The organism is Vandammella animalimorsus (assembly GCF_002285265.1).
In the GTDB taxonomy this organism is placed as follows: domain Bacteria; phylum Pseudomonadota; class Gammaproteobacteria; order Burkholderiales; family Burkholderiaceae_C; genus Lampropedia.
Genome location: NZ_NSJB01000008.1, coordinates 1 through 56,701, shown reverse-complemented (window position 1 = coordinate 56,701; position 56,701 = coordinate 1). Strand labels below are relative to the sequence as shown.

Below are 56,701 nucleotides of genomic sequence, written 5' to 3'. Positions count from 1 at the left end.
GACTGGACAACCGCCCTGGCCCTGTACGAGCGCGCCCGCCAACTGCAACCCGACAACTGGCGCGGCTATGCCCAAGCCTGCATCGCCCACCGCCAGCTGGGCCAATGGGCGCAGGCCGACGCCGTGCTCGAACAAGGCCTACTGCAACTGGGCGAGCACCCGCAGCTGCTCATCGCCTACGGCGACAACGCCATGGATCAGCGCCTGTGGGAGCTGGCCCTGCAACGCTGGCAGCGCCTGCGCCAGACGCACCCTGGCGAAGACAGCGGCTGGCTGCGCGCCGCACAGGCCCTGCTGCGCCTGCAGCATGATGAACAGGCTCAGCAGCTGCTGACCCAAGGCATTGAGCGCCTGGGCGAGCGCGCCGCCCTGCAGCAACTGCTGAGCCAAGTGCAAGATCAACAACAGGCCAGGCTGCAAGCGCTGTGGCAACAGGCCCACGACGCACTGCACCAGCAGCGCAGCGGCGAGGCCCTGGCCCTGTACGAGCAACTGCGCCAACTGCAACCCGACAACTGGCTCGGCTATGCCCAAGCCTGCATCGCCCACCGCCAGCTGGGCCAGTGGGCGCAGGCCGACGCCGTGCTCGAACAAGGCCTGCTGCAACTGGGCGAGCACCCGCAGCTGCTCATCGCCTACGGCGACAACGCCATGGATCAGCGCCTGTGGGAGCTGGCCCTGCAACGCTGGCAGCGCCTGCGCCAGACGCACCCTGGCGAAGACAGCGGCTGGCTGCGCGCCGCACAGGCCCTGCTGCGCCTGCAGCATGATGAACAGGCTCAGCAGCTGCTGACCCAAGGCATTGAGCGCCTGGGCGAGCGCGCCGCCCTGCAGCAACTGCTGGGCCAAGTGCAAGATCAACAACAAGCCAGGTTGCAAGCGCTGTGGCAACAGGCCCACGACGCACTGCACCAGCAGCGCAGCGGCGAGGCCCTGGCCCTGTACGAGCAACTGCGCCAACTGCAACCCGACAACTGGCTCGGCTATGCCCAAGCCTGCATCGCCCACCGCCAGCTGGGCCAGTGGGCGCAGGCCGACGCCGTGCTCGAACAAGGCCTGCTGCAACTGGGCGAGCACCCGCAGCTGCTCATCGCCTACGGCGACAACGCCATGGATCAGCGCCTGTGGGAGCTGGCCCTGCAACGCTGGCAGCGCCTGCGCCAAGCGCATCCGCAGCAGGCCCAGGCCCATTTGCGCGCGGCCGAAGCCTGCCTGCGCCTGAACCAGCGCGAGCAAGCCCAGGCGCTGCTGAAGACGCTGGAGCGCCAAGCCGAAGCCGACCCCGCGCTGCAGCAGCCGCTGGCCCTGATGCGCTTGCGGCTCGAAGCGCCCGAGCTGCGGCCCAGCGGCTTTGCCCAGCTGCTGCCGCGCAGCGCCTGGCCGCATTGGACTGCCGCGCCCAGCAGCGCCGATGCGCGCATCCACGGCGCGCAAGTCAGCCGCCGCGCGCGCCGTCTAGGGCTGGCGCCATTGCAGTACGAAGAGGTGCACACCATTTACCAATGCGCGGGCGCGCAACTGCCCGGCGCCACGTTGCCGCTGCTGCCCTGGCCAGTGGACGCGCAACGCCTGACGCAATTGCAAGGCCTGCGCCTCAATGGCCATGAGCGGCCAAGCCCACTGCCCAAGCAGACCCGACAGGCCGAACCAACCGATGCGCCCTTCCAATTGACGCTGCAAGACTGCCAGGACGTGCTGCTCGAAAACCTGGATTTCACAGATCTGCCCGGCGACGGCTTGCTGCTGCTGCGCTGCCGCAATGTCTGGCTCAGGAATTGCCGCTTTCACGGCCAGCGCGGCGCGGCTATCGTCGTGGCCAGCGGCTGCGCTCACGTCACTGTGGAGCACTGCGAGTTTGCCGGTGGCCACGGCGCGGCCATTCTGATCGGCGAAGGCGCGCAGCACATCCGCATCGCACACAACTGCATCGAGGCGGGCCAGGGCAAGTCCAACTGGATGGCGGGCATCGTCGTCACCGACCGCAGCCTGGGCAATCTGGCCCAAGGGGCGGCCAGCCTGTTTGGCCCCGACGGCTATTGGGCCCAGCCTGAGCCAATTTGCCAGCGTCTGCTGCCACCGCGCAGCATCGTGCTGGAGGCCAACCAGGTGATCCGCAACCTCTCCTCGGGCATTTACCTGGACGGCGCCATCGAAACCCTGCTCATCGGCAACCAGATTGAGGGCAACAGCAAGGAGGGCATTTGCCTGGACTACGGCGCGACCAAAAACCTGCTGCTCTTCAACCAGCTCAGCGGCAACGGCAACCGCTGGGGCAAGTCCGATGAAGATCTTGCGCGCGACTTCGTCGCCGCCGACGGACGTCTGCCCGATGGCACGGCGCGCGCCAAGGTGCCTGCCATCTCGATCGACAACGCATTGCACAACCTATTGCTGCACAACTTCATCCACCACAACTTCGGCAGTGGCATCAAGATCGTGCGCACCGGCTTTGGCAATCTGATTGCCGACAACCACATCGCCATGAACGGCCTGGGCGGCAACGCACGCCACATGTTCTTTGGCGTCGAGCTGGGCTTTGCGCCCTCTGACCTCCCCCCGAGCGACGACGACGAGCTGGACTTTCTGCCCAGCCTGGACAACTGCGCCACCGACAACCACATCACTGGCTGGCACGACACGCCCATCTACAGCGCGCCGGACACTGCCGCTCCATTGCATGAGGCGATCTGATGAGCAAAGACGCATTTTTCAGCTCCTTGTTGCGCGAAGCCAGCCAGCGGCGGCGCAAGGAAAACATCATTGCCCTCGTCCCAGAAGGCGGCTTCAGGGGCAACACCAAAGCCGCCTATCTGATTCTGAGCCGCTTGATCCAGCAGCAGCGGCTGGACTGGCAGGTCTGCTGGATCAGCTCCGACCGGGACAAGGCCATGCTGAGCGGGCTGGGCATGCACTCCCTCTCACGCGATGCCGACCGCAACCAGGCCGCCGACCTGTACATGCGCGCCCGCTACGTGCTGTTTGGCACCCACAATTTTCAGGACGTTGACTCCTGGTTCTGGCAGTCCTGCAGCGACGGCGCCTGCAAGGTGCAGCTCTGGCACGGCATTCCGGCCAAACAGGTGGCCTATGAAATGCACGAGCAAATGGACAACCCCTATGCCTTCGCCGGCATGGCCTCGGACAGCCTGAGTTACGACTACTGCGTGATTGAAAGCCCGGCCTCCTGGGCGCTGTACCGCAAGGCCTTCCCCAGTGCGACCTTTTTGCCGCTGGGCAGCCCGCGCAACGATTTGCTGGTGCGCGACGATTACGCCGACCTATTGCTCATCGGCATGGAGCAGGCCGCGCGCGAGAGGCTGGAGCAGGCGCGTCGCCACTCGCGCATCGCCCTGCTGTGCCCGACATACCGGGAGGCGCGCTACCACCGCGAGAGCTTCATGCGCTGGCTGGAGCTGGCAGAGCGCATCGCCCAGCACAAGCACTGGAGCGTGACCGTCAAGCTGCACCCGTTCCACGAACAACTGCATCCGGAAGACATGGCGGCCTTCAAACAGGCCTCGCAGCAGCATGGCAACATCGTGCTAGCCAGCGCCAATGACGACATCCAGCCCTATCTGAAACTGTCCGACGCGCTGATTTCGGACTATTCATCGGTCGTCGCCGACTACCTCATCACCGGCAAGCCGGTGCTTTATTTCCGGCCCGATGAGGCGCAATACTGGGCCACCCGCAAGCGCCCAGTGCAACCAGCATTTCCCGAAGATGAAATTGGCCCGGTGTTTCACGAGCCCCAGGCCTGCCTGGATTGGCTCGTGCAAGGCGAGCACGAGCGCTACGCAGAGCGCGCCGCCGCGCATGCGCGGCGGCTGCACGCCAACTATGGCACAGGCAGCGCCACCGAATCGCTGCTGGCATTCCTGCTGTCGCGCCCGCAATGACAACAACCAAGCTGCCCTGAACATGTGTGGATTGCTCTTCTCCTATCGTCAACCCCAGCTGACCCAGCAATTGCTGGCGGCCAGCCTGCAGCAAATGCATTGGCGCGGCCCAGATGCCGAGCAGCACAGCCTGCTGCAGCAAGGACAGGTGTTTCTCGGCCATCGACGCCTGTCCATTCTGGACCCCCAAGCCCGTTCCAATCAGCCCATGCGCTCACGCTGCGGACGCTTCTACATCGTCTTCAATGGCGAGATTTACAACCACATGGCGCTGCGCCAGCAATTAGGCCTGCAATGCCAAACGCTATCGGACACCGAAACAATTGTCGAAGCCTACGCGCAGCATGGCGAGCGCATCGTGGCACAGCTCGATGGCATGTTCGCTTTGGTCATCTACGACTTGCAGCGCGACGCCTGGGTTTGCGCGCGCGATGCCTTTGGCATCAAGCCGCTGTTCATCCACCAGCATGGGGTGGGGGCACTCATTGGCTCTGAGGCTGCGGTACTGGCCGAGCTGATCGGGGCAGCGCCCGATCCAGACTCACTACACGAGTGGCAAATGGTGCGCCGCCCCACGCCTGGCTACTCCTACTTCCAAGGTGTGCGCGAAGTGCCACCAGGCACGCTGCTGCGCAGCGATGGCAGCCAATGGCACCATTTTTGCTGGGAGCCCTCAGGAGAACCCTACGTGCAGGAGCATTTCGAACAGCTGCTGCGCGAGAGCGTGGCAGCCCATGAGCTCAGCGATGTGGCCAATGTCGCCCTGCTCAGCGGCGGCCTGGATAGCGCCGTGATCGCCGCGCTGTCCAACGTGCGGCGTTGCTACAGCGTCGGGCTGCAGAGCAACAACGAATTCACGGGCGCTGCCGAGACGGCCCAGCTGCTGGGCCGGCAACTGCAGACTGTCACGCTCACGCCAGCGCAGCTGCAGGACAACTGGCGTCAGCTCACGCGGCTGCGCCGCGAGCCGCTGGGCGTGCCCAATGAAGGGCTGATCTATCCTGTCTGCCAGGCCATGCAAGCCGATGAGAAGGTCGTTCTCACCGGCGAAGGCGCCGACGAGCTGCTGTTCGGCTACGACGGCATCTTCCGCTGGTCGCTGGACGCCGATTGGCCGGGCGTTTCCGCCTTTCTGAACCGCTACGGCTACGCAGGCCAGTTACAGCCCACACCGCGTCTGAATGACTACGTGCTAGAGCTCAAGAGCGACAACAGCACGCAGGCGTTCGTCGAGGATTTTTTCTATCAGTTCCACCTGCCGGGGCTACTGCGCCGCATGGACTTCGCTTCCATGGCGGCCTCCAAAGAGGCACGGGTGCCCTTCGTCTCCAAATCCCTGGTGCGATACATGTACCGGCGCCCCGCAGAACTCAAGATCGATGCGCAGCATTCGAAGATTCCGCTACGCATCATGGGGCAAAAACTCGGCCTGCAAGGCGCGCTGCAGCGCAAGAAAATCGGCTTCAGCGCCCAGACTGACATCTCCCGCCCCCGTCAGGATGATTACCGGCAATTTCAACGCATCGTCATGGAGGCCCTGGGATGGTAATCGGCTACACCACCGGCGTCTACGACCTGTTCCACATCGGGCACGTCAATGTACTGCGCAACGCCAAGTCGCTGTGCGACAAACTCATTGTCGGAGTCACCACCGATGCGCTGGTTTCGTACAAGAACAAACGCGCCGTGATTCCTTTCGAAGAGCGCATTGAGATCGTGCGCGCATGCCGCTATGTCGATCTGGCCGTGCCGCAGCAAAGCATGGACAAGATGGATGCTTGGCAGCGCTATAAATTCAATCTCATGTTCGTCGGCGACGACTGGTACCAGACCGACAAGTGGAATGGTCTGGACCAGGAGTTCGAACGTCTGGGCGTGCGCATCGTCTACTTCCCCTACACCCAATCCACCTCGTCCACGCTGATCAATCAAACGCTGGAGCGACTGCGCACGGAGGCGCCATGACCCCCCACAAGATTCTCGTCGTCGGCGGCGCCGGCTACATCGGCTCGCACATGGTCAAGCAGCTGCGCCAGCAGGGGGCGGCGGTGGTCGTGCTCGACGACCTCTCGGCCGGCTACGCCGATGCGGTCGTGGCTGGCGCCGAGCTGGTCGTGGGCTCGGCCGCCGACGCCGGCCTGCTGGCGCAGCTGTTTGCGCAGCACCGCTTCGATGCGGTGATGCACTTTGCCTCCTTCATCCAGGTCGGCGAGTCGGTGACCGAGCCGGCCAAGTACTACGCCAACAACGTGGCCGCCACGCTGACTTTGCTGCAGGCCATGCGCGCGGCCGGCGTGCAGCGCTTCATTTTTTCTTCGACAGCGGCCATTTACGGCAACCCGCAGCAGGCGCTCATCGGCGAAGACCACCCCAAGCAGCCCATCAACCCCTATGGGCGCAGCAAGTGGATGACCGAGCAGATGCTGGAGGATTTCGACCGGGCCTATGGGCTCAAGTCGGTCTGCCTGCGCTATTTCAATGCCGCCGGCGCCGACCCCGAGGGCGAGCTGGGCGAGCGCCATGTGCCCGAGACACACCTGATCCCGCTGGTGCTGCAGGCCGCCGCCGGGCGGCGCGCGGCCATCTCGGTGTTCGGCACGGACTACGACACGCCCGACGGCAGCTGCATCCGCGACTACATCCACATTACCGACCTGTGCCAGGCCCATGCCCTGGCGCTGCAACACCTGCTCGCAGGCGGCCCCAGCCTGCGCCTGAACCTGGGCAATGGCCAGGGCTTTTCGGTGCTGGAGGTGATCGAGGCCGCGCGCCAGGTCACCGGCCGCGACATCGCCATGCGACTGGAGCCGCGCCGCCCGGGCGACCCGGCGCGCCTGGTGGCCGACAGCCGCCTGGCGCGCGAGCTGCTGGGCTGGCAGCCGCGCCATGCCGATCTGAACACCATCATCGCCCACGCCTGGGCCTGGGAGCAGACCCACTGCTGGGGCTGAGAACCTGTCCAGAATCTCGATGCGATTGGGCAAGAAGCGGTTTGGGGTGGGTTGCAAGGCATCACATTGCGCATATCACGCAGCCAGGGCCGAAGCCATGGCGAGGCTTTGCAACGCCGCAGACCGCCCAAATCCGATTCATTGCCCGCCGTGCAGAGACTTTGAACAGGCTCTCAGCGCCAGAGCCGTTGCCCAAAACCGTTGAGACATTGCCTTGCAGGACGCCATCACCATGCTGCATTGCCACCACCGCCCTCTCTTACTGCAGACGTGCCGCACCACTGGCCGAACCACTGGCCGTGCCATGCGCCGAACTTCGTTGGCCGCAACGCTGGCCCTGCTGCTGGCCGGCTGCGCCTCCTCACCCGGGTGGCTGCCTGCCTCGGGGCCGAACATGGCGCAAATCGTGGTGGCGCAACGCGACAGCGCCGCGCCGCCCGTTTCGGTGCTCGATGTGGACGAGGCGCTGACGCGCCGACTGCTGGCCGCGCAACGCCTGGACGCCTTCGCCCACGCCCTGCCTGCCGCACAGGCGCCGGAATACCTGATCGGCGCGGGCGACACGGTCGAAGTCTCCATCTGGGAGGCGCCGCCAGCGGCCTTGTTCGGCGGCACCACCATTGATGCCCATACCGGATCCAGCGCCGTGCGCGCCACCTTCCCCGAGCAAATCGTCAACCGCGCGGGCATCATCAATGTGCCGTTTGCTGGCGCCATCGAGGTGGCCGGCAAAACGCCCCAGGCCATCGAGACCGAGCTGGCCCAGCGCCTCAAGCGCAAGGCCAACCAGCCGCAGGTGCTGGTGCGCGTGCTGCGCAATGCCACCTCCAACGTCACCGTCATCGGCGAGGTCGGCGCCAGCCAGCGCGTGCCGCTGACGGCCCGAGGCGAGCGCCTGCTCGATGCCCTGGCCGCCGCTGGCGGCGTGCGCCAGCCCGTGGGCAAGATCACGCTGCAACTCAGCCGCGCTGGCAAGGTGCTGCGCATGCCGCTGACGCGCGTCATCGAAGAGCCCGAGCACAACGTACTGCTGCAACCGGGCGACGTACTCACGGCGCTGCACCGACCGCTGAGCTTGACAGTGCTGGGCGCCACGGGCCGGAATGAGGAAATCGATTTCGAGGCCCAAGGCATCAGTCTGGCGCAGGCCCTGGCGCGCGCTGGCGGCATTCAGGATGCGCGCGGCGATGCCCGGGCCGTGTTCGTGTTCCGCTTCGAGCAGCCACAGCTGCTGCAGCCAGAGCCGCCGCCTGAGCGGCGCGCCGATGCCCAGCCGCCAGCGGCCCGCACCGCAGACGGCCTGGTGCCTGTGATCTACCGCATGGACTTTCGCGATCCGCGCGCCTTTTTGCTGGCGCAAAGCTTCCCGATGCAGGACAAGGACGTGCTCTATGTGGCCAATGCCCCGGCCGCCGAACTGCAAAAGTTCCTCAACATCCTCTCCTCCACGCTGTTCTCGGTGCGCAGCCTGAGCAATCTTTGACAGCCCACAGGAAGGATGTGCGCGTGATCCATGCCCTGGGCTTTTCCCACTGGAAGCACCGGCCGCTGCGGCAATGCTTTGCCGGCCAGCGCGTGCGCTTCGTGGCCCGCCCCGAGCAGGTGCCCGAGGGCGCCACGCTGGCAGTGTGGGGCATGCGCGCCGTGCCGCAGGCGGCCGCGCGCGGCTGGCGTGTGCTGCGCGTCGAGGACGGCTTTTTGCGCTCCGTCGGCCTGGGGGCCGATTTGATTCGGCCGCTGTCCTGGGTCGTGGACGGGCGCGGCATGTACTTCGATGCCTCGCAGCCCTCTGACCTGGAGGTGCTGCTGGCGCAACGGCATTTCGAGCCAGAGCTGCTGCGGCGTGCGCAAGCCCTGCGCCAGCGCCTGGTGGCCAGCGGGCTGACCAAGTACAACGTCGGCAGCGCGCACTGGCAGCGCCCGGCGCACGCCCGGCAGGTGGTGCTGGTGCCCGGCCAGGTGGAAAGCGATGCCTCCATCGCCCTGGGGGCGACGGGCATCCGCAGCAATCTGGCGCTGCTGCAGGCCGCGCGCCGCGCCTGCCCCGATGCCTGGCTGCTGTACAAACCCCACCCGGACGTGCAGGCCGGGCTGCGCGCACGCGGCCAGGGCGAGCAGGAGGCCGCGCGCTGGTGCGATGCCATCGTCGGCGACGTGCCCATGGGCGCGCTGTTGACGCAGGTCGATGCCGTGCACTGCCTGACTTCCCTGGCCGGCTTCGAGGCCTTGCTGCGCGGCAAGCAAGTGGTCTGCCACGGCCTGCCGTTCTATGCCGGCTGGGGCCTGACGCAAGATCCGCTGAGCATCCTCCCGCCCAGCCCTCCAGATCCGGCCCCGGCCCCCGCAGCCCCTTGGCTGCAAGCCGCAGCGCAGCGGCGGGCGCGCCGCCTCACGCTCGACGAGCTGGTGGCCGGCGCGCTGCTGCTCTACCCTCGCTACCTGAGCCGCCAGCGGGCGGGCCAACTCAGTGCCGAGCAGGCCCTGGACGAACTCGAAGCCTGGCGTGCGCGCAGCGGCACGGCCACGCCCTGGTGGCGCCAGCACCTGCGCATTTGGCTGCGCCGCATCGTGGGGGTGCGATGAAGCGCTCCTTCCTGTTCCTGCAAGGGCCATGCACCCCGTTTTTCGCGCGTCTGGCGGCGGGCCTGCGCGGGCTGGGCCATGCAGTGCACCGGCTGAACTTCTGCGCCGGCGATGCGCTGTACTGGGCCAGCCAAGGGCCAGCACAACGCTTTGTGCGCTCCCCAGGCGGCGAGCTCGATGCCGAGCTGCGCGCCACTCTGGCGGCGCTGTACCAGCGCCACGGCATCACCGATCAGGTGCTGTTTGGCGATCAGCGCCAGGTGCATCTGCCGGCCGTGGCGCAGGCGCGCGCGCAGGGCGTGCGCACGCACGTGTTCGAGGAGGGCTATTTCCGCCCAGCCTGGATCACGCTCGAGCGCGAGGGCGTGAACGCGCGCTCGCTGCTGCCGCGCGACATCCGCTGGTACCAGGAAGCCGGCCCGCACCTGCCCGAGCCCGTGCCGCAGGCCTTCGCCGCGCCGTTTTACAAGCGCGCCACGCACGATGTGGCCTATCACCTTGCAGGCCTGCTCAACCCATTGTGCTTTCCGCGCTACCGCACGCACGCGAGCGTAAGCGCGCCGCTGGAATACGCCGGCTACCTGCGGCGCTTCGCGCTGCTGCGCCGCATCGGCGCGCACGAACGCCGCCGGGCCCTGGCCATCGCCAACGGCGCTGCGCCGTATTTCCTGCTGCCGCTGCAACTCAATGGCGATGCGCAAATCCGCGCGCACTCGCGCTTTACCCACATGGGCCAAGTCATCGAGTTGGTGTTGCAGTCCTTTGCAGCCCACGCCCCCCCGCAGGCCAGGCTGGTCATCAAGAACCATCCGCTGGACATGGGGCTGATGCCGTATGGCCGCTTGATTTCCCAAGCAGCGCGCCGCCTGGATCTTCAAGAGCGCGTTGACTACCTGGAAGATGGCGACTTGCAAACGCTGGCTCGCCAGGCGCGCGGCGTGGTCACGGTCAACAGTACCGCCGGGCTGGTGGCCTTGGAGCAGGGCGCGCCCACGCTGACGCTCAGCGACCCGATCTACAACCTGCCGGGCCTGACCAGCCAGATGCCACTGGATGCGTTCTGGCGCGAGGCCGCGCCTCCAGATGCCAGCCTGTTCGCCAGCTTTCGCCGCTGTGTGGTGCATGCCACGCAAATCAATGGCGGCTTTTACTGCACGCACGGCATGTCGCTGGCCGTGGCGCACAGCCTGCCCCGGCTGCTTGCGCAACAGTCCCCACTGGAGCAGTTGCTGTGAATATGCCAGCCCCACGCCTTGTACTCATCACCGGCGCCACTGGCGAAATTGGCGGGGCGCTGGCGCTGGAGTACGCCTGCCCCGGACGCCAATTGCTGCTGCAAGGGCGACGCAGCCAGCAATTGCAGGCCCTGGCCGAGCAATGCCGCTCGCGCGGCGCACAAGTGCACACCCAGGTGCTGGATCTGTGCGAGCGCCAAGCACTGGATCACTGGCTGCAATCAGTGCGCACGCAGCATCTGCCCGATCTGTTAATCGTCTGCGCCGGGCTCAATACCCATGCACGCCAGCCAGGCAACCCGGAGCCCTGGGATGAAGTGCAGACTCTGCTGGAGGTCAACCTGCGCGCGGCCATGGCCATCACCCAGGCACTGATCCCCGCCATGGCCCAACGCGGCCATGGGCAGATTGCCCTGATCAGCTCGCTGGCGGCTTACTTCGGCCTGCCCCTCACGCCCGCCTACTGCGCCAGCAAGGCCGGGCTGAAGGCCTATGGCGAAGCTTTGCGCGGCGCCTGGGCCGCACAGGGCGTCCAAGTCAGTGTGGTCATGCCCGGCTATGTGCACTCGCCAATGTGCCACGCCATGCCCGGCCCCAAACCACAGTTGTGGCCGCCAGAGCGCGCGGCTCGCGCCATCCGCCGAGGCCTGGCGCGCAACCGCGCGCGCATCAGCTTTCCATTCCCGCTGAACTGGGGCTGCTGGTGGTTGGCGGTGCTGCCAGCGGCCATCTCCACGCGCATCCTGCGCTGGCTGGGCTATGGCGCCTGAGCCAGCCTTTGCGCAAGCGCTGGGCGCCGCCGCGCTGGGCCTGGCGCTGTCGGCCCTGTTGGAGCAAAAGCTCCATCCGCGCCCGCGCTTGGGCCGTCCAGCGGGCGCCTGGGCGCTGCATGCCGGCATGTGGTGCATGGCCCATGCCGTGCTGTGCCTGCTGCTGGGCCGCCCTTGGTTTGCCATGGCCGCAACCTTGGCCTTCATACTGATGCTGGTGCTGGTGGGCAATGCCAAATACCAGGCGCTGCGCGAGCCATTTGTCTATTCAGACCACGAATACTTCACCGATGCGCTGCGCCACCCCCGGCTCTACATCCCATTTTTGGGCTGGGGCAAGTTTCTGGCCGCGGCGACTGGCTTTGCGCTGGCCGTGGCCATCGGCCTGTGGCTTGAGCCGCCCCCTTCGGCGCCGCTGCGCTGGCAAGGCCAGCTCGGCGCCATCCTCACGCTGTTGGTCAGCGGTTTGCTGCTGTGGCGCATCGGCCATGCCACAGCGCCTCAAGCCACATTCGATGCCGAACAAGATATGCGCAAACTGGGGCTTCTGACATGCCTGTGGCGCTACCGACAAGCGCAGCGCCTGCCGCCGCAGCATGCCAGCGCCTTTGCCGCGCCGCGCACGCCCGTCGCCACGCCGCAATCACTGCCCCATCTGGTAGCCGTGCAAAGCGAATCCTTCTTCGACGCACGCAGCCTGCACACCGGCATCTGCGGCGAAGTGCTGGCCGACTTCGACGCGCTGCGCGCCGAGGCCTTGAGCAGCGGCGCCTTGCAGGTGCCAGCCTGGGGTGCCAATACGGTGCGCAGCGAATTTGGCTTTCTGTGCGGCATCGCCCCCGACTCGCTCGGCGTACACCGCTTCAACCCCTATCGCGCCATTGCCGCGGGCTGGCCAGTGGCCTCGCTGGCAAGCTATCTGCGACAACTGGGCTACCGCACGGTGTGCATCCATCCCTATCCGGCCAGTTTTTACTTGCGCGATCGCGTACTGCCGCTGCTGGGCTTTGACGAGTTCCTGGATATCCGCCAGTTCGAGCCCAACCAACGCTACGGCCCGTACATCGGCGATGCCGCCGTGGCCGAGCGCATCTGCGCCCTGCTGGATCGGGCAGAGGCCCAACCATTGTTCATTTTCGCCATCACCATGGAAAACCATGGCCCGCTGCATCTAGAGCGCATCACGCCCGAGGAGCTGCAAACGCTCTACGACCACGCCCCGCCACCTGGCTGCGAGGAGCTGGGCATCTACCTGCGCCACCTGCGCAACGCCAATCGCATGGCAGCCCGGCTGCGCGCGCACCTAGCGCACCACCCGCAGCCGGCCAGCCTGTGCTGGTACGGCGACCACGTCCCCATCATGCCTGCGGTGTACCGGGCCTGCGGCACGCCCAGCGGCCTGGTTGAGTATCTGTGCTGGAGCAACCGGCCAGCAGCGCCCAGAACAGCTGGCTCTGCGCTGCCGACCGCGCCCGGCGCTTGCGGGGCCGATGCAGCGCTGGCCGTGCACGCCTTGGCCGCGCACTGGCTGAGCCTACTGGGTTTGTGGCAGCCCTCTCCTGGCGATGCGCCATCGGCGCCATCCTCCTGGTGCCCGCCATCCAACGCATGATTTGCGCAACGCCCATCTGCCAGCTTACGATTTTCCGACCATAGAAAGAAATGTAACAATTATTGAAATCAAAGAGTTAGCGTTGCTCATTGAAAAATTAGCTTGTCACAATATGCGCGGCCGAGCTCTGACGGAGGAGCTGTGGCTTGGTAGGCTTGGCAGATGCCACAGACCACAACGCCCAGGCAACTTCAAACATCATTCATCGAATCTCAATCATGAACACCGAAAACGATACCCTGCCCGACCACGTCGCCACACAGCCAACGACGGCAGGGCGTGGCGACAAGATTCTGGTGGTCGATGACGATGCGCGCATCCGTGACCTGCTGCGCCGCTACCTGACTCAGGAAGGCTTTGAAGTCATGGTGGCCGAGGACGGCAAGGCGCTCAACCGCATCATGCTGCGCGAGACCTTTGATTTGCTGGTGCTCGATCTGATGCTGCCGGGCGAGGATGGCCTGTCCATTTGCCGGCGGCTGCGCGGCAACAACGACCGCACCCCGATCATCATGCTCACGGCCAAGAGCGAGGACGTGGACCGCATCGTCGGCCTGGAAGTGGGCGCCGACGACTACGTGGGCAAGCCCTTCAACCCGCGCGAGCTGCTGGCGCGCATCCACGCCGTGCTGCGCCGCCGCCCGACCATGGAGGCACCGGGCGCGCCAGCGGGCGACAACGCCATCGTCAATTTCGGCGCCTTCCGCTTCGACATGGGCGCGCGCACGCTGCACAAGAATGGCGAGGAGTTGCCGCTGACCACGGGCGAGTTCGCCATGCTCAAGGCGCTGGTGCGCCATCCGCGCCAGCCGCTCTCGCGCGAGAAGCTGGCCCTGCTGGCGCGCGGGCGCGAGTTCGAACCTTTTGACCGCAGTCTGGACGTGCAAGTCTCGCGGCTGCGCAAGCTGATCGAGGAGGACGCGACCTCGCCGCGCTACATCCAGACGGTCTGGGGCGTGGGCTACGTGTTCGTGCCCGATGGAAACCACTGACACTGGAGCCTCTGACGCCCAAAGCCCTTGAAGCAGGCGGCCAACGCTGCAACCCTGTGCGGCTGCGCCACTTGCCTGCCCCTGCAAGGCATGGCGCTTTGCCATCGTCGACCGGGCCACAATGGCCCGGTTTTGCTGCGCGCGCCGCCCTGGCCTGCCGCTTGCGCTGCGGGCCTGTGCCTCACAATCCCCATGCCGGGCCGTCTTTTACACTGCCGCCATGAAGAAAGCCCCCGCCCCCACCGACGACGACGACGTCCCTCTTGAAGATGCCCATGGGGCGCGCCAGCGCCGCATCCACCTGAGCCTGTTCTGGCGCACCTTCATCCTGCTGTCGCTGCTGCTGGTGGCCACCATCGTGGTGTGGATCCAGTCGTTTCGCGCGCTGGAATTCGAGCCGCGCACGCTGCACACGGCGCAGCAGATTGCCACCATGGTCAACCTCAGCCGCGCGGGGCTGACGCACTCGGACGCGATCGCCCGCGTCTCGCTGCTCAAGACGCTGTCCGAGCAGGAGGGCATGCGCATCCAACCGCACGAGCCGGCCGATACCTATGAGCTGATGACCGACACGGCGCTGGGCAACAAGCTCAGCGCCGAGCTGCGCAGCCGCCTGGGCATGGAGACCCTGGTGGCCAAGAAGGTCAATGGCACGCCCGGGCTGTGGGTGAGCTTTCGCCTGGGCGACGACTACACCTGGCTGCTGATGGACAGCTCGCGCCTGAGCCCGGTGGGCGGGCGCACGGTGCTGCTGTGGCTGATGGCGGCGGTGGGCATCTCGCTGGCCGGCGCGGCCGTCATCACGCGGCTGCTCAACAAGCCGATCAAGGAGCTGTCCAACGCCACCTTCCGCCTGGGCTCAGGCGATTTCGGCAACAGCCAGCTCAACGAGGAGGTGGCCACCAGCGAGATCCGCGCAGTGAACATCGGCTTCAACCGCATGGCCGAGCAGCTCTCCAAGGTCGAGCAGGACCGCGCCGTGATGCTGGCGGGCATTTCGCACGATCTGCGCACGCCGCTGGCGCGCTTGCGGCTGGAGACGGAGATGAGCGTGGCCGACGAGCTGGCGCGCGAGCACATGGTGGCCGACATCGTGCAGCTCGACGCCATCATCGACAAGTTCATGGACTACGCCCGCCCAGTCTCCGGCGCACGGCACAGCGTCAACCTGCAAAGCATCGTCTCCAACTGCGTGTTTTCCATCCAGGAGCTGGGCGAGATGGAGATCAGCACCCGCGTGCCGGGGGATTTGTACGTCTATGCCGACGAGGTCGAGCTCTCGCGCGTGGTCACCAATTTGCTGGAAAACGCCCGCCGCTATGGCAAGACGCCAGAGACAGGCATCGCCCAGGTGGAGATCGTCGCCAGCGAGTTCTCGGGCTCCAAATACGTGCTGCTCAAGATCCGCGACCATGGCGCCGGCGTGCCCGAGGCGGAGCTGGGCAATCTGCTCAAGCCCTTCTTCCGCGGCGACAGCGCCCGCACGGCCGCCGCCGGCGCGGGTCTGGGCCTATCCATCGTGGACAAGACCGTGCAGCGCATGGGCGGGCGCTTTGCCCTGACCAACGCCAACAGCGGCGGCCTGGTGGCGCACATCCGCCTCGACCAGGCGCCCAACAATGCGCAGTGGAAGGACGAGCAACGCCTGCAGCGGCCCAAGGTCAAGCGCAACGCCTTCCGGCCCACGCAGTTCTGACCGCCACAATCAAAAAAAGTCCTCGCATCGGCGAGGGCTTTGCAGGCAGATTCTGAGCGCCTGTCTGCCACCTCACTTGAGATTGCCGGAGAGGAACTTGGCCAGCCGCTCGCTGCTGGGGTTGGCCAGCACTTGGCGCGGATCGCCCTGCTCTTCGATGCGGCCCTGGTGCAGGAACACCAGGTGATTGGAGACCTCGCGCGCAAAGCCCATCTCGTGCGTCACGACCACCATGGTGCGCCCCTGCTGGGCCAGCAGTTGCATGATGCGCAGCACCTCGCCCACCAGCTCCGGATCGAGCGCGCTGGTGGGCTCGTCAAACAGCAGTACCTCGGGCTCCACGGCCAGGGCGCGGGCAATCGCCACGCGCTGCTGCTGCCCGCCCGAGAGCTGGCTGGGGTATTTGTCGCCGTGGCCGGTCAGCCCCACCATGTCCAGATAGCGGGCGGCGGCCTCCAGCGCCTGGGCCTTGGGCTGCTTGAGCACATGCACCGGCGCTTCAATGATGTTTTGCAGCACCGTCATGTGGGCCCACAGATTGAAGTGCTGGAACACCATGGCCAGCTTGGTGCGAAAGCGCTGCAACTGGGCCATGTCGGCGGCGTGCAGCTCGCCATCGGCGTGCTTGCGCAGGCCCAGCTCCTCGCCCTTGAGCAGAATGCGCCCCTGGTTGGGGCGTTCGAGCAGGTTCATGCAGCGCAAAAAGGTGCTCTTGCCCGAGCCCGAGCTGCCGATGATGCTGATCACGTCGCCGGCGCGGGCGGCCAGCGACACGCCGCGCAGCACCTGGTGCTCGCCATAGTTCTTGTGGATGTCCAGCGCCTGAAGCTGGATGTCTGCGGGTGCCTGCTCTGTCGTGCTCATGCCTGGTTGCCTCATGGATTTCAGTGCGAGTGGGGCTGTAGGTAGGCCGTATAGCGCTTCTCGGCCAGGCGGAACAGGCCCATCATCGTGAAGGTGACGACCAAATACAGCGCGGCGGCAAACAGATACGCCTCGAAGGTCAGATAGTAATCGCGGTTGACCTTGCTGGCCGCCGAGGTGAGCTCGAACAGCCCCGGCACCGAGCTGGCCAGGCTGGTGCCGTGCATCATCTGCATCACTTCGTTGCTGTAGGGCGGCAGCGCGCGGCGCATGGCGCTGGGCAACACGATGCGGCGCATGACCTGCCAGCGCCCCATGCCCATGGCGTAGGCGGCCTCCACCTCGCCTCGGCTGGTATCGCGGATCGCCCCGGCCAGGATCTCCGCCAGATAGCCCGCGTGGTTGATGCTGAAGGCCAGCATGGCGCAAAACAGCGGGTTCTTGAAATGCGTCAGCGGCCAGACCGTATCCCACAGCGCCTGCACCCATTGCAGCTGAGCGATGCCGAAGTAGATCAGGTAAATCTGGATCAGCAGCGGCGTGCCGCGCACGAAGTAGGTGAAGGTCGATGCCAGGCGCTGCAGCACCCAGGAGCGCGACACCAGCATCAGCGCAAACACCACGCCGGCAATGCCGCCTGCCAGCAGCAGGCCGGCCAGCATGGCGAACGTGCTCCACAAGCCCTTGAAATACAGCTGCAGGGTTGCAGGCTCAAAAATCACCGCCCATTGCATGCGTCACTCCCATTCACAGGCTGATGGTCTCGCTGCCCAGGCTGTAGCGCGCATGGATCTTGCGCAGCACCCATAGCGACAGGCTGGTGAACAGCAAATAAATCCCCGCCACCAGCAAAATGAACAGGAACGGCTCGCGCGTGGCGCGGCCAGCCTGCGTGGCCAGGTAGGTCATGTCTTGCAGGTTGATCAGGCTGACCAGGGCCGTGGCCTTGATCAGCGCCATCCAGCTGTTGGTGAAGCTGGGCACCACGTAGCGGATCATTTGCGGCAGCGTGATGCGGCGAAACACCTGCCAGCGCTGCATGCCAAACGCCAGCGCCGCCTCGCGCTGGCCGATGGGAATGGCCTTGATGGCGCCGCGGAAGTTTTCCGTCATATAGGCCCCATAGATGAAGCCAATGGTCAGCACCCCGGCCATGAACGGATTGATGGAGATGCCCTGCGTGTAGCCCAGACGCTCCAGCAGCATATTGAGCAGCGTGGTGCCGCCATAAAACACCAGCAGCAGCAGCAGCAGCTCGGGCACACCGCGCACCACCGTGGTATAGATCTGCCCCAGCGCCATCGCCAGGCGATTGCGCGAGAGCTTGGCCCCCGCCCCCAGCAGCCCCAGCACGATGGCCACCAACAACGAAGCCAGCGACAGCGCCACCGTCAGCAGCGCCCCTTGCAGGATGGAAAGATAGTAGCCAGTCATGCCCAGACCTGTTCACGCGCCCGCACACTTGTCACACTTGCTGCCGCGCACCCGATGCCACCACGCGCACCAGGCGCCCAACAGTAAAGCCTGGCTGGGGAGTCATGGCGACCGCCCCAACCAGACCTGTATTTGCGCCAGTTGGCGCAGTGTGGCTATGCACCCAGTCGCCTAGGCCACAGGCCCAGGACATGCCTTGCGCGCGCCCATTCAATCAATCCGCGCCGTACGGGTCGAAATCGAAATACTTCTTGGCAATTTCCTGGTATTTGCCGTTTTCACGCAGGGTCTTGATGCCCTTGTTGAGCTGCTCCTTGAGCTCGGGCTGGCCCTTGCGCAGTGCAATACCCATACCTTCGCCGAAGTACTTCTCGTCCAGCAGGTCAGGGCCGACGACCTTGAAGTCCTTGCCCTCTGGCTTGCCCAGGAAGGCACCATCGACCTCCATCTTGTCGGCCACCGTCCCATCAAGGCGCCCAGACTTGATGTCCAGGTACACCTGATCCTGCGCCTCATAGCCCATCAGTTTCACGCCACGGGGGGCCAGCTCGCCCTCGGCATAGCGCTGCATGGTGCTGCCCTTGAGCACGCCCAGAGTCAGGCCCTTGAGGGAGTCCAGATCCTTGAAGTCCACCGAGTTCTTGACCACGATGACGCTGGGCGTCTTGTAGTAGCGGCCGGTGAAGTCGATCACGCGCTTGCGCTCTTCGGTGATGTTCATGTCGCTGATGATCACGTCGTAGCGGCGGCTTTGCAGGCCAGGGATCATGGCATCCCAGACCTGCTCAACGAATACGCACTTGCGTTTGAGCTCTTCGCACAGCGCATTGGCGAAGTCGATGTTGAAGCCCACCAGCTCACCCTGGGCGTTTTTGTAGACCATGGGCTCGTAGGTCGGGTCCACGGCCACGCGCAGATCCTGCGCCCAGGCCAGCGAAGAGCCCATCGCCAGGGCTGCGGCGACAGCAGCGCCAAGAAGTCGTTTTTTCATCATGATCCATCCTGAAAGGCAATGCCGAGAGGGGCATGGCGCCCACTCCCAGCCAGTCCAAATCACGCCGGAGGCCTTTGCGCGGCAATGACCACCGCAAAAATGCGGCACCGCCACCGCTCACGTCCACATGGCACCGGCAACATACGCGCGATTCTAGTGCGTCAAAAATGCCCCCGTACATGCCAACGCCCGCTGCACAGCGCATTTACGGGTAAACCATCGCATCGCAGGCCACCTCCTTGGCTTAATATCGACAAGGCTATAGTTTTCGCTTCATAAAAATCCCAAAGTTATAATGAGCCGCTTGCCGCTCTGCACTTTTATTTCCGCCCCCAGGCCTCGTTTCCCCCGCTTCTTTTTGGCGGCCAGCGTGGCCAATCCACCGACCATTGGTGTTGCACCCGTGTTGCAGTCGCCCTGCGCACCCTGCACTGCACCTGGCTCACCGTCCCGACACCCAAGCGCAATGGGCCGCAGTTCCGTCTATGCGGTCTGCCGGCCCCGCCCTGCGCAGGTAGGTTTGCCCCATAGCCTCGCTGGTTAATGCATACGCAGCTTGGGCTCTCCACACTCCCAAAGCCTGTACGGCGCAATGCCGTTGCCTGTCCAGGCTATCAACGCAGAGGCGCTGGCCTGTCGCCTACACACAGCACACCGCAGGCGCCCAGCAGCCCGCCCGCCTCCTTCAACCAAGACAAAGGATCTTCTCCCTGATGGCCAAAAGCATCCAGATCGAACACGTATTCAAAGTCTTTGGCGACAAACCCGAGCAGGCCATGGCGCTGGCCCGGCAAGGCCTGGATAAGCAGACCATCCTGGAGCGCACCGGGCAGTCCATCGGCGTATTCGACGCGCACTTTGAGATCGAGGCTGGAGAGATTTTCGTCATCATGGGCCTGTCGGGCTCTGGCAAAAGCACTCTGGTGCGCATGCTCAACCGGCTGATCGAGCCCAGCAGCGGCCGGATTCTGGTGGACGGGCAGGACATCAACGCCCTGAGCGAAGGCGCGCTGCGGGCCTTGCGCCGCAAAGACATCAGCATGGTGTTCCAGTCCTTCGCGCTGATGCCGCACATGAGCGTGCTGGACAACACGGCCCTGGGCCTGGAGCTGGCCGGCGTGGACAAGGCCACGCGCCAGCGCGCCGCTCAGGATGCCCTGGAGCAAGTCGGCCTGGGCAGCTGGGGCGCCAGCTATCCCGATGAGCTTTCCGGCGGCATGCAGCAGCGCGTGGGCTTGGCGCGCGCGCTGGCGGCCGATCCGTCCATCCTGCTGATGGACGAGGCCTTTTCGGCGTTGGATCCCATCATCCGCACGGACATGCAGTCCGAGCTGCTGCGCCTGCAAGAAGCCAAGCCGCGCACCATCGTTTTTATCTCGCACGATCTGGACGAGGCCATGCGCATCGGCAACCGCATCGCCATCATGAAAGACGGTCAGGTGGTGCAAGTGGGCACGCCCGAGCAGATTCTGCGCAACCCCGCCAATGACTACGTGCGCAGCTTCACCAAGGGGGTCGATGCATCCATGGTGTTCAAGGCCAGCGACATCGCGCGCCTGTCGCAGCCCGTACTGGAGATCAAGCCTGGCAAGGGCCTGCGCGCGGCGCTGCGCATCCTGCAGGAGCAGGACCGCGAGTTCGGCTATGTGGTCTCGCGCGGCCAGCGGTTCGAGGGCATCGTCTCGACCGACTCACTGCGCGAGGCGCGCGATGGCAGCAACGAGCTGCAGCCGCTCTCCGATGCCTTTTTGCCCCAGGTCATCAGCGTGCGTGGCGATGAGCTGGTGGCCGATGTCGTAGGCCGCGCCGCCGAGCCGCGCTACCCGCTGCCCGTGCTGGGCGAGGACGGACGGCTGCTGGGCATGGTCAGCCGCACCAGGCTGCTGCGCTTTCTCGACCGGGACACCCCGCCCTTGCCCAGCGAGCCAGCCGCCGCCCAGCCCGCCCGCAGCGCCACCTCGCCCTGAGGCCGCACCCTCTACGCACCCGATACCCGCATCCACCGCATGAGCTCCACCCACAACGACAACCCCTGGGCAGCCACGGCCGCCCCAGCGCCAAGCAGCCCACAGCCCACAGCCCCGGCCCCTGCAGCCGCAGCAGCGGACAACCCTTGGGCCGCCGCCCCCGCCCAGGCCCCTGCCAGCGCGGCCAACCCTTGGGGTGGCGGCGGCACCAGCGCCAATTCCGACTGGCTCTCCAGCAGCCCCGGCGCAGGCGCCGAGGCCGGCGCGGCGGCCGATGGCTTTGCCCTGCGCCAACTCTGGGACGGCAGCCTGCCCGTGCAGGACTGGATCAACCAAGGCCTGAGCTGGTTCGTCGCACATTTCCGGCCTTTTTTCCAGACCATTCGCACCCCCATCGACGCCACGCTCAGCGGCATCGAGCAAGGGCTGCTGAGCATGCCCACGCTGGGCATGATCGCCATCCTGGCGCTGCTGGCCTGGCAGTTTGCCGGGCGGCGCGTGGCCATTGGCGCCCTGCTTTCGCTGCTGATCATTGCCATGCTGGGCGTCTGGCCCGAGGCCATGGTGACCCTGGCGCTGGTGCTCACCTCGCTGGTGTTCTGCCTGCTGATCGGCCTGCCCATGGGCATCTTGCTGGCCAGCAGCGACCGCGCCCAGCGCATCGCGCGGCCCGTGCTGGACGCCATGCAAACCACCCCGGCCTTCGTGTACCTGGTGCCGGTGGTGATGCTGTTTGGCATCGGCAACGTGCCCGGCGTGATCGTGACCATCGTGTTCGCGCTGCCGCCACTGGTGCGGCTGACCAACCTGGGCATCCGCCAGGTGCGGCCCGATCTGGTGGAGGCCGCCCGCGCCTACGGTGCCTCGCCGCTGCAGCTGCTGGCCAAGGTGCAGCTGCCCTTGGCCATGCCCTCCATCATGGCCGGCATCAACCAGGCGCTGATGCTGTCGCTGTCCATGGTGGTGATTGCCTCGATGATCGCCGTCGGCGGCCTGGGGCAGATGGTGCTGCGCGGCATCGGCCGCCTGGACATGGGCCTGGCCACCGTGGGCGGCCTGGGCATCGTGCTGCTGGCCATCACGCTCGACCGCATCACCCAGGCCATGGGCCAGCCACGGCGGGCCGGGCAGTCCTGGTGCCAGCAAGGCCCGCTGGGCCTGCTGGGCCGGCTGTGGCGGCGCGCCCCTGCCGCATCCGCAGGCCATGGCCCCACTGCCCAGCCCAGCCAGACGGCCACAGCCTCGCGCCCGGCGCATGGCCATTGAGCGCGCCGCAGCCCACATGTTTTCTTGCAGAAGGAGAGGCCCCATGCCATTGCCCTTGCCCCGCCTGATCCCCCCCTTGGTCACCGCCTTGCTGGGTGCGGCCTTGCTGCCGGCGGCCACGGCCCAGCCACAGGCTGCGGCCGTGCCCGTCAAGGCCATCAAGACCAATCTGGCCGAGGAGAGCTTTCAGACCATGGTGGTCAACCGCGCCCTGCAGGAGCTGGGCTTTGCCGTGCAACCCATCCTGGAGGCCGACCTGACCGCCGCCTACCTGGCCATTGCCAATGGCGATGCCACCTACACCGCCGTCAATTGGTGGCCCTTGCACCAAGGCATGTACGAAAAGGCCGGCGGCGACCGGGTCTTCTTCCGCCAGGGCGTGTTCATCGACGGCGGCGCGCAAGGCTATCTGATCGACCGCAAGACCGCCACCGAACACCGCATCACCAATCTGGCCCAGCTCAAGGATCCGGCCATCGCCCGGCTGTTCGACCACGACGGCAATGGCAAGGCCGACCTGACCGGCTGCAACCCGGGCTGGGGCTGCGAGCTGGCCATCGAACACCAGCTCAGCGCCTATGGGCTGCGCGAGACCGTCGAGCACCGCCAGGGCAACTACAACGCGCTGATGGCCGATACGCTGGAGCGCTTCCGCGCTGGCCAGCCCATCCTCTACTACACCTGGACGCCCTACTGGGTCAGCGGCGTGCTGCGCCCCGGCCAGGAGGTGAGCTGGTTGGAAGTGCCCTTCACCGCCCTGCCCGACCTGAGCGGCGACGTCAAACAGGCCCGCACCACGCTGCCCGACGGCAAGAACTACGGCTTCCCGATCGCCCGCGAGCACATCGTGGCCAATCGCCGCTTTGCCCAGCAGCACCCGGCTGCGGCCAAGCTCTTCGAGATCGCCCGCATCCCCATTGCCGACATCAACGCCCAGAACCTGCGCATGCAGCAGGGCGAAAACAGCCCAGCCGACCTGCAGCGCCATACCGAGGCCTGGATTCAGGCCAACCGCGCCACCTTCGACAGCTGGCTGCAACAGGCCCGGGCCGCACAGGCCCAGGCCCAGAAGGCCCCCACGCAGCGCCAGCGGCCATGAGCCCAACGCGCTGCTGCCCCGCGCCGAAGGGCGGGCGCGCTGGCTGCGGCGCACTTGGCCCGCCATGTGCGCCGCAACCAGCGTGCAAAGCCCTCTTCGCATCGCCAGCGCCGCGCCGGCGTCATTTCTCATCCACGCACACGAAAGGAAGAACCATGAAACACCTGCACACCACCTGCCTGCGTCCGCTGACCATGGCCGCTTTGCTCAGCCTGGGGCTGGGCGCTTCGGCCCAGGCGCAGGAGCTGCCGGGCCAGGGCGTGCGCGTCACCCCCATCAAAAGCTCGATCGCCGAGGAGACCTTCCAGACCCTGCTGGTCTCGCGCGCGCTGGAAAAGCTCGGCTATGACGTGGCCGACATCAAGGAGACCGAGTACGCCACCGGCTTCGTCGCCATCGCCAATGGCGACGCCACCTTCATGGCCGTGAACTGGAAGCCGCTGCACGACGACTTCTACAAGAACGCCGGCGGCGATGCCAAGTTCTACCGCGAAGGCACCTACGTCACCAACTCGCTGCAGGGCTACCTGATCGACAAGAAAACCGCCGACGCCCATGGCATCAACAATCTGGAGCAGCTCAAGAAGCCCGAAATCGCCAAGCTGTTCGACACCAATGGCGACGGCAAGGCCGACCTGACCGGCTGCAACCCCGGCTGGGGCTGCGAGGCCGTGATCGAGCACCACCTCAAGGCCTACGAGCTGGCCGGCAGCGTGACGCACAACCAGGGCAGCTACTCCGCCCTGATCGCCGACACCATCGCGCGCTACAAGCAGGGCCAGCCGGTGCTCTATTACACCTGGACGCCGTACTGGGTCTCGGGCGTGCTCAAGCCCGGCAGCGACGTGGTCTGGCTGCAAGTGCCCTTCACCGCGCTGCCCGGCGAGCAGGCCAAGGTCGAAACCAAGCTGGCCGATGGCTCGAACTACGGCTTCCCGGTCAACACCCAGCACATCGTGGCCAACAAGCAGTTTGCCCAGCAAAACCCCGCTGCGGCCAAGTTGTTCGCGCTGATGCAGCTGCCCATCGCCGACGTCAACGCCCAGAACCTGCGCATGCAAGAAGGCGAGAACAGCGCCGCCCAGGTGGCCCGCCACGTCGACGGCTGGATCGCTGCCAACCAAGCTACCTTCGACGGCTGGATCGAGCAGGCCAAAGCCGCCGCCAAGAAGCCATAAAAGCCATCGGCTGGTGCAAGAAAAAGGCGCCGCCGCCTCCGGCCATCAAAAAGGCACGGGGCCTTTGCAGGGCCCGTGCCTTTTTCACGGCAGCGCGTGCAGAAACGCACGCACAAAACAAAACCGCCAGCAGCCGGGCCGCTGGCGGTTTTTGGCAAGTTCTGAAGTGTGCCGCTTGCGCTCGCGCCGCAAAGCAGCGCAACAAACCGGCACAGAAAACGGCGAGCGCCCTTCACTGGGGGGCGGGCGCGCCGCAATGCAATCAGCGCTTCTGGCGGTACTTGCGCAATGCCGCAATCTGCGCGGCCAGCACTGCCAGCTCGGACTGGGCTGCGGCCAGGTCGATGTCGCTCTTGGCGTTGCGCAGCGCGTCCTCGGCGGCCTGCTTGGCGCGGTTGGCCTTTTCCTCGTCCAGATCCGCGCCGCGCACGGCCGTATCGGACAGCACGGTCACCCGATCGGGTTGCACCTCCAGAATGCCACCGGCCACGAAAACGAATTCTTCCTTGCCATCGGGCAACTCGATGCGCACCGAACCCGGCTTGATGCGGGTGATCAGCGGCACGTGGCGCGGCAGAATGCCCAGCTCGCCGGACTCACCCGGCAGTGCGACAAACTTGGCTTCGCCCGAGAAGATGGACTCCTCGGCGCTGACCACGTCGACGTGAATGGTGTTCATTGGCGTTCCTTGCAACAGTTTCCGGGCTGGCCATGCGCCAAGGCCCTGCACGGCCCGGGCAGGCGCCACTTGGCAAGCGGCGCTTCCGGGTCTGCGGGCCGAGGCCGCATGGCCTCAGGCCGATCAGGCCAGCTTCTTGGCTTTCTCGATGGCTTCGTCGATCGTGCCCACCATGTAGAAGGCCTGCTCGGGCAGGTGATCGACCTCGCCATTGGTGATCATCTTGAAGCCGCGGATGGTCTCCGACAGCGGCACGTACTTGCCGGGCGAGCCGGTGAACACTTCGGCCACGTGGAAGGGCTGCGACAGGAAGCGCTGGATCTTGCGCGCGCGAGCCACGACCAGCTTGTCTTCCGGCGCCAGTTCGTCCATGCCCAGAATGGCGATGATGTCGCGCAGTTCCTTGTAGCGCTGCAGCGTGCCCTGCACGGCGCGCGCCACTTGGTAGTGCTCCTCGCCGACGACCTGCGGGTCGAGCTGGCGGCTGGTCGAATCCAGCGGATCCACGGCCGGGTAGATACCCAGTGCAGCGATGTCACGCGAGAGCACCACGGTCGAGTCCAAGTGCGCAAACGTCGTTGCGGGAGAGGGGTCGGTCAAGTCGTCGGCCGGCACGTACACGGCCTGGATCGAGGTGATCGAGCCCACCTTGGTCGAGGTGATGCGCTCCTGCAGACGGCCCATTTCCTCGGCCAGCGTCGGCTGGTAACCCACGGCCGAAGGCATGCGGCCCAGCAAAGCGGACACCTCGGTACCGGCCAGCGTGTAGCGGTAGATGTTGTCCACGAAGAACAGCACGTCGCGGCCTTCGTCGCGGAACGATTCGGCAATCGTCAGGCCGGTCAGCGCCACGCGCAGACGGTTGCCCGGCGGCTCGTTCATCTGGCCATAGACCATGGACACTTTGGAGTCCGCCAGGTTTTCCTGGTTGACCACCTTGGCGTCCGACATCTCGTGATAGAAGTCGTTGCCCTCGCGAGTGCGCTCACCCACGCCAGCGAACACCGACAGGCCCGAGTGCGCCTTGGCGATGTTGTTGATGAGCTCCATCATGTTCACGGTCTTGCCCACACCGGCGCCACCGAACAGACCCACCTTGCCGCCCTTGGCGAACGGGCACACCAGGTCGATCACCTTGATGCCGGTCTCCAGCAGTTCCTGCGACGGCGAGAGCTCGTCGTAGGCGGGCGGCTTGCGGTGGATGGACGCGGTCTGCGTCTGATCCACAGGGCCACGCTCGTCGATGGGGTTGCCCAGCACGTCCATGATGCGGCCCAGCGTGGCCGGGCCCACGGGCACGGTGATGGGGTTGCCGGTGTTGACCACTTTCAGGCCGCGGCGCAGACCGTCGGACGAGCCCAGCGCAATGGTGCGCACCACGCCGTCACCGAGCTGCTGCTGCACTTCCAGCGTCAGCGCCGAGCCTTCGAGCTTGAGCGCATCGAACACATGGGGCACGGCATCCTGCGCAAACTCCACGTCCACCACGGCGCCGATCACTTGAACAATTTTTCCTTCAGCTTGAGCCATTTCCATTCCCAATCAAATATGTTTAGACGGCAGCCGCGCCTGCGACGATTTCCGACAGTTCGGTCGTAATGGCCGCCTGGCGGGTCTTGTTGTAGACCAGTTTGAGCTCGTCGATCACGTTGCCCGCGTTGTCGGTGGCGGCCTTCATGGCCACCATGCGCGCAGATTGCTCCGAGGCCATGTTGTCGGCCACGGCCTGGTAGATCAACGACTCGATGTAGCGCACCAGCAGCTCATCGATGACCGTTTGCGCATCGGGCTCGTAGATGTAGTCCCAATCGGCAGCCTTCTTCTGCCCCGGCTGCCCGCTCAAATGCTCTGGCTGCAGCGGCAGAAGCTGCTCGATCACCGACTCCTGACGCATGGTGTTGATGAATCGGGTGTAGCTCAGATAAACGGCATTGATTTCACCGGCCACATAGGCATCGAGCAGCACCTTGACGGGGCCGATCAATGCATCGATGCGCGGGGTATCGCCCAGCGCTGTGGCCTCGGCCACCACCGGCGCGCCAATGCGGTTGAGAAAGCCCAACCCCTTGCCGCCGATGGCCACCGCACGGATGGCATCGCCTTTTTTCTGCAACTCGCCAATCTTGTTGGTCACGGCGCGCAACACGTTGGTGTTCATGCCGCCGCACAACCCCTTGTCGGTGGTCACGACGATCATCCCGGCCGCCTTGGCATCGTTTTGCACCATGAAGGGGTGACGATACTCAGGGTTGGCTGCTGCCAGGTGGGCAGCAATGGTGCGGATCTTGTCGCTGTAGGGGCGTGCAGCCTGCATGCGCTCCTGTGCCTTGCGCATCTTGGACGCAGCCACCATTTCCATGGCCTTGGTGATCTTCTTGGTGTTTTCCACCGATTTGATCTTGCCGCGTATTTCCTTTCCTGCTGCCATAGAAAACTCCTGTGCTTGAGGTCAGTGCGCCAGCAATCAGGCGAACGATCTCTTGAAGGATTCAATGGCGGAGGTCAGCTCGGCTTCCGCGTCCTTGTCCATCGCCTTGTTGCTCAGCAGCTTGTCGAGCAGCGCGCCATGCGAGGTCTGCAGGTATTGGTGCAGGCCTTTTTCGAAGTCCAGCACGCGCTTGACCTCGACGTCGTCCAGATAGCCCTTGTTGACGGCAAACAGCGAAGCGGCCATCAGGGCGATGTTCAGCGGCGAGTACTGCGGCTGCTTGAGCAGCTCGGTCACGCGCGCACCGCGGTCGAGCTGCTTGCGCGTGGCCTCGTCCAGGTCGGAGGCGAACTGAGCGAACGCTGCCAGTTCACGGTACTGAGCCAAGTCGGTACGGATACCGCCGGACAGGCCCTTGATCAGCTTGGTCTGCGCAGCGCCACCGACGCGCGAGACGGAAATACCAGCGTTGATGGCAGGACGGATGCCTGCGTTGAACAGGTTGGTTTCCAGGAAGATCTGGCCGTCCGTGATGGAGATCACGTTGGTGGGCACGAAGGCGGACACGTCGCCGGCCTGGGTTTCGATGATGGGCAGCGCGGTCAGCGAGCCAGTCTTGCCCTTGACCTCGCCCTTGGTGAACTCTTCGACATAGTCGGCATTCACGCGGGCGGCGCGCTCCAGCAGGCGGCTGTGCAGATAGAACACGTCGCCAGGGAAGGCTTCGCGGCCGGGCGGGCGGCGCAGCAGCAGCGACACCTGACGGTAGGCCACGGCCTGCTTGGACAGGTCGTCATAAACGATCAGCGCATCCTGGCCACGGTCACGGAAGTACTCGCCCATGGTGCAACCCGAATAGGCCGAGACGTACTGCATCGCAGCCGACTCCGAAGCCGTGGCAGCAACGACGATGGTGTACTCCATGGCGCCGGCCTGCTCCAGGGCGCGCACCACGTTCTTCACCGACGAGGCCTTCTGGCCGATGGCCACGTAGATGCAGGTAACGCCCTGGCCCTTCTGGTTGATGATGGCGTCGATGGCCACGGCCGTCTTGCCGGTCTGGCGGTCGCCAATGATCAGCTCGCGCTGGCCACGGCCGATCGGCACCATGGAGTCGATGGACTTCAGGCCGGTCTGCAGCGGCTGGTCCACGGACTGGCGAGCGATCACGCCGGGGGCGACTTTTTCGATCACGTCGGTTTGTTGGGCGTTGATCGGGCCCTTGCCGTCGATGGGCTGACCCAGCGCGTTGACCACGCGGCCCACCAGCTCGGGGCCGACAGGCACTTCCAGAATGCGGCCCGTGGTCTTGACCACGTCGCCTTCGGAGATGTGCTCGTACTCACCCAGAATCACCGCGCCGACGGAGTCGCGCTCCAGGTTCAGCGCCAGGCCATACGTGGGGTTGCCGCTCTTGTCTGCTGGGAACTCCAGCATTTCACCCTGCATCACCTCGGACAGGCCATGAACGCGGACAATGCCATCAGTGACCGACACCACGGTCCCTTGATTGCGCACATCGGCACTGGATTCCAGCCCTTCGATGCGGCTTTTGATCAGCTCGGAAATTTCTGCTGGATTGAGTTGCATGACTCGTTCCTTGTTGCTTGATTTTGACTACAGGGTCACACGCACTTGCGAGTTCCGTACTTGCGTACCGATCAAGCGGTCAACACTGCTTTCATTTGTTCCAGACGGGCCTTGACTGAAGCGTCGAATTCTTCATCGCCCACAACCACCCGAACGCCGCCAATCAATGACTCGTCGAGCTCGACCGACAGATTGAGCTTGCGCGCAAAGCGCTGCTCCAGCGAAGGCCGCAGTTCCTGCAATTGCGCCTCGGACAAGGGGAAGGCGCTGTAAACCACGGCATCGGCCACACCCAGACGTGCATTGCTCAAGGCACGAAATTGCTGGGCGACCTGCGGCAGCACGGCAAGGCGGCCATTCTCGACCACCACCTTCAAGAAGTTGCGCGCCAGCGCAGGCAGCTCCTGCCCACTGATGCCACCGAACAATGCCATCACATCGTCCTGGCTGACCTTGGGGCTTTGCGCAACGCGCAAGACCTCGGCATCTGCAGCCACGGCCGCAAACACGTCCAGCCATTGCTGCGTCTGCGCCGCATCGGCATCACCCGCCGCCTTGTACAAGGCCTCGGCATAAGGGCGTGCAATCGTGGCCAATTCCGCCATGTCGCACCCCCTTTACAGCTCGGCCTTGAGGCGATTGAGCAGGTCGGCGTGCACGCCCGCATTCACCTCTTTGCGAAGAATCTGCTCCGCACCCTTGACGGCCAGCACGGCCACCTGATCGCGCAGGGATTCGCGCGCCTGGGCCAGTTGCTGATCGGCGTCGGACTTGGCCTGGGCCAGAATCTTTTCGGCCTCTTGCGTGGCGCGGGACTTGGCCTCGTTGACGATGGCCTGCGCGCGGCGCTCGGCATCGGCCAGCAGGGAAGCCGTCTCGTCGCGCGACTGGGCCAGCTGCTGCTCCACGCGCTGATTGGCCGCCGCCAGGTCGGACTTGGCCTTGTCGGCCGCAGCCAGGCCATCGGCGATCTTTTGCGCTCTCTCATCCAGGGCCTTGACAATGGGCGGCCACACGAATTTCATCGTGAACCACACCAAAATCAAGAACACAATGGCCTGAAAGAACAGTGTCGAATTGATATTCATTGCAACACCTCCTTAACGTGGCGTTGAACGAAATCAGACCGTCGGAACGAAGGGGTTTGCGAAAGCGAACAGCAGAGCAATGGCCACACCGATCAGGAAGGCAGCATCGATCAGACCAGCCAGAATGAACATCTTGGTTTGCAGGTCGTTGATCAGCTCAGGCTGACGTGCCGAGGACTCCAGGAACTTGCCGCCCATCAGTGCGATACCGATCGAGGCACCAATGGCACCCAGGCCCACGATCAGACCACAAGCCAGAGCAACCAGACCGTTGATGTTGCCAATGATTTCCATGATTTTTCCTTCAGTTAGTGGAGGTTGAGAAAAAGAAACGAAGCCACGGCAACAGCGCCCCATCAACCCTTGCGCGTTGACAGAGCGCCGCCACCAATACCCATCAGTGCGCGCTGTGCGCCTGACCCAGGTAAATCAGCGCAAGCATCATGAAAATGAACGCCTGCAGAGTAATCACCAGAATATGGAACACCGCCCAGATCGTGCCGGCAATCACATGCCCCAGACCCAGCAGCGCGCCACCCATGGAAAGAGCCGCATAGCCACCCATCAGGGCAATCAGCATGAACACCAGCTCGCCCGCATACATGTTGCCAAACAACCGCATGCCATGCGAGACGGTCTTGGAGACGTACTCGATGATCTGCATCAGGAAGTTCACCACCCCGAGGATCACGGCAAAGATGGGGTTCTTCGAAGTGCCGAAGGGTGCAGTCACCAGCTCATGGGCCCAGCCGCCCCAGCCCTTGATCTTCACCGAGTAATACAGGCACAGCAGCAGCACCGCGATCGACAGACCGAAAGTGGTCGACAGGTCGGCCGTCGGCACAACGCGCAGATAGGCATGGTGCGGATCAGCGCCCGCAGCCTCATAACCCTTGGCCCACAGATGAGGCAGCAAATCCACCGGCAGCAAGTCCATGGCGTTCATCAGGAAGATCCAGACGAACACGGTCAGCGCCAGGGGCGCGATGAATTTGCGGCTTTCGGCATTGTGGATATTGGCCTTGGCCTGGCCATCGACCATTTCCACCAGCAGCTCCACCGCCGCCTGAAAGCGCCCCGGCACGCCGGAGGTGGCCTTCTTGGCAGCCCGGTACAGCACATAGACGCCCAGCAGCCCCAGGCCCAGGGCAATCAGGATCGAGTCGTAGTTGACGACCGAGAAATCAACGATGAAGCCTTGCTTGAGGTTGGTCCAATGACCCAAGTGGTGAACGATGTACTCGCTTGCCGTCTGTCCTTCAGCATTCGCCGCCATAAGCCAACTCTTTTCAATCGTTGCGAATCTCACCGGAGCGCGCCAGCCAAATCGGGGCGATCCAGTACATATTGACGCTCAGCACCACCGCCAGCAGCAATGCCAGCCAGCTCACCTTGCCAAGCACAACGGGGGCCAGCGCCAGCAAAACCACTGTCAGCAGCAGCTTGAGCATTTCATGCGCGACCAAGGCCGTCAGCCCAGGCTGGCTGACCACCACCTTGGCGTACAGCGCAGCGGGCAGCGCAATCGCCAGGTACCCGTAAAACCACGAGATTATAGCCACACTTTCTTGCAAAACCAGCCAAAGCGCGCCGCCGCCCAGCAGCGCCGCCAGCCCTTGCCAGAGCAGCACCTGCCAGGGGGAAATGGCGCGGTGGCGCAGTCGCCATTGCGCGGCCTGCTCGGCATCCAGGGGCGGGGCATGCACGTCCTCGTCCGGCTCCCGCTCATCCCATGCCAAGCCTTTTTCTGTCTGCGCGCGCGCTGGCGGCTGTTGCCCGTCAAGCATGTCTTGCCTCTCCCTGCAGGCCCGGCAAACTCCGCTGGACGCCAGCGCCCGGGCAAAAGCGCGCGATTATAGGAATGCCCTTGCGCAGCGCCCGCACGCCCCCATGTGCATGGCTGTGCTCTCTACAATCGGCAGGCTGCTTGCAGCGATGCCGCTTTTTTTCCTCGCCTGCCCCAGCTCGCCCGCCATGCCCCAAGATTCCAGCTCCACCCCGCCCCAAGAGTCGCTGATCGATTTCCCGGCGCCATTTCCCATCAAGGTCATGGGCGAGAACAGCGCCGCATTCCTGGAAGCCGTCAAAGCCATCGCCGCACGCCACGATCCGCAGTTCGACGCGGCCACCATCGAGCTGCGCCAGAGCGCGCAAGGCAAGTACCTGGGCATCACCATCGAGGTGCTGGCCACCAGTCGCGAGCACCTCGATGGCATCTACCGGGAGCTCACCGCCCACCCGCTGTCCAAGATGGTGCTCTGAGCCTGCCCTGGGCCGCCACTTGCCGTGATCGTCCGCCACCTCGGCCTCGTCGACTACCCGCCCATTGCTGCGGCCATGCAGCAATGGACGGCCGCGCGCACGGCCACGCAATGCGATGAGCTCTGGGTTTGCCAGCACCGGCCGGTGTTCACGCTGGGCATTGCCGCCGATGCGGGCCATGTGCTCGATGCCGGCGCCATCCCCGTCGTGGCCAGCACGCGCGGCGGCCAGGTCACCTACCATGGCCCGGGGCAGATCGTGGCCTACCCGCTGATCGACCTCAAGCGCCAGGGCCTGTTCGTCAAGGAATACGTGGCCCGGCTGGAGGCGGCCGTCATCGGCACGCTGCAGGCCTTTGGCATCGCCGGGCACAGGGTGGCCGGCGCCCCGGGCGTGTACGTGCGCCCCCAGGCGCCAGGCGATGCCTCGCCGCTGCCGGCGCAGGCTGCGGGCATGCCCCCGGCCTTCCATGGCCTGGCCAAGATCGCCGCGCTGGGCGTCAAAATCAGCCAGGGCCGCAGCTACCACGGCCTGGCGCTGAACGTGGCCATGGATCTGAGCCCCTACCTGCGCATCAACCCCTGCGGCTACCAGGCGCTGGCGACCACCGACATGCATACAATCGGCGTGCCCGCGCACCCGCAGCGCGTCAGCGCCACGCTGGTGGCGCAGTTGCGCCAGCAATTGCAGCCCCCGGCAAAGGCCCCGCCACACACCCCCCCATCATGAGCACACCGCCCACCGTCCACCCGGCTGCCCCGTCGGCGCCCGCCTACGACCCCACGATCAAGCAAAAGGCCGCTGCCAAGCTGGCGCGCATTCCGATCAAGGTCGAACACGGCGAGGTACTGAAAAAGCCCGACTGGATCCGCGTCAAGGCCGCCTCGCCCTCCACGCGCTTTTACGAAATCAAGCAAATCCTGCGCGAGCACCGGCTGCATACGGTGTGCGAGGAGGCCAGCTGCCCCAATATCGGCGAATGCTTCGGCAAGGGCACGGCCACCTTCATGATCATGGGCGACAAGTGCACGCGCCGCTGCCCGTTCTGCGACGTGGGCCATGGCCGCCCCGATCCGCTGGATCCGGAGGAGCCGCTGAACCTGGCCAAGACCATCGCGGCGCTGAAGCTGCGCTACGTGGTCATCACCAGCGTGGACCGCGACGATTTGCGCGACGGCGGCAGCGGCCATTTCGTGGCCTGCATCGAGCGCACGCGCGAGCTCTCGCCGGCCACGCAGATCGAAATCCTGGTGCCCGACTTCCGCGGCCGCGACGATCGCGCGCTGCAAATCCTGCTGGCCGCCCCGCCCGATGTGATGAACCACAACCTGGAGACCGTGCCGCGCCTGTACAAGCAGGCGCGCCCCGGCTCGGACTACCAGTTCAGCCTCAACCTGCTGAAGAAATTCAAGGCGCTCAACCCCACCGTGCCCACCAAGAGCGGCCTGATGGTGGGCCTGGGCGAGAGCGACGAGGAAATCCTGCAGGTCATGCGCGACATGCGCGCGCACGACATCGACATGCTGACCATCGGCCAGTACCTGGCCCCCTCGGGCAGCCATTTGCCCGTCAAGCGCTACGTGCACCCGGACACCTTCCGCATGTTCGAGGACGAGGCCTACAAGATGGGCTTCACGCACGCGGCCGTCGGCGCGCTGGTGCGCAGCTCCTACCATGCCGACGAGCAGGCCCACGCCGCCGGCCTGCCCCTGGCCTGAGCCGCCTGTTCAAAATCTCAGAGCTGCGGGGCTTTGAACAGGTTCTGACCCTATCTGCCAACGGCCGGGCGGCCCGCCCGGCCCTTCAGCCGTGCGCCCCAGGATTGGCCGTGAGGCGATAGCCCACGCCGCGCACCGTTTCGATCATCCTGCCAGCCTCGGCCAGGGCCTCGCGCAGGCGCTTGATGTGCACGTCGACGGTGCGCTCCTCGATGAAGACGTGATCGCCCCAGACCCTGTCCAGCAGCGCGGCGCGGCTGTGCACGCGCTCGGGGTATTGCATCAGGTAATTGAGCAGCCGGAACTCCGTGGGCCCCATCTTCAAGGGCCGCCCGCCCAGCATCACGCGGTGCGCGGCGGCGTCCAGGTGCAGCTTGCCGATCTGCACGGCCTCGCCGGCCTGCTCGGGCGCGCGGCGGCGCAGCACGGCGCGGATGCGCGCGAGCAGCTCCTGGATCGAGAACGGCTTGGTGAGGTAGTCGTCGGCGCCGGCGTCCAGCCCGGCGATCTTGTCCGGCTCATCGCCGCGCGCGGTCAGCATCAGAATCGGCACGGGCTTGGTGCGCGCATGGCTGCGCCATTTGCGCGCCAGCGCCAGGCCGCTTTGGCCCGGCAGCATCCAGTCCAGCAGAATGACGTCGGGCAGGATGTGGTCGATCTCGCGCTGCGCGGCTTCGCCATCGGTCACGCACACGGGCTCATAACCATGGTGGCGCAGGTTGATGGCGATCAGCTCGCTGATGTCCTCCTCGTCCTCCACGATCAGAACGCGCGCGGCATGGGCATTGCTTGCCGTATTCATGGGCTCCTCTTGCTGTGTCTGCGTGTCTGCGTGGCCGATGCAGCCTGCCTTTATTGCAGCGCCGACTGCACCTGCTCCACCGAGGTGTGGCGCACGTCCTTGCCCTTGACCATGAAGACGATCAGCTCGGCCAGGTTCTTGGAATGGTCGCCAATGCGCTCGATGGACTTGGCCAGAAACAGCAGCTCCATGCTGAGAGAAATCTTGCGCGGGTCTTCCATCATGTAGGTCACGAGCTTGCGCACATAGCCCTCGAACTCGCGGTCGATGACATCGTCCTGGCGCAGGATGTCCACCACGTTGCTCACGTCGTGGCGCGCAAACGCATCGAGCGCGCGGCGCAGCTGCGCTGCGGCCAGCTCGCCCGAATACTTCAAGTCCATGATGGGCAGGTTCAGCGGCGTGCTGCTGTCGATCAAGGTCTTGATCATGCGGCCCATCTTGTTGGACTCATCGCCGATGCGCTCCAGGTTGGAGGTGGCCTTGGAGATGGACAGCAGCATGCGCAAGTCCTTGGCCGTGGGCTGGCGCGTGGCGATGATGGTCGAGAGATCGGCGTCGATGTCCACCTCCAGCGCGTTGACGCGGTCTTCCAGGCGCGCAATCAGCTCGACGGCGTGCGCGTCGAAATGGCTCAGGGCCTCGATGGCGTACTTGATCTGCGATTCGACCAGGCCGCCCATTTCCATGATGCGGGCGGAAATGGACTTGAGCTCGGCATCGAACTGCGACGAAGAATGTTGGTCTGGCATGGGCAAAGCTCCTTGCGGCAGTGGCGGCGCGGCGGCCGCGCCTCAGCCAAAACGGCCGGTGATGTAGTCCTCGGTTTCCTTGCGCTGGGGCTTGATGAACAGCTCCTTGGTGGGGCCGAACTCCATCAGATCGCCCAGGTACATGTAGGCGGTGTAATCGCTGCAGCGCGCGGCCTGCTGCATGTTGTGCGTGACGATGACCACGGTGTACTCGTCCTTGAGCTCCTCGATCAGCTCCTCGATCTTGCTGGTCGAGAGCGGATCGAGCGCCGAGCAGGGCTCGTCGAGCAGCAGCACCTCGGGCATCACGGCAATGCCGCGCGCAATGCACAGGCGCTGCTGCTGCCCGCCCGAGAGGCCCGAGCCGCTCTGATGCAGCTTGTCCTTGACCTCGTCCCACAGCGCCGCCTTGCGCAGCGCGCTCTCGACGCGGTCGTCCATCTCCGACTTGGACAGGCGCTCGAACAGGCGCACGCCAAAAGCCACGTTGTCATAGACCGACATCGGAAACGGCGTGGGCTTTTGGAACACCATGCCCACACGCGCGCGCACCAGCGCCACGTCCAGGTTGCGCGAGAGCAGGTTCTCGCCGTCGAGCATGATCTGGCCCTCGGCGCGCTGCTCGGGGTAGAGCTCGAACATGCGGTTGAAGGTGCGCAGCAGCGTGGACTTGCCGCAGCCCGAGGGGCCGATGAAGGCCGTGACCTTCTTCTCTGGGATCTCCATGCTGATGTTCTTAAGCGCATGGAACTTGCCGTAATAGAAATTCAGATTGCGCACCGCAATCTTGGCCGGCTCCTGCGGTTGGCTCATAGCCGTGTTCATGGGCGGATTTCCTTGGGGTTGGATGATTCGGGGGAAAACATGCGCTGCTGCGCTCAGCGCTTTTGGCGCGTCACATAGCGCGCCAGCACATTCAGGCCCAGCACCGCCAGCGTGATGAGAAACACCCCGGCCCAGGCCAGTTGCTGCCAGTTCTCATAGGGGCTCATGGCGAACTGGAAGATCACCACCGGCAGGCTGGCCATGGGCTGGCCCATGTCGGTGTTCCAGAACTGGTTGTTCAGCGAGGTGAACAGCAGCGGCGCGGTCTCGCCCGAGATGCGCGCCACGGCCAGCAGCATGCCGGTGATGACGCCCGAGCGCGCCGCGCGCAGCGTGACCATGCAGATCACCTTCCACTTGGGCGCGCCCAGCGCATAGGCCGCCTCACGCAAGCCGTTGGGCACCAGCATCAGCATGTTCTCGGTGGTGCGCAGCACCACCGGCACCACCAGCAGCCCCAGCGCAAAGGCCCCGGCATAGGCCGAAAAGCCCTTGAACCGGGCCACGACGATGGCGTAGACGAACAGGCCGATGACGATGCTGGGCGCCGAGAGCAGGATGTCGTTGACAAAGCGCGTGGTCGAGGCCAGCCAGCCCTTGGGGTTGAACTCCGCCAGGCTGATGCCCGCCAGAATGCCAATGGGCGTGGCCACGAAGGTGGCCAGCAGCACCATCACGAAAGAGCCATACAGCGCATTGGCCAGGCCGCCGGGCGTGTTGGGCGCCGGGGTTGATTGCGTGAACAGCGCCCAGCTCAACCCGCCCAGGCCCTGGCGCAGCGTCTCCCACAAAATCCACAACAGCCAGAACACGCCCAGCACCATGGCCAGCAGCGACAGCGCAATGGCCAGCGCGTTGACGCGCTTGCGGCGCGCAAAGAGCTGCGCCCGCTGCTCGGGGCTGCCTGGTCTGGCCATCGGCCTGGCCTGCTTGGGCGACTGGTTCATGACTTTCTCCCTTCGCCCTTTTGCAGGTGCAGCAGCAACAGCTTGGACAGCGCCAGCACCACGAAGGTGATGAAAAACAGCAGCGCGCCCAGATAGAACAGCGAGGCCTGGTGCAGCCCGGCGCTGGCCTCGGCAAACTCATTGGCCAGCGTGGCGGTGATGCTGCTGGCCGGATCGAACAGCGAGGCCGAGAGCTGCGCCACGTTGCCGATCACAAAAGTCACGGCCATGGTCTCGCCCAGCGCGCGCCCCAGCCCCAGCATGATGCCGCCGATCACGCCGGCCTTGGTGTAGGGCAGCACCACCTTCCAGACCACCTCCCAGGTCGTCGCGCCCAGGCCATAGGCCGACTCTTTGAGCAGCGCCGGCGTGACCTCGAACACATCGCGCATCACCGCCGCGATGTAGGGAATGATCATGATCGCCAGGATGATGCCCGCCGGCAGCAGGCCAATGCCCATGGGCACGCCGCCAAACAGCGCCCCCAGCACCGGCACATCGCCCAGCAAGGCCTGCAGCGGCTTTTGGAAATACTCCACCAGCACCGGGCCGAACACCATCAGCCCCCACATGCCATAGACGATCGAGGGCACGGCCGCCAACAGCTCAATGGCCGTGCCCAGCGGGCGCTTGAGCCAGGGCGGGGCCAGCTCGGTCAAAAACAGCGCGATGCCAAAGCTCACCGGCACCGCAATGAGCAGCGCAATCAGCGACGTGGCCAGCGTGCCATAAATCATCGACAGGCCGCCGAACTCCTCCAGCACCGGATCCCATTCGGCGTTGAAGACAAAGCCCAGGCCAAAGGCCTGGATCGCCGGCCAGGCCGCCACCAGCAGCGACACCATGATGCCCGCCAGCGCGGCCAGCGTCAGCACGGCCGCGCCGCGCGTGAGCAGGCCAAAGAGCAGATCGGGCAGCCTGCCGACCCTGCGCTGCGGCAGCTTGGGCCCCTCTTGCCGCAGCGGCTGCTGGCGGGCCTGGGGATCGGGGCCAGCGGTGTTCACCGCAGGCATGGTCAAGGCATCAGACATGGCCGCCTCTTGTGTGTTGCATCGCATGGTTCACGCTGCAGCAGCGCGCTGCAGCCGTCCTATCACTGCCAGGCAATGGGCTGGCCCGCCGCATCGCGGATGCCCTCGGCCCACTGCTTGCGCACCATGTCCTTGACGCTGGCGGGCAGCGCCACATAGTCCAGCGAGGCCGCCGGCGCATCGCCATGCTGATAGGCCCAGTCGAAGAACTTCAGCGTGGCCGCCGCCTTGCCGGCGTTGTCCTGCTTGGCGTGCATCAGGATGTAGGTCGTCGTGGTGATCGGCCATGCGGCCGCGCCCGGCTTGTTGTTGAGCACCTGGTAGAAACTGTTTTGCCAATCGGCGCCTTCGGCCGCGGCCTTGAAGGACGCCTCGCCCGGGTGCACGAACTGCCCGTCCTTGTTCTGCAATTGCGCATAGGCAATCTTGTTCTGCTTGGCGTAGGCGTATTCCACATAGCCGATGGAGCTGGGCAGGCGGCTGACGAAGGCGGCCACGCCCTCATTGCCCTTGCCGCCCGAGCCGGTGGGCCACTTCACGGCCGAGCCCTCGCCCACCTGCTCCTTCCAGGCCTGGCTGACCTGGCTGAGGTAATTGGTAAAGCCAAACGTCGTGCCCGAGCCATCGGCGCGGCGCACCACGGCGATCTGGTCATCGGGCAGCTTCAGCTCCGGGTTGAGCGACTGGATCGCCGCATCGCTCCACTTGCGCACCTTGCCCAGGTAAATGTCGGCCAGCACCGGCCCGGTCAGGCGCAGCTGGCCTGGCTCCACCCCCTTGATGTTGACCACCGGCACGATGCCGCCGATCACGGTGGGGAACTGCACCAGCCCCTTGTCCTTGAGCGCCTCGTCCTTGAGCGGCGCATCGGAGGCGCCAAAATCCACCGTGCGCGCCTCGATCTGGCGCAGCCCCGCGCTGGAGCCCACCGACTGGTAATTGATGCGCAGCTGCGTGGCCGCGTGGTAGTCCGAAGCCCACTTGGCATACACCGGCGCCGGAAAACTCGCGCCCGCGCCATTGACGTCCTGCGCCCAGGCGCTGCCCGCCACGGACAAGGCCAGGCTGCACGCGGCCATTGCATGGAAAACAAACTTGCTCATCGGATTCCTCATGGATGGATCGGGGGGTGATGGGAGAAGTCGTCAGCGCGCCCGACAAGAAAGCCCTGAGCACTGACGCCGCGCACTGTAAAAAGGCTTTGTGACGTCTGTATGACAGGCTTGGCCACCGCCACCCCTACGGCGCTGTCTTTCTGTTACCCTCGCGCGCCCCGCGCCGCTGCCGCGCGCCAATGCGCCCTGGCCCATCCCGGCCCCATCCCACAGCCCATCACCTGCCCGCCCATGCCTGCCGACGCTTTCGACGACCCGCCTGCCCCCGACGCCCCGCCCAGCCGCAGCGCCTGGAGCAAGCCCCGCGCGCTGTACGAGGACAAGCACCTGCTGGTGCTGTTCAAGCCCCACGAGCTGCTGAGCGTGCCCGGGCGCGGCGAGCACAAGCGCGACTCACTGGCCTGGCGCGCGCAGCAGTACTGGCGCAATGCGCTGATCGTGCACCGGCTGGACATGTCCACCTCCGGGCTGCTGGTCATGGCGCGCAGCCCGCAGGTGCACCGCCTGCTGTCCATCGCCTTTGCGCAGCGGCAGGTGCACAAGCGCTATACCGCCGTCGTGGCTGGGCAGCTGGCCGGGCAGCTGGCCACGCCGCCTTCCAGCCCTGGCGATGGCAACGCCGCCGAGCCCGGCTGGGGCCTGATCGACAAGCCGCTGGCCCTCGATTGGGAGCGCCGCCCGCTGCACATCGTCGATGAAGTGCAGGGCAAGCCCAGCCAGACGCGCTGGCGCGTGCTGCCCGCCCCGCCCGGTGCGCCGCACTACCCCATCGCCCACACCCGGCTGGATCTGGAGCCCATCACCGGCCGCACGCACCAGCTGCGCGTGCACCTGCAAAGCATCGGCCACCCCATCCTGGGCGATCCGCTCTACGCCCAGGGCGCAGCCCTCAATGCCGCGCCGCGCCTGCTGCTGCACGCGCGCGAGCTGGGCTTTGAGCACCCCATCAGCGGCAAGCCCATGTTCTTTGAATCGCCCGCCGAGTTTTGAACAGGCTCTGGCACCCGGCAGAACACAAACGGCAGCACACCAAACGCCAGAGTGCAAAAGGCGCAGCCCTGTGACAGGCTGCGCCTTTGGTTTTGCTGCGGTGCATGCCAGGCCGCTGGCCGGCATGCATGGCATCACTCAAAGCACTTCGAACACGCCGGCAGCGCCCATGCCGCCGCCGATGCACATGGTCACCATGACTTTCTTGGCGCCACGGCGCTTGCCTTCGATCAGCGCGTGGCCGGTCAGGCGCTGGCCGGAGACGCCGTAGGGGTGGCCCACGGCGATGGCGCCGCCGTTGACGTTGAGCTTCTCGGGCGGGATGCCCAGCTTGTCGCGGCAGTAGATGACCTGCACGGCAAAGGCTTCGTTGAGCTCCCACAGGTCGATGTCCTCGACCTTCAGGCCCAGCTTCTTGAGCACCTTGGGCACGGCAAAGACCGGGCCGATGCCCATTTCATCGGGCTCGCAGCCGGCCACGGCAAAGCCCAGGAAGCGCCCCAGCGGCTTGAGGCCATGGCGGCCGGCGTAGTCCTCGCTGACCAGCACGCAGGCGCCCGCGCCATCGGAGAACTGGCTGGCATTGCCCGCGGCGATGGTGCCGCCGGGCAGGGCCGGCTTGATGTTCTTGATGGCGTCCACCGTCGTGCCGGGGCGAATGCCCTCGTCCTGCGAGACGGTCACGCGCTTGGTGCGCATGCCGGTCTTGGGGTCGGCCACGCCGGCCATCACGGTGATGGGGGCGATCTCCTCGGTAAACAGCCCGGCCTCCAGCGCCGCCGTGGCTTTTTGCTGGCTGGCTGCGCCGTACTCGTCCATCTGCTCGCGCGTGATGTGGTAGCGCTTGGCCACCTGCTCGGCCGTTTGCAGCATGGACCAATAAATTTCCGGCTTGAGCTTGGCCAGCTCCGGGTCCATCAGCATGTGCTGGTTCATCACCGGCGCGACGCAGGAGATGCTCTCGACGCCGCCGGCGACGAACACATCGCCCTCGCCGGCGATGATGCGCTGCGCGGCCGTGGCAATGGTTTGCAGGCCCGAGGAGCAGAAGCGGTTGATGGTCTGGCCCGAGACGCTGATGGGCAGGCCGGCGAGCACGGCGATCTGGCGCGCGATATTGGCGCCGGTGGCGCCTTCGGGCGTGGCGCAGCCCATGAGCACGTCCTCGATGTCGGCCGCCTCGATGCCGGCGCGCTCGACGGCGTGCTTGACGGCGTGCGCGCCCAGCGTGGCGCCGTGCGTGAGGTTGAACGAGCCCTTGAAGCTCTTGGCCAGAGGCGTGCGTGCGGTGGAAACAATCACTGCATTGGTCATGTCGGTAATCCTTTTACTTGAACTGCTTGCCTTCTTTGGCCAATTGCGCCAGCAGAGGGGCCGGTTGCCAGAACTGCGCATCGTCGTGCGGGTTCTTGGCAAAGCGCTTCATAGTTTCGACGACGTTGAACAGCCCCAACTCGTTGGCGTAGTTCATCGGGCCGCCGCGCCAGAACGGGAAGCCGTAGCCGTACAGGTAAACGATGTCGATGTCGCTGGCGCGCTGGGCAAAGCCTTCTTCGACGATGCGCGCGCCCTCGTTGACCAGCGACAGCACCAGGCGCTGCACGATTTCCTCATCGCTGATCTTGCGCGGCGTGATGCCGATGTCCTTGCGGTGCTGCTCGATCATCTCCAGCACCTCCTGATTGACGATGGGCTCGCGCTTGCCCGGCTCGTAGTCGTACCAGCCCGCGCCGGTCTTCTGGCCAAAGCGGCCCTTCTCGCACAACAGGTCGGCGGTCTTGCTGTAGCGCATGTCCGGCTTTTCCACGGCACGGCGCTTGCGGATCGCCCAGCCAATGTCGTTGCCGGCCAGGTCGCCCATGCGGAACGGCCCCATGGCAAAGCCGAATTTCTCGATGGCCTTGTCCACCTGCTGCGGCGTGGCGCCTTCGTCAAGCAAGAAGCCTGCCTGGCGGCCGTACTGCTCGATCATGCGGTTGCCGATGAAGCCGTCCGTCACGCCGGCAACCACGGCCACCTTGCGGATCTTCTTGGCCAGCGCCATCACCGTGGCCAGCACGTCGTGCGCGGTCTTCTCGCCGCGCACCACCTCCAGCAGCTTCATGACGTTGGCCGGGCTGAAGAAGTGCAGGCCCACCACGTCCTGCGGGCGCTTGGTGAAGGCGGCGATCTGGTTCAAATCCAGCGTCGAGGTGTTCGAAGCCAGGATGGCGCCGGGCTTGAGCACTTCGTCGAGCTTCTTGAACACCTGCTCCTTCACGCCCATGTCCTCGAACACGGCCTCGATGACCAGGTCCACGTCCTTGAGGTCGTCATAGCTCAGCGTGGGCTTGAGCAGCGCCATGCGCGCCTCGTACTTGTCCTGCGCGAGCTTGCCCTTCTTGACCTGGGCCTCGTAGTTCTTGCCGATCGTGGCCAGGCCGCGATCGAGCGCCTCCTGCTTGGTCTCCAGGATGGTCACGGGGATGCCGGCGTTGAGGAAGTTCATCGCAATGCCGCCGCCCATGGTGCCCGCGCCAATCACGCCCACCGCCTTGATCTCGCGCTTGGGCGTATCGGCCGGCACGTCGTTGATCTTGGAGGCCGCGCGCTCGGCAAAGAACAGGTGGCGCAGCGCGCGCGACTCGGGCGTCCACATCAGGTTGATGAACAGCTCACGCTCCTTGGCCAGGCCGTCGTTGAACTTCATCTTGGTGGCCGCTTCCACGGCCTCCACGCACTTGAGCGGCGCGGGCAGGTTCTTGGCCACGGCGCCCACGGTGTTGCGCGCGAACTGGAAGAAGGCCTCGCCCTGCGGGTGCTTGGCCGGCAGATCGCGCACCTTGGGCAAATCCTTGACCTTGGCCACGGATTTGGCAAAGGCCAGCGCCTCCTGCAGCAGCTGCTCGGGCTGCTGCACCACTTCGTCGAACAGCTTTTGCCCCGGCATGCTGGCCAGCAGGTCGGCATCAACGCTCTCGCCGCTGACGATCATGTTCAGCGCCGCCTCCACGCCAATGGCGCGCGGCAGGCGCTGCGTGCCGCCCGCGCCGGGCAGCAGGCCCAGCTTGACCTCGGGCAGGGCCACCTTGGTGCCCGACGCCACCACGCGGTAATGGCAGGCCAGCGCCAGCTCCAGGCCACCGCCCATGACCACCGTGTGAATGGCCGCCACCACAGGCTTGCTGGCGTTTTCCACCACGCCGATCACGCTGTGCAGGTTGGGCTCGCGCATGGCGGCTTCCTTGCCGAACTCCGTGATGTCGGCGCCGCCGCTGAAGGCCTTGCCCGCGCCGGTGATCACGATGGCCTGCACGCCATCGTCGGCCAGGGCCTGGTTCATGCCATCGACGATGCCTTGGCGCGTGGCATGGCTCAGCCCGTTGACGGGCGGGTTGTCCAGCGTAATCAGTGCCACGCCGTCGAGCACCTTGTATTCAGCCGTCATGAAGTCTCCTTAGAAACGGTTGGAAAAAAATAGAACGGTCGTGCTATTTCCGCCGCGCATTCTACGGGAGTTGCGCGCCGCGCCACAATCTCACAGGGGACAGAGGGACGCAAAGAATGCGCCCCAAGCCAAACATGCCAGACACAAAAAGGGCCACCCGAAGGCGGCCCTGGAAGATGATTGCTGCGGGGGCTTGTGCCCCCGCGCGGCGGCGCTTACTCCACCATCAGGCGCTGCGAAGCGCCGGCCTGCTTCTTGGGCAGGGTCAGCACCAGCACGCCGTTGTCGTACTTGGCCTTGGCGGCGGCGGCGTCGATGTCCTGCGGCAGCTGGAAGCTGCGCGAGACCGAGCCATAGTAGCGCTCGCTGCGCAGCACTTTCTCGCCCTCGCCCTGCTGGCTGTCGTGCTGCTTGACCTCGGCGCTGAGGGTGACGACGCTGCCGTCGATGGAGACGTGGATGTCCTCCTTGCCCACGCCGGGCACCTCGGCCAGCACCTTGTAGGCGCCCTCGCTCTCGCTCACATCGATCTTGATCTGCGCGGCGCTGGGCAGCGGGTCACCGTGCAATGGCTTGATGAAAAAGCCCGGCGCGATCTCCTTGAACAAATCGTCGAACAGGCTGCCACGCATGCGGCTGAGTTGGTTGCTCATAAAGTCCTCCTTGCTTTGTGGATGGGCTGGCGCATGGCGCCAGCGGCTTGTCATCCATCTATTGGCAAAGCGACTATTTTCAAGAGGCGGAGCTCAAGCCAAGGCGGGGGGCGCCAATTCTTCGCGGGCGTAGGCCTGCACGGTGGCAAAGGCCTCTTGGGCCGCCTGCATCATCTGGCTTTCCTCCTCGGGCGAGAGGGGCGCGGCGTCCAGCGCCGCAGTGAAGGCGCGCCAGTGCCGGGCCGCGCCATCGGGGTGCGCGGCCAGGTGGCGCGCGCCGAAATCCCGCCCCAGGCCCAGCTTCTCGCTGGCGATCTTGAACAGGATGGTGCCGCCCAGGTTCGAGCCCTCGGCCACGTACAGCCAGCCCAGCGCTGTGGGCAGCGGGGTGTCAGCCCCCAGGCGGGCAGGCTCGGCTGCGGGCTGCGGCTGCTGCAGATCCCGCAGGTCGGCGGCGATCTCCGGCAGGCGGCAGCGCTGCGCCAGCTCGGGCACCAGCGCGGCCACGGCCGGCTGCGCGTACAAGGCCTCGATGTCGCGGTGAAAGCGGTACTGCACGCGCAGAAAGCGCCCGAACTGCTCACGGTTGGCAAAGATGTCGGCCGCCATGATGCTTTTGTCCAGCGTGTCATGCACCGCATGGGTGGCCGCCTTGAGGCGCTGGCTGCGTGTGGCAACAGAAGATGGGGATTGGCTCATGGGCAAGCTCCGATAGGTAATTGCAAATCGATTTCGATTGTACGTTTAGAGCGTGTTATGCACTTTGCGTCAAGCCGCGGCCCAGGCCTGATGCAGCCCAGGGCACAGGCAGCAACAGCCCTTCACCCGGGTTAGGAAAAGCGCCTGCGGCGGTTATTGATTTCACGTTACCACTTATGATCGCCACCATCGCGCGGCCGCGGCCGCGGCCATGGCTGCGGCGCTGCACGCTGGCGCGCTCGCGCCCGTGTTTCCACCCATTCTGTGATTGAAAGGCCATTGCCATGCAACGCTTCACCCCCAACCGCTCCGTGTGCGCCGCCCTGGTGCTCAGCAGCTGCCTGCTGGGCGCCGCCCAGGCGCACGGCAAGCACGACGGGCACGACCATGACGACGACCACCAGCAGCACCCGCACGTGCATGGCGTGGCGCATCTGGATGTGGCGCTCGATGGCAAGCAGCTGCTGCTGGAGCTGACCTCGCCGCAGGCCGACATCACCGGCTTCGAGCATGAGGCGCGCTCCAAGCAGGATAAGGAGGCGCTGCGCAAAGCCCGCCAACAACTGAAACAGGCCGCCAGCCTGTTCAGCCCCTCGGCCGCAGCCGCTTGTGAGCTGAAAAAGGTGGACATCGACGGCCTGGAAGAAGAGCACGACCACGACGACCACCCGCACGGCAAAAAGCACGACCATGATCATGACGACAAGCATGAGCATGCCGACGTCGAGGTCAGCTACCGCTTCGACTGCGCCCGGCCCGAGGCGCTTGAGGCCATCGAGGTGCAGCTGGCCAAGACCTTCACCAGCCTGCACACCATTGAGGTGCAACTGGCCATGCCCCAGGGGCAGTTCCAGCGCACGCTCAAGAACGGGCAAACGCGCCTGAGCTGGAAATGATCCCGCTGGCCGCAGCAGCGCCGCAGCCCGCAGCAGCAACAGCCGCCGCGCCGGCCATGGTGCAGGTGCGGCAGCTGCGCTACCAATGGCCAGGGCAGCCGCGGCCTTGCCTGGAGATCGAGGAGTTCAGCGTCCGCCACGGCGAGACGGTGTTCCTCCACGGCCCCAGCGGCAGCGGCAAAAGCACGCTGCTGTCGCTGCTGGCCGGGGTGTTTCTGCCGCAGCAGGGTCAGGTACTGCTGGGCGGGCGCGACTGGGCCAGCCTGGGCCGCTCACAACGCGATGCCTGGCGCGCCCGGCAGCTGGGCTACATCTTTCAGCAGTTCAACCTGTTGCCCTACCTGAGCGTGCAGGACAACGTGCTGCTGCCTTGCCGCTTTGCGCCCGAGCGCGCACAGACCGCACAGCGCCAGCACGGCAGCCTGGAGGCCGGCGCCCGCCATTGGCTGCAGGCCATGGACCTGCCCGCCAGCCTGTGGCACAGCCCGGCGCGCTCGCTGTCGGTCGGCCAGCAGCAGCGCGTGGCCGCCGCCCGCGCCCTGATGGGCATGCCGCCGCTGGTGATTGCCGATGAGCCGACCTCGGCCCTCGACGAAGACCGCCGCGATGCCTTCATGAACCTGCTGCTGGCCGCCTGCGCCCAGGCCGGCAGCAGCGTGATCTTCGTCAGCCACGACCAGCGCCTGGCCCCGCGCTTCATGCGCCAGGTGGCGCTGGAGTCCATCAACCGCGCAGCCGCCGCTGCTTGAGCGCCCGCCCCCTCGTTCTGCCCATGCACGCCTTGTTCCGCCTGGCCTGGCAAAGCGCCTGGAACCGCCGCTTCACGCTGGCGCTGACGATGTTTTCCATCGCCCTCTCGACCTTCATGCTGCTGGGCGTGGAGCGCATCCGCAGCGACGTACGCGAGGGCTTTGGCTCGGCCGTCTCGGGCACGGACTTGATCGTCGGCGCCCGCACCGGCTCGGTGCAGCTGCTGCTGTATTCGGTGTTCCGCATCGGCGCGGCCACCAACAACATCCGCTGGCAAAGCGTGCAGGACATCGAACGCATGCGCGGCGTGCGTTGGGTAATCCCGCTGTCGCTGGGCGACTCGCACCGCGGCTACCCGGTGCTGGGCACCAGCGCCGATTACTTCACGCATTTCCGCTACGGCCAGAAGCAGTCGCTGCAGCTGCGCAGCGGCAAGCCGTTCGAGGACTTGTTCGACGCCGTGCTGGGCGCCGACGTGGCGCGGCAGCTGGGCTACCGGCTGGGCGACAAGATCACCCTCACCCACGGCGCTGGCGGCCCAATCAATGCCATCGAGCACGACGACAAACCCTTCGTCGTCAGCGGCATCCTGGCCCCCACGGGCACGCCGGTGGATCGCACCGTGCACATCAGCCTGCAGGCCATGCAGGCCCTGCACGTGGACTGGAGCAATGGCGTGCGCCTGCCCGGCAGAAGCGTCAGCGCCCAGGCCGTGCGCGACATGGACTTGAGCCCGCGCAACGTCACGACCGTGCTGATCGGCCTGCAATCGCGCGCACAGGTCTTTTCGCTGCAGCGCCAGATCAACCAATACCGCGGCGAGCCGCTGATGGCCGTGCTGCCGGGCGTGGCCATGGACGAGCTCTGGGGCGTGATCGGCACCGGCGAGCGCGCCTTGCTGCTGATGTCGGCCCTGGTGGCCTTCGTCAGCCTGCTGGGCATGGTGGCGGTGGTGCTGGCCGGCCTGAACGAGCGCCGCCGAGAGCTGGCCGTGCTGCGCGCCGTGGGCGCACGGCCGGCGCACATCATCTGGCTGCTGGCGCTCGAAGGGGCGCTGGCCACTGGCCTGGGCGTCTTGCTGGGCATCTTGGCCCTGGGCCTGAGCGCCGCCGCGGCCGCCCCCTGGTTGCTGAACCAATTCGGCCTGCACATCCACTGGTGGCAAGTCACGCCGCTGCAATGGTGGATACTGCTGGGCCTGCTGTGTACGGGCTTTGCCGCCAGCCTGATCCCCGGCTGGCGGGCCTACCGGCTGTCGCTGGTCGATGGCCTGGCCCCGCCGGTGTAAGCGCCCGTGTAAGAACCTCTGTTCAAAGCGCCGATCCACGAGCCGATGGCGGCAAATGCCGCCTCATTCCATTCACCTCTTTTTGCTGCTGCCATGACCATGCTTCGCCGCACCTGCCTTCGTTTTGCCGCTGCCGGCCTGGCCGCCTGCGCGCTGCCCGCAGCCCCACTGCTGGCCAAGGGCGACAAGCCCATTGCCCTGAGCTGGGACGAGCTGGTGCCCAAGGACTGGGACCCCAGCGCCGAGTTCACCGACCTGTTCGAACAGGGCGCCGACACCTGGGAGGACAGCGACCCGCGCGCGCAAAAGCTCTACGAGCGCATGCGCAAGGTCTGGGATGCGGCCCCCACCGTCGATCGCTTCAACGGCAAGACCGTGCGCCTGCCGGGCTACGTCGTCGCCCTGGAAGAAGGCAAGGACGGCCTGAGCGAGCTGCTGCTGGTGCCCAACTTCGGCGCTTGCATCCACACGCCGCCGCCGCCGGCCAACCAGATCATCCACATCAAGCTGGCCCAGCCCGTCAAGGGCTTCAGCTCGCTCGACGCCGTCTGGGCCACCGGCACGCTGAAGGTCACGCGCAACCAATCGGACATGGGCGTCAGCGGCTACAGCCTGCAAGCGGCCAAGCTGGCCCCGTACAAGGATTGAGCCCCCGCATGCGCCCCATGCCACAACGCCCGCCCTCCTGCAGCCGCCCGCCGCACCAGGCCCAGCGCCACGGCGCAGCCGGCCAGCGCAACGCCGCCGCACTGGCCCTGGCCGCTGGCCTGGCGCTGGGCCTGGCCTTGCTCGCCACGCCGCCAGCACAGGCCCAGGCCAGCGGCCAGGACCAGGGCCAGATCAAGACCGCAGCCCCCCAGGCACAGACCAGCGCGCCAGCGGCCAGCCTGCCCGCCCCCTTCGCCGCCGCGCTGCGCAAGGCCCAGATCCCGCCCGAGGCCGTGGCCCTGTGGGTGCAGGCCGTGGACGGCCAGGCCACGCCGCGCGCGGCGCACCGCGCCGCCCAGCCCATGAGCCCGGCCTCGACCATGAAGCTGGTCACCACCTATGCCGCGCTGGATCGGCTGGGCCCGGCCTACACCTGGAAGACGCGCATCTACACCGACGGCCAGCTCGACAACGGCAGCCTGCGCGGCAACGTCTACATCCAGGGCGGCGGCGACCCGAAACTCGTCATGGAGCGCCTGTGGCTGCTGCTGCGCCAGCTGCAGCAGCACGGCGTGCGCGTCGTGCTGGGCGACATCGTGCTCGACCGCAGCGCCTTCGCGCTGCCGCCGCACAACGCCGCGGCCTTCGACGACGAGCCGCTGCGCCCCTACAACGCCGCGCCCGATGCGCTGCTGCTGAACTTCAAGTCCGTCATCCTGCGCTTCGTGCCCGACCCGGCCAGTGGCCGCGCGCAGGTGCAGCTCTCGCCGCCCATGGCCCAGCTGGAGCTGCCCGCCAGCGTGCCGCTGAACCCCACGGCGCGCCACTGCCCCAGCAACTGGCGCGCGCAGCTGCAGCTGGACGTCAGCCAGCCCGGGCGCTGGCGCCTGGGCGGCAGCTATCCCAGCGCCTGCGGCGCACTGAACTGGGCCGTGGCCTACCCCGACCCGGAGGGCTTTGCCAACAAGGCCATCGAAGGCATGTGGCGCGAGCTGGGCGGCAGCATCACCGGCCAGGTGCGCAGCGGCCGCACCCCTGGCGGCCTGCAGCCCTGGATCACCGAGCCCTCGCTGTCGCTGGCCGAGATCGTGCGCGACGTCAACAAGTACAGCAACAACGTCATGGCCGACCACGTGTTCCTGGCGCTGGGCCAGGCGGGCGCGCCGGCCGGCCAGGCCATGGACTTTGCCAGCGCGCAGCGCGCCATCGGCCAGTGGTGGCACAGCCGCATCGGCAACCCGCCCGGCACGCTGCACATCGACAACGGCTCGGGCCTGAGCCGCGATGCGCGCATCACCGCCCAGGCCATGGGCCAGATGCTGCGCCATGCCTGGCATTCGCCGGTGATGCCCGAGCTGGTGGCCTCGCTGCCGGCCACCGGGGTGGACGGCACCATGCGCCGCAGCCGCGCCGCAGCCGCGCACCTGAAGACGGGCTCGCTGCGCGACGTCAACGCGCTGGCCGGCTACGTGCACGGCCACAGCGGCAAGCGCTACGCGCTGGTGGTCATCATCAACCACGCCAACGCTGCGGCCGCGCGCGGCGCAGCCTTCGACGCTTTGATCGACTGGGTGGCCAATGACTGAACGGGCATGGCAGCCATGGTTGTCAAAACGCAACCGCGCCGGGGCGGGCGGCCAAATGCCTCGGCGATAATCGCGCCCCATGAGCGGCGCTGCTGGCCGCATGCTGCGCGCCCAGGCTTTTTCATCGATTCGGGAGAGTGACTCTTGTTTTCCATCATCCAAGCCGCTGGCTGGCCCATCTGGCCCCTGATCTTTTGCTCCATCATCGCCCTGGCCATCATCGCCGAGCGCTTCTACAGCCTGCGGCGGCCAGGCATTGCGCCGCTGGGCCTGGTGCACGAGGCCAAGACCGCCTCGGCCAAGTACATCCCACCGGCCGACGTGATCGACAAGCTGGAAAACAGCAGCGCGCTGGGTGAAGTGCTGGCCGCAGGCCTGCGCGCACTCAAGGCCAACCCACGCGCCAGCGAGGAAGAGCTGCGCCAGGCCATGCAAAGCCGCGGGCGCGTGGTGGTGGGGCGCATCAGCAAGTTCCTGCAGGCCCTGGCCACCATTGCCTCGGCCGCGCCGCTGCTGGGCCTGCTGGGCACGGTCATCGGCATGATCGAGATCTTTGCCTCGCAGGGCTCGATCGACTCGGGCGTGATCCAGGGCGACCCCGGGCGCCTGGCGCACGGCATTTCCGTGGCGCTGTACAACACCGCTTTTGGCCTGATCGTGGCCATCCCGGCGCTGATCTTCTGGCGTTATTTCCGCAGCCGCGTCGATGCCTATGTGCTGGAGATGGAAGTGGCTGCGGAAACCTTCCTCAAGCACCTCAAGTCCCTGCAGCAATGAACTTCCAAGCGCCCCACTCCAGCGGCTTTGGCCACGGCAGCAGCGAGCCGGAGATCAACCTCATCCCCTTCATCGACGTGCTGCTGGTCATCCTGATCTTTCTGATGCTGACCACGACCTACAGCCGCTTCAACGAGCTGCGGCTGAACCTGCCGCTGGCCAATGCCGAGCAGCTGCAGCAGCGCCCGCACGAGGTGAGCGTGTCGCTGGACTCCGGCGGCAACGTGGCCGTGGACGGGCAGGTGCTGGGCCAGGCCAACCCGGCGCAGCTGGCCCAGGCGCTGCGCCAGGCCGCCGCCGCCAAGCCCGAGGCCATGCTCATCATCAGCGCCGACGGCCTGGCCTCGCACCAATCGGTCATCACCGTCATGGAGGCCGCGCGCAACGTCGGCCTGGCCCGCGTGACCTTCGCCACCCAGGCCTCGGGCGGGCAGTGATGGCGCTGTGCCATGCGCTGGCCGCGCGCGGCGCACACCGCACAGTGACAGTGACGCTGACCATCGGCGCCCCCCGCTGAGCCCCACTCGCCAATCCCCCACGCCACGCGCCGCCCATGCCGCTGCAGCCCTGGATCGAGCACCGCTGGCGGCAGGCAGCGCCGCGCTGCCACCCGGCCGATGCGCTGCTGCTGCGCCCCCTGTCCTGGCTGTACGGCAGCGCCGTGCGCACCCGACGCTGGCTGTATGCCCGGCGCCTGCTCACCGCCCAGGCCCTGCCCGTGCCTACGGTCGTCATCGGCAACGTCATCGCCGGCGGCGCGGGCAAAACCCCTGTGACCATCGCCCTGGTGCAGGCCCTGCAGGCCCAGGGCCTGCGCGTGGGCGTGATCTCGCGCGGCCACGGCCGGCAGCGCCCGGCCCAGGGCCCGGACTGCCTGCAGGTCTTGCCCGGCAGCAGCGCCCAGGCCGTGGGCGATGAGCCCCTGCTGATCCAGCAGCGCACACAGGCGCCGGTCTTCGTTGCCGGCCAACGTCATGCGGCCGGCCTGGCCCTGCTGAAAGCCTATCCAGACACCGAGCTGCTGCTGTGCGACGATGGCCTGCAGCACCTGGCCCTGCAGCGCGATGTCGAACTGTGCGTGTTTCCGGACTGGGGCGTGGGCAATGGCCGGCTGCTGCCCGCCGGCCCGCTGCGCGAGCCCTGGCCCAGGCCGGTGGATTTCGTGCTGCAAACCACCCCGGCAGCGCAGCCCGTTGCGAGCGAGCAGCCGCCGGGCACGGTCTGGCCCATCGCGCGCCAGCTGGCCGGCTATGCCATCAATGGCCAGGGCCAGCGCCTGCCGCTGCAGCACTGGCAAATGCCCCCGGCGCAGGATGGCAGCCCGCCGCCGCTGGCGGCCGTGGCCGGCATTGCCCAGCCGCAAGCCTTTTTCGCCATGCTGCGCGCGCACGGTCTGAGGCCCAGCCACTGCATCGCCCTGCCGGACCACGCGCACTTCGATCCCCTGCCCGCCGCGCTGGCGCACTGGCCGCGCCATGCGCCCCTGCTGTGCACGGAAAAAGACGCCGTCAAACTCTGGCCGCACTGGCCCCAGGCCTGGGCCGTGCCCTTGCAACTGCAATTGCCCGAGGCACTGCCCGCCGCCGTGCTGGCACTGGCCCGCCAACGCTTTGCCGCCCGCCAGCAGCAGGCGTCGCAATGATGACGACACCCACTGCCCAGATTTCGATTTCGGAACCTGTGCAAGGCCCCGGCACGGGTTTCTTTACCCCTCCTGCCCAAGAAAGCCGCCGCTTTGGTGCCGCCACAGGCGTGCATAAATGCCGTCCTGGGCCAGCAGCTGGGCATGACTGCCTTGCTCGACGATGCGGCCTTCGTCAATGACGATCAGGCGATCCATCGCGGCGATGGTCGAGAGCCGGTGCGCAATGGCGATCACGGTCTTGCCCTGCATCATGGCGTCCAGGCTGTGCTGGATGGCCGCTTCCACTTCCGAATCGAGCGCGCTGGTGGCTTCGTCGAGCAGCAGAATCGGCGCGTTCTTGAGCATGACGCGCGCAATGGCAATGCGCTGGCGCTGCCCGCCCGAGAGCTTCACGCCGCGCTCGCCAACCATGGTGTCCAGCCCGCGGCGCCCCTGCGGGTCGCTGAGCTGGCCGATGAAATCGGCCTGGGCGCGCTGCACCGCAGACAGGATTTGCGCTTCGCTGGCATCGGGCAGGCCATAGGCGATGTTGTCGCGCACCGAGCGGTGCAGCAAGGAGGTGTCCTGCGTGACCATGCCGATGGCCGCGCGCAGGCTGTCCTGCGTCACCTGGCTGATGTCCTGCCCGTCGATGCGGATCTGCCCGCCTTCCAGGTCGTAAAAGCGCAGCAGCACATTGAGCAGGCTGGACTTGCCCGCGCCCGAGCGCCCCACCAGGCCGATCTTCTCGCCCGGCTGCACCGTCAGGCTCAGGCCGTCGAACACCTGGCGCTGCGGCCCGTAGCGAAAGCGGATGGCATCGAACTCCACCAAGCCGCGCGAGACCTGCAGCGCCGGCGCCTGCGGCACATCCTGCACCTGGGCGCGCTTGGTCAGTGTGGCCATGCCGTCCTGCACTGTGCCGATGCTCTCGAACAGCGAGGTCAGCTCCCACATGATCCAGTACGACAGGCTGTTGACGCGCAAGGCCATGGCCATGACGGCGGCCACGGCGCCCAGGCCGACCTCACCGGCCTGCCACAGCCACAGCGCCAGTGCGCCGGTCGAGAGCATCAGGCCCACGCTCAGCGCCTGGTTGGTCAGTTCGAAGCCACTGACCAGGCGCATCTGGCAGTAGCCCGTGTCCATGAACTCCTCCATCGCGGCGCGGGCGAAATGGGCTTCGCGCTGCGTGTGAGAGAACAGCTTGACGGTGGTGATGTTGGTGTAGGCATCCGTCACCCGCCCGGTCATCAGCGAGCGGGCATCGGCCTGCTCCTGCCCGACCTTGCCCAACCGGGGCACGAAAAACCCCATGGCTGCGCCAAACATCAGCACCCAGCCCACGAAAGGCAGCATCAGGCGCGCATCGAAGCTGCCTGCCAGCACGATGATGGAGAAGAAATACACGCCGATGCCCAGCACGATCTCGGCCACGACCATCAGCACCTCGCGCACGGCCAGCGCCGTCTGCATGACTTTGGTCGTCACCCGGCCGGCAAACTCATCGGCGAAAAAGCCCAGGCTTTGCTGCAGCATCAGCCGATGAAAGTGCCAGCGCAGACGCAGCGGCAGGTTGATGGCCAGCGTCTGGTTTTGCACCAGGCTGCGCCAGCCCACCAGCGCAATGCTGCCCAGCATCACCAGGGCAATGCCCAGCAGCACCCGCCGCTGCTGCGCCTCGCCCACGGCGCTCGACTGCCAGGCCGCGAGCAAATCCACCACCTGGCCCAGAAAGGCAAACAGCCAGGCCTCGTAAATGGACACGGCCGCACGCAGGGCAATCAGCAGGACGATGTACTTGCGCATGCCCTGGGTGCAGGCCCAGATGAAGCGCGCCACGCCGCCGCTGGGCAGCGGCTGAGGCGCCGGTTCGGGAAAGGGCGCCAGCAGGCGCTCGAACCAGCCCAGCAAAGCCTTGCGCATCGTCAATCCCTTTCCTCGCTTGCCGCTCTTGCCCTGCACCCGGCCTCAAATCGGCTGGGCAATCAAGTCATGCCCTTGGGCCTGCACAATTTTTGCCTTGGTGAATTCGCCCACCTTCAAGGTTTTGCTCACCTTCTGCGGCGGCAGCAGGTGCACGATGCCATCGATTTCCGGCGCATCGGCGTAGCTGCGCCCGCGCCCGCCCTTGCGCCCCAGGGCCGGCGCATGATCGACCAGCACCTGCATCACATCCCCGACGCGGCGCTGCAGCCGCTGGCTGGAAATGCGCTCGGCCACGGCCATGAAGCGCGCCCGGCGCTCCTCACGCAACTCCTGCGGCAGCATCCCCGGCAAGGCATTGGCCGCTGCGCCCTGCACGTCGCTGTAGGCAAAGCAACCGGCGCGATCGATTTGCGCCTGCTCCATGAAGTCCAGCAAATGCTGGAACTCTTGCTCCGTCTCACCGGGAAAGCCGGCAATGAAGGTGCTGCGCAGCACCAGCTCGGGGCAGAGTTCGCGCCAGCGCTGGATGCGCTCCAGATTCTTTTCGCCGTCGGCCGGACGCTTCATGCGCTTGAGCACATCCGGATGGCTGTGCTGAAAGGGCACATCCAGATAGGGCAAGACCTTGCCCTCGGCCATCAACTCGACCACGGCATCCACGCTGGGATACGGATACACATAGTGCAGGCGCACCCAGGCCTTGTACTGGGCGGCCAGATCGCCCAGGGCCTGAACCAAATCCAGCAAGCGCGTCTTCACCGGTTTGCCATCCCAAAAGCCCGTGCGGTATTTCAAGTCCACCCCATAGGCCGAGGTGTCCTGGCTGATGATCAACAGTTCCTTGACTCCGCCTTCGAACAAGGCTTGGGCTTCCCTGAGCACATCGCCCACCGGGCGAGACACTAGATCGCCACGCATCGACGGAATGATGCAAAAGGTGCAGCGGTGGTTGCAGCCTTCGCTGATTTTCAGGTACGCGTAATGCTTGGGCGTGAGCTTGAGGCCAGCCTCACCAAATCCCCCTGGCACCAGATCAAGAAACGGGTCATGCGGCTTGGGCAAATGCGCATGCACTGCATCCATGACCTCCTGCGTGGCATGCGGTCCCGTGACCGCCAGCACACTGGGATGTATTTGCTGCACCAGGTTTTCGCCATCCCCAGCCTGCCGGGCCCCTAGGCAACCGGTGACGATGACTTTGCCATTGGCGGCCAAGGCTTCACCAATCGTGTCCAGACTTTCCTTGACCGCATCGTCAATAAAACCGCAGGTATTGACGATGACCAAATCCGCCCCCTCAAAAGTCTTGGCGGTGCGATAGCCCTCCGCGCTGAGCTGCGTGAGAATCAACTCGGAGTCGGTCAACGCCTTGGGGCAACCCAGGCTGACAAAACCAATCTTGGGGGCTGAGGCAGCAGAAATACTGGACATGGTGGAAATTCTCAATGAATATGCGTTGTGGGGTATGCGCTTTCAGCACGATCTCGCACTGCATTGCAGCGCAAAGGAATGCACCAAATAAAACACACAAAACAAACCCCCCACTTCCGAATTTGGAAGAGGGGGGTTTTGGGGATAAGAGCCTGACGATGACCTACTTTCACACGGGAATCCGCACTATCATTGGCGCTGGTCCGTTTCACTGTCCTGTTCGGGA

The 56,701-nt window shown here is 65.8% G+C and carries 53 protein-coding genes (1 of these 53 cut by a window edge); 28 read left to right on the top strand and 25 right to left on the bottom strand.

Annotated elements, in window-relative coordinates; all coding sequences use genetic code 11:
* The 12 genes from CK625_RS10190 to CK625_RS10135 form a co-directional block, all read left to right on the top strand.
* A protein-coding gene (locus CK625_RS10190; protein WP_095540209.1) for a right-handed parallel beta-helix repeat-containing protein crosses the window boundary here: on the top strand, positions 1-2,691 show its 3' portion. Its footprint begins 78 nt before the window's first position; 2,691 of the gene's 2,769 nt are visible here — the last part of the coding sequence; its start codon lies beyond the left edge, outside the window; it ends in the stop codon at positions 2,689-2,691.
* The gene (locus CK625_RS10185) at positions 2,691-3,899 is read left to right on the top strand and encodes a CDP-glycerol glycerophosphotransferase family protein (protein ID WP_095540208.1); all 1,209 of its coding nucleotides are present in this window, start codon (positions 2,691-2,693) and stop codon (positions 3,897-3,899) included. The genes CK625_RS10190 and CK625_RS10185 overlap by 1 nt, the downstream gene beginning before the upstream one ends.
* Positions 3,900-3,921: 22 nt before the next feature.
* A complete protein-coding gene (gene asnB / locus CK625_RS10180) occupies positions 3,922-5,448 on the top strand; it encodes an asparagine synthase (glutamine-hydrolyzing) (protein WP_172425137.1) in 1,527 nt (508 codons plus the stop codon).
* The gene (locus CK625_RS10175) at positions 5,442-5,864 is read left to right on the top strand and encodes an adenylyltransferase/cytidyltransferase family protein (RefSeq protein ID WP_095540206.1); all 423 of its coding nucleotides are present in this window, start codon (positions 5,442-5,444) and stop codon (positions 5,862-5,864) included. Before asnB ends, CK625_RS10175 begins: the two co-directional genes overlap by 7 nt.
* Positions 5,861-6,850 (top strand): UDP-glucose 4-epimerase GalE, encoded by a 990-nt coding sequence (gene galE, locus CK625_RS10170; RefSeq protein ID WP_095540205.1) that lies wholly within the window; start codon positions 5,861-5,863, stop codon positions 6,848-6,850. The genes CK625_RS10175 and galE overlap by 4 nt, the downstream gene beginning before the upstream one ends.
* Positions 6,851-7,154: 304 nt before the next feature.
* Positions 7,155-8,333 carry a polysaccharide biosynthesis/export family protein gene (locus tag CK625_RS10165; RefSeq protein WP_095540204.1) on the top strand — a complete coding sequence of 393 codons (1,179 nt, stop codon included), beginning with the start codon at positions 7,155-7,157 and terminating at the stop codon, positions 8,331-8,333.
* A gap of 23 nt (positions 8,334-8,356) precedes the next feature.
* On the top strand, positions 8,357-9,433 hold the full coding sequence (locus CK625_RS10160) for a beta-3-deoxy-D-manno-oct-2-ulosonic acid transferase (protein ID WP_238945620.1): 1,077 nt from the start codon (positions 8,357-8,359) through the stop codon (positions 9,431-9,433).
* A complete protein-coding gene (locus CK625_RS10155; protein ID WP_095540203.1) occupies positions 9,430-10,668 on the top strand; it encodes a capsule biosynthesis protein in 1,239 nt (412 codons plus the stop codon). Before CK625_RS10160 ends, CK625_RS10155 begins: the two co-directional genes overlap by 4 nt.
* Positions 10,669-10,670: 2 nt before the next feature.
* Complete coding sequence (locus tag CK625_RS10150; RefSeq protein ID WP_095540202.1) at positions 10,671-11,438, top strand: SDR family NAD(P)-dependent oxidoreductase; 768 nt, start codon at positions 10,671-10,673, stop codon at positions 11,436-11,438.
* Positions 11,428-13,050 carry an LTA synthase family protein gene (locus tag CK625_RS10145; RefSeq protein WP_095540201.1) on the top strand — a complete coding sequence of 541 codons (1,623 nt, stop codon included), beginning with the start codon at positions 11,428-11,430 and terminating at the stop codon, positions 13,048-13,050. Before CK625_RS10150 ends, CK625_RS10145 begins: the two co-directional genes overlap by 11 nt.
* A gap of 218 nt (positions 13,051-13,268) precedes the next feature.
* Complete coding sequence (gene ompR / locus CK625_RS10140) at positions 13,269-14,042, top strand: two-component system response regulator OmpR (protein WP_095540200.1); 774 nt, start codon at positions 13,269-13,271, stop codon at positions 14,040-14,042.
* 220 nt (positions 14,043-14,262) lie between these two features.
* Complete coding sequence (locus CK625_RS10135) at positions 14,263-15,738, top strand: ATP-binding protein (protein ID WP_095540199.1); 1,476 nt, start codon at positions 14,263-14,265, stop codon at positions 15,736-15,738.
* A gap of 72 nt (positions 15,739-15,810) precedes the next feature.
* Here the strand turns inward: CK625_RS10135 and CK625_RS10130 are convergent, their stop codons facing one another.
* The 4 genes from CK625_RS10130 to CK625_RS10115 form a co-directional block, all read right to left on the bottom strand.
* Complete coding sequence (locus tag CK625_RS10130) at positions 15,811-16,602, bottom strand: ABC transporter ATP-binding protein (protein WP_095540198.1); 792 nt, start codon at positions 16,600-16,602, stop codon at positions 15,811-15,813.
* Between the two features lie 20 nt (positions 16,603-16,622).
* Positions 16,623-17,336, bottom strand: coding sequence for an ABC transporter permease (locus tag CK625_RS10125; protein ID WP_095540197.1), 714 nt, complete (start codon positions 17,334-17,336; stop codon positions 16,623-16,625).
* A gap of 13 nt (positions 17,337-17,349) precedes the next feature.
* Complete coding sequence (locus CK625_RS10120; RefSeq protein WP_095540196.1) at positions 17,350-18,036, bottom strand: ABC transporter permease; 687 nt, start codon at positions 18,034-18,036, stop codon at positions 17,350-17,352.
* A gap of 214 nt (positions 18,037-18,250) precedes the next feature.
* The gene (locus CK625_RS10115; RefSeq protein ID WP_095540195.1) at positions 18,251-19,027 is read right to left on the bottom strand and encodes a transporter substrate-binding domain-containing protein; all 777 of its coding nucleotides are present in this window, start codon (positions 19,025-19,027) and stop codon (positions 18,251-18,253) included.
* 716 nt (positions 19,028-19,743) lie between these two features.
* On the opposite strand from CK625_RS10115, the gene proV reads away from it, so the two are divergent.
* From proV to proX (CK625_RS10095), 4 genes are all read left to right on the top strand, one after another.
* Complete coding sequence (gene proV / locus CK625_RS10110) at positions 19,744-20,997, top strand: glycine betaine/L-proline ABC transporter ATP-binding protein ProV (protein WP_095540194.1); 1,254 nt, start codon at positions 19,744-19,746, stop codon at positions 20,995-20,997.
* 39 nt (positions 20,998-21,036) lie between these two features.
* A complete protein-coding gene (gene proW / locus CK625_RS10105; protein WP_095540193.1) occupies positions 21,037-22,263 on the top strand; it encodes a glycine betaine/L-proline ABC transporter permease ProW in 1,227 nt (408 codons plus the stop codon).
* Positions 22,264-22,306: 43 nt separating this feature from the next.
* Positions 22,307-23,362, top strand: a complete 1,056-nt coding sequence (gene proX, locus CK625_RS10100) for a glycine betaine/L-proline ABC transporter substrate-binding protein ProX (protein WP_095540192.1) — start codon at positions 22,307-22,309, stop codon at positions 23,360-23,362.
* A gap of 155 nt (positions 23,363-23,517) precedes the next feature.
* Positions 23,518-24,540, top strand: coding sequence for a glycine betaine/L-proline ABC transporter substrate-binding protein ProX (gene proX, locus CK625_RS10095; protein ID WP_095540191.1), 1,023 nt, complete (start codon positions 23,518-23,520; stop codon positions 24,538-24,540).
* A 262-nt stretch (positions 24,541-24,802) separates the two neighbouring features.
* Here the strand turns inward: proX (CK625_RS10095) and CK625_RS10090 are convergent, their stop codons facing one another.
* From CK625_RS10090 to CK625_RS10050, 9 genes are all read right to left on the bottom strand, one after another.
* On the bottom strand, positions 24,803-25,219 hold the full coding sequence (locus tag CK625_RS10090; protein ID WP_095540190.1) for a F0F1 ATP synthase subunit epsilon: 417 nt from the start codon (positions 25,217-25,219) through the stop codon (positions 24,803-24,805).
* Between the two features lie 123 nt (positions 25,220-25,342).
* A complete protein-coding gene (gene atpD / locus CK625_RS10085; protein WP_095540264.1) occupies positions 25,343-26,749 on the bottom strand; it encodes a F0F1 ATP synthase subunit beta in 1,407 nt (468 codons plus the stop codon).
* 22 nt (positions 26,750-26,771) lie between these two features.
* A complete protein-coding gene (gene atpG, locus CK625_RS10080) occupies positions 26,772-27,647 on the bottom strand; it encodes a F0F1 ATP synthase subunit gamma (protein ID WP_095540189.1) in 876 nt (291 codons plus the stop codon).
* Between the two features lie 36 nt (positions 27,648-27,683).
* Positions 27,684-29,237 carry a F0F1 ATP synthase subunit alpha gene (atpA, locus tag CK625_RS10075; protein WP_095540188.1) on the bottom strand — a complete coding sequence of 518 codons (1,554 nt, stop codon included), beginning with the start codon at positions 29,235-29,237 and terminating at the stop codon, positions 27,684-27,686.
* Positions 29,238-29,308: 71 nt separating this feature from the next.
* Entirely contained in the window at positions 29,309-29,842 is a 534-nt protein-coding gene (locus tag CK625_RS10070; protein ID WP_095540187.1) for a F0F1 ATP synthase subunit delta, read from the bottom strand.
* Positions 29,843-29,854: 12 nt separating this feature from the next.
* Positions 29,855-30,325, bottom strand: a complete 471-nt coding sequence (locus tag CK625_RS10065) for a F0F1 ATP synthase subunit B (RefSeq protein ID WP_095540186.1) — start codon at positions 30,323-30,325, stop codon at positions 29,855-29,857.
* Positions 30,326-30,358: 33 nt separating this feature from the next.
* Positions 30,359-30,619 (bottom strand): F0F1 ATP synthase subunit C, encoded by a 261-nt coding sequence (gene atpE / locus CK625_RS10060; RefSeq protein WP_420823123.1) that lies wholly within the window; start codon positions 30,617-30,619, stop codon positions 30,359-30,361.
* Between the two features lie 103 nt (positions 30,620-30,722).
* Positions 30,723-31,601: a F0F1 ATP synthase subunit A gene (gene atpB, locus CK625_RS10055; protein WP_095540185.1), complete on the bottom strand. Its 879-nt coding sequence runs from the start codon at positions 31,599-31,601 to the stop codon at positions 30,723-30,725.
* A gap of 13 nt (positions 31,602-31,614) precedes the next feature.
* Positions 31,615-32,112 (bottom strand): ATP synthase subunit I, encoded by a 498-nt coding sequence (locus CK625_RS10050; RefSeq protein WP_095540184.1) that lies wholly within the window; start codon positions 32,110-32,112, stop codon positions 31,615-31,617.
* Between the two features lie 187 nt (positions 32,113-32,299).
* Here CK625_RS10050 and CK625_RS10045 point away from each other — a divergent pair, with 187 nt between their 5' ends.
* The 3 genes from CK625_RS10045 to lipA are packed head-to-tail and all read left to right on the top strand — an operon-like array spanning position 32,300 to position 34,305.
* The gene (locus CK625_RS10045; RefSeq protein WP_095540262.1) at positions 32,300-32,587 is read left to right on the top strand and encodes an HP0495 family protein; all 288 of its coding nucleotides are present in this window, start codon (positions 32,300-32,302) and stop codon (positions 32,585-32,587) included.
* Between the two features lie 24 nt (positions 32,588-32,611).
* A complete protein-coding gene (lipB, locus tag CK625_RS10040) occupies positions 32,612-33,316 on the top strand; it encodes a lipoyl(octanoyl) transferase LipB (RefSeq protein WP_095540183.1) in 705 nt (234 codons plus the stop codon).
* Positions 33,313-34,305 (top strand): lipoyl synthase, encoded by a 993-nt coding sequence (gene lipA, locus CK625_RS10035; protein ID WP_095540182.1) that lies wholly within the window; start codon positions 33,313-33,315, stop codon positions 34,303-34,305. The genes lipB and lipA overlap by 4 nt, the downstream gene beginning before the upstream one ends.
* A gap of 85 nt (positions 34,306-34,390) precedes the next feature.
* Here lipA and phoB read toward each other — a convergent pair whose 3' ends face one another.
* The 6 genes from phoB to pstS form a co-directional block, all read right to left on the bottom strand.
* A complete protein-coding gene (phoB, locus tag CK625_RS10030) occupies positions 34,391-35,107 on the bottom strand; it encodes a phosphate regulon transcriptional regulator PhoB (RefSeq protein ID WP_095540181.1) in 717 nt (238 codons plus the stop codon).
* A 50-nt stretch (positions 35,108-35,157) separates the two neighbouring features.
* Positions 35,158-35,859 (bottom strand): phosphate signaling complex protein PhoU, encoded by a 702-nt coding sequence (gene phoU, locus CK625_RS10025; RefSeq protein ID WP_095540180.1) that lies wholly within the window; start codon positions 35,857-35,859, stop codon positions 35,158-35,160.
* A 42-nt stretch (positions 35,860-35,901) separates the two neighbouring features.
* Positions 35,902-36,684 carry a phosphate ABC transporter ATP-binding protein PstB gene (pstB, locus tag CK625_RS10020; protein ID WP_172425136.1) on the bottom strand — a complete coding sequence of 261 codons (783 nt, stop codon included), beginning with the start codon at positions 36,682-36,684 and terminating at the stop codon, positions 35,902-35,904.
* Between the two features lie 53 nt (positions 36,685-36,737).
* On the bottom strand, positions 36,738-37,601 hold the full coding sequence (pstA, locus tag CK625_RS10015) for a phosphate ABC transporter permease PstA (protein WP_095540261.1): 864 nt from the start codon (positions 37,599-37,601) through the stop codon (positions 36,738-36,740).
* 26 nt (positions 37,602-37,627) lie between these two features.
* Positions 37,628-38,662, bottom strand: coding sequence for a phosphate ABC transporter permease subunit PstC (gene pstC / locus CK625_RS10010; protein WP_238945619.1), 1,035 nt, complete (start codon positions 38,660-38,662; stop codon positions 37,628-37,630).
* Between the two features lie 62 nt (positions 38,663-38,724).
* Complete coding sequence (pstS, locus tag CK625_RS10005; RefSeq protein ID WP_095540178.1) at positions 38,725-39,765, bottom strand: phosphate ABC transporter substrate-binding protein PstS; 1,041 nt, start codon at positions 39,763-39,765, stop codon at positions 38,725-38,727.
* A gap of 243 nt (positions 39,766-40,008) precedes the next feature.
* Between pstS and CK625_RS10000 the strand changes: the two genes are divergently transcribed.
* A complete protein-coding gene (locus CK625_RS10000; RefSeq protein WP_095540259.1) occupies positions 40,009-40,767 on the top strand; it encodes an RluA family pseudouridine synthase in 759 nt (252 codons plus the stop codon).
* Between the two features lie 138 nt (positions 40,768-40,905).
* On the opposite strand, the gene CK625_RS09995 is transcribed toward CK625_RS10000, so the two are convergent.
* The 4 genes from CK625_RS09995 to CK625_RS09980 all read right to left on the bottom strand — a co-directional run bounded on the left by CK625_RS09995 (position 40,906) and on the right by CK625_RS09980 (position 45,546).
* Entirely contained in the window at positions 40,906-42,081 is a 1,176-nt protein-coding gene (locus tag CK625_RS09995; protein ID WP_095540177.1) for an acetyl-CoA C-acyltransferase, read from the bottom strand.
* 13 nt (positions 42,082-42,094) lie between these two features.
* Positions 42,095-44,194 (bottom strand): 3-hydroxyacyl-CoA dehydrogenase NAD-binding domain-containing protein, encoded by a 2,100-nt coding sequence (locus tag CK625_RS09990; RefSeq protein WP_095540176.1) that lies wholly within the window; start codon positions 44,192-44,194, stop codon positions 42,095-42,097.
* A gap of 215 nt (positions 44,195-44,409) precedes the next feature.
* On the bottom strand, positions 44,410-44,847 hold the full coding sequence (locus tag CK625_RS09985; protein ID WP_095540258.1) for an Hsp20/alpha crystallin family protein: 438 nt from the start codon (positions 44,845-44,847) through the stop codon (positions 44,410-44,412).
* Between the two features lie 93 nt (positions 44,848-44,940).
* Entirely contained in the window at positions 44,941-45,546 is a 606-nt protein-coding gene (locus tag CK625_RS09980; protein WP_095540175.1) for a biliverdin-producing heme oxygenase, read from the bottom strand.
* Between the two features lie 284 nt (positions 45,547-45,830).
* Here CK625_RS09980 and CK625_RS09975 point away from each other — a divergent pair, with 284 nt between their 5' ends.
* The 8 genes from CK625_RS09975 to lpxK all read left to right on the top strand — a co-directional run bounded on the left by CK625_RS09975 (position 45,831) and on the right by lpxK (position 53,133).
* On the top strand, positions 45,831-46,442 hold the full coding sequence (locus tag CK625_RS09975; protein ID WP_095540174.1) for a DUF2796 domain-containing protein: 612 nt from the start codon (positions 45,831-45,833) through the stop codon (positions 46,440-46,442).
* Positions 46,439-47,191 carry an ABC transporter ATP-binding protein gene (locus CK625_RS09970; RefSeq protein ID WP_238945618.1) on the top strand — a complete coding sequence of 251 codons (753 nt, stop codon included), beginning with the start codon at positions 46,439-46,441 and terminating at the stop codon, positions 47,189-47,191. Before CK625_RS09975 ends, CK625_RS09970 begins: the two co-directional genes overlap by 4 nt.
* Before the next feature lie 23 nt (positions 47,192-47,214).
* Positions 47,215-48,480 (top strand): ABC transporter permease, encoded by a 1,266-nt coding sequence (locus CK625_RS09965; protein ID WP_095540173.1) that lies wholly within the window; start codon positions 47,215-47,217, stop codon positions 48,478-48,480.
* A 93-nt stretch (positions 48,481-48,573) separates the two neighbouring features.
* On the top strand, positions 48,574-49,128 hold the full coding sequence (locus CK625_RS09960) for a DUF3299 domain-containing protein (RefSeq protein ID WP_095540172.1): 555 nt from the start codon (positions 48,574-48,576) through the stop codon (positions 49,126-49,128).
* Positions 49,129-49,145: 17 nt separating this feature from the next.
* Positions 49,146-50,714 (top strand): D-alanyl-D-alanine carboxypeptidase/D-alanyl-D-alanine endopeptidase, encoded by a 1,569-nt coding sequence (gene dacB / locus CK625_RS09955; RefSeq protein ID WP_095540256.1) that lies wholly within the window; start codon positions 49,146-49,148, stop codon positions 50,712-50,714.
* Positions 50,715-50,858: 144 nt separating this feature from the next.
* Positions 50,859-51,491, top strand: coding sequence for a MotA/TolQ/ExbB proton channel family protein (locus CK625_RS09950; protein WP_095540171.1), 633 nt, complete (start codon positions 50,859-50,861; stop codon positions 51,489-51,491).
* Positions 51,488-51,928 carry an ExbD/TolR family protein gene (locus CK625_RS09945; RefSeq protein ID WP_095540170.1) on the top strand — a complete coding sequence of 147 codons (441 nt, stop codon included), beginning with the start codon at positions 51,488-51,490 and terminating at the stop codon, positions 51,926-51,928. Before CK625_RS09950 ends, CK625_RS09945 begins: the two co-directional genes overlap by 4 nt.
* A 116-nt stretch (positions 51,929-52,044) precedes the next feature.
* The gene (gene lpxK, locus CK625_RS09940; protein ID WP_095540169.1) at positions 52,045-53,133 is read left to right on the top strand and encodes a tetraacyldisaccharide 4'-kinase; all 1,089 of its coding nucleotides are present in this window, start codon (positions 52,045-52,047) and stop codon (positions 53,131-53,133) included.
* A 63-nt stretch (positions 53,134-53,196) separates the two neighbouring features.
* On the opposite strand, the gene CK625_RS09935 is transcribed toward lpxK, so the two are convergent.
* Positions 53,197-55,041 (bottom strand): ABC transporter ATP-binding protein, encoded by a 1,845-nt coding sequence (locus CK625_RS09935; protein WP_429001310.1) that lies wholly within the window; start codon positions 55,039-55,041, stop codon positions 53,197-53,199.
* A gap of 45 nt (positions 55,042-55,086) precedes the next feature.
* Positions 55,087-56,475, bottom strand: coding sequence for a 30S ribosomal protein S12 methylthiotransferase RimO (rimO, locus tag CK625_RS09930; protein ID WP_095540168.1), 1,389 nt, complete (start codon positions 56,473-56,475; stop codon positions 55,087-55,089).
* Between the last annotated feature and the right edge of the window lie 226 nt (positions 56,476-56,701).

Bases quoted from the DNA above. Each gene is read 5' to 3' on its own strand.
- CK625_RS10185 (WP_095540208.1), top strand. From the start codon at position 2,691: ATGAGCAAAGACGCATTTTTCAGCTCCTTGTTGCGCGAAGCCAGCCAG.
- asnB (WP_172425137.1), top strand. From the start codon at position 3,922: ATGTGTGGATTGCTCTTCTCCTATCGTCAACCCCAGCTGACCCAGCAA.
- CK625_RS10175 (WP_095540206.1), top strand. From the start codon at position 5,442: ATGGTAATCGGCTACACCACCGGCGTCTACGACCTGTTCCACATCGGG.
- galE (WP_095540205.1), top strand. From the start codon at position 5,861: ATGACCCCCCACAAGATTCTCGTCGTCGGCGGCGCCGGCTACATCGGC.
- CK625_RS10165 (WP_095540204.1), top strand. From the start codon at position 7,155: ATGCGCCGAACTTCGTTGGCCGCAACGCTGGCCCTGCTGCTGGCCGGC.
- CK625_RS10155 (WP_095540203.1), top strand. From the start codon at position 9,430: ATGAAGCGCTCCTTCCTGTTCCTGCAAGGGCCATGCACCCCGTTTTTC.
- CK625_RS10150 (WP_095540202.1), top strand. From the start codon at position 10,671: ATGCCAGCCCCACGCCTTGTACTCATCACCGGCGCCACTGGCGAAATT.
- CK625_RS10145 (WP_095540201.1), top strand. From the start codon at position 11,428: ATGGCGCCTGAGCCAGCCTTTGCGCAAGCGCTGGGCGCCGCCGCGCTG.
- ompR (WP_095540200.1), top strand. From the start codon at position 13,269: ATGAACACCGAAAACGATACCCTGCCCGACCACGTCGCCACACAGCCA.
- CK625_RS10135 (WP_095540199.1), top strand. From the start codon at position 14,263: ATGAAGAAAGCCCCCGCCCCCACCGACGACGACGACGTCCCTCTTGAA.
- CK625_RS10130 (WP_095540198.1), bottom strand. From the start codon at position 16,602: ATGAGCACGACAGAGCAGGCACCCGCAGACATCCAGCTTCAGGCGCTG.
- CK625_RS10125 (WP_095540197.1), bottom strand. From the start codon at position 17,336: ATGCAATGGGCGGTGATTTTTGAGCCTGCAACCCTGCAGCTGTATTTC.
- CK625_RS10120 (WP_095540196.1), bottom strand. From the start codon at position 18,036: ATGACTGGCTACTATCTTTCCATCCTGCAAGGGGCGCTGCTGACGGTG.
- CK625_RS10115 (WP_095540195.1), bottom strand. From the start codon at position 19,027: ATGAAAAAACGACTTCTTGGCGCTGCTGTCGCCGCAGCCCTGGCGATG.
- proV (WP_095540194.1), top strand. From the start codon at position 19,744: ATGGCCAAAAGCATCCAGATCGAACACGTATTCAAAGTCTTTGGCGAC.
- proW (WP_095540193.1), top strand. From the start codon at position 21,037: ATGAGCTCCACCCACAACGACAACCCCTGGGCAGCCACGGCCGCCCCA.
- proX (WP_095540192.1), top strand. From the start codon at position 22,307: ATGCCATTGCCCTTGCCCCGCCTGATCCCCCCCTTGGTCACCGCCTTG.
- proX (WP_095540191.1), top strand. From the start codon at position 23,518: ATGAAACACCTGCACACCACCTGCCTGCGTCCGCTGACCATGGCCGCT.
- CK625_RS10090 (WP_095540190.1), bottom strand. From the start codon at position 25,219: ATGAACACCATTCACGTCGACGTGGTCAGCGCCGAGGAGTCCATCTTC.
- atpD (WP_095540264.1), bottom strand. From the start codon at position 26,749: ATGGCTCAAGCTGAAGGAAAAATTGTTCAAGTGATCGGCGCCGTGGTG.
- atpG (WP_095540189.1), bottom strand. From the start codon at position 27,647: ATGGCAGCAGGAAAGGAAATACGCGGCAAGATCAAATCGGTGGAAAAC.
- atpA (WP_095540188.1), bottom strand. From the start codon at position 29,237: ATGCAACTCAATCCAGCAGAAATTTCCGAGCTGATCAAAAGCCGCATC.
- CK625_RS10070 (WP_095540187.1), bottom strand. From the start codon at position 29,842: ATGGCGGAATTGGCCACGATTGCACGCCCTTATGCCGAGGCCTTGTAC.
- CK625_RS10065 (WP_095540186.1), bottom strand. From the start codon at position 30,325: ATGAATATCAATTCGACACTGTTCTTTCAGGCCATTGTGTTCTTGATT.
- atpE (WP_420823123.1), bottom strand. From the start codon at position 30,619: ATGGAAATCATTGGCAACATCAACGGTCTGGTTGCTCTGGCTTGTGGT.
- atpB (WP_095540185.1), bottom strand. From the start codon at position 31,601: ATGGCGGCGAATGCTGAAGGACAGACGGCAAGCGAGTACATCGTTCAC.
- CK625_RS10050 (WP_095540184.1), bottom strand. From the start codon at position 32,112: ATGCTTGACGGGCAACAGCCGCCAGCGCGCGCGCAGACAGAAAAAGGC.
- CK625_RS10045 (WP_095540262.1), top strand. From the start codon at position 32,300: ATGCCCCAAGATTCCAGCTCCACCCCGCCCCAAGAGTCGCTGATCGAT.
- lipA (WP_095540182.1), top strand. From the start codon at position 33,313: ATGAGCACACCGCCCACCGTCCACCCGGCTGCCCCGTCGGCGCCCGCC.
- phoB (WP_095540181.1), bottom strand. From the start codon at position 35,107: ATGAATACGGCAAGCAATGCCCATGCCGCGCGCGTTCTGATCGTGGAG.
- phoU (WP_095540180.1), bottom strand. From the start codon at position 35,859: ATGCCAGACCAACATTCTTCGTCGCAGTTCGATGCCGAGCTCAAGTCC.
- pstB (WP_172425136.1), bottom strand. From the start codon at position 36,684: ATGAACACGGCTATGAGCCAACCGCAGGAGCCGGCCAAGATTGCGGTG.
- pstA (WP_095540261.1), bottom strand. From the start codon at position 37,601: ATGGCCAGACCAGGCAGCCCCGAGCAGCGGGCGCAGCTCTTTGCGCGC.
- pstC (WP_238945619.1), bottom strand. From the start codon at position 38,662: ATGTCTGATGCCTTGACCATGCCTGCGGTGAACACCGCTGGCCCCGAT.
- pstS (WP_095540178.1), bottom strand. From the start codon at position 39,765: ATGAGCAAGTTTGTTTTCCATGCAATGGCCGCGTGCAGCCTGGCCTTG.
- CK625_RS10000 (WP_095540259.1), top strand. From the start codon at position 40,009: ATGCCTGCCGACGCTTTCGACGACCCGCCTGCCCCCGACGCCCCGCCC.
- CK625_RS09995 (WP_095540177.1), bottom strand. From the start codon at position 42,081: ATGACCAATGCAGTGATTGTTTCCACCGCACGCACGCCTCTGGCCAAG.
- CK625_RS09990 (WP_095540176.1), bottom strand. From the start codon at position 44,194: ATGACGGCTGAATACAAGGTGCTCGACGGCGTGGCACTGATTACGCTG.
- CK625_RS09985 (WP_095540258.1), bottom strand. From the start codon at position 44,847: ATGAGCAACCAACTCAGCCGCATGCGTGGCAGCCTGTTCGACGATTTG.
- CK625_RS09980 (WP_095540175.1), bottom strand. From the start codon at position 45,546: ATGAGCCAATCCCCATCTTCTGTTGCCACACGCAGCCAGCGCCTCAAG.
- CK625_RS09975 (WP_095540174.1), top strand. From the start codon at position 45,831: ATGCAACGCTTCACCCCCAACCGCTCCGTGTGCGCCGCCCTGGTGCTC.
- CK625_RS09970 (WP_238945618.1), top strand. From the start codon at position 46,439: ATGATCCCGCTGGCCGCAGCAGCGCCGCAGCCCGCAGCAGCAACAGCC.
- CK625_RS09965 (WP_095540173.1), top strand. From the start codon at position 47,215: ATGCACGCCTTGTTCCGCCTGGCCTGGCAAAGCGCCTGGAACCGCCGC.
- CK625_RS09960 (WP_095540172.1), top strand. From the start codon at position 48,574: ATGACCATGCTTCGCCGCACCTGCCTTCGTTTTGCCGCTGCCGGCCTG.
- dacB (WP_095540256.1), top strand. From the start codon at position 49,146: ATGCCACAACGCCCGCCCTCCTGCAGCCGCCCGCCGCACCAGGCCCAG.
- CK625_RS09945 (WP_095540170.1), top strand. From the start codon at position 51,488: ATGAACTTCCAAGCGCCCCACTCCAGCGGCTTTGGCCACGGCAGCAGC.
- lpxK (WP_095540169.1), top strand. From the start codon at position 52,045: ATGCCGCTGCAGCCCTGGATCGAGCACCGCTGGCGGCAGGCAGCGCCG.
- CK625_RS09935 (WP_429001310.1), bottom strand. From the start codon at position 55,041: ATGCGCAAGGCTTTGCTGGGCTGGTTCGAGCGCCTGCTGGCGCCCTTT.
- rimO (WP_095540168.1), bottom strand. From the start codon at position 56,475: ATGTCCAGTATTTCTGCTGCCTCAGCCCCCAAGATTGGTTTTGTCAGC.